This window comes from Sulfitobacter donghicola DSW-25 = KCTC 12864 = JCM 14565, from assembly GCF_000622405.1.
GTDB classification, from domain to species: domain Bacteria; phylum Pseudomonadota; class Alphaproteobacteria; order Rhodobacterales; family Rhodobacteraceae; genus Sulfitobacter; species Sulfitobacter donghicola.
This window is the reverse complement of sequence record NZ_JASF01000005.1, coordinates 224,058-279,993: the sequence shown is the minus strand read 5'-3', so window position 1 is coordinate 279,993 and position 55,936 is coordinate 224,058. Positions and strand designations below refer to the sequence as shown.

Annotated in this window: 55 protein-coding genes and 1 pseudogene (1 of these 56 running past the window's edge); 31 read left to right on the top strand and 25 right to left on the bottom strand. The window is 56.3% G+C overall.

What is annotated here, in order from left to right:
* Window positions 1-611: the 3' portion of an LLM class flavin-dependent oxidoreductase gene (locus Z948_RS0102335; RefSeq protein WP_025057967.1), read on the top strand. 427 nt of this gene lie to the left of the window's left edge; only the last 611 of its 1,038 coding nucleotides appear in the window; its start codon lies beyond the left edge, outside the window; the stop codon is at window positions 609-611.
* Between the two features lie 18 nt (window positions 612-629).
* Window positions 630-2,093, top strand: a complete 1,464-nt coding sequence (locus Z948_RS0102330) for an aldehyde dehydrogenase (RefSeq protein WP_025057966.1) — start codon at window positions 630-632, stop codon at window positions 2,091-2,093.
* Here the strand turns inward: Z948_RS0102330 and Z948_RS19305 are convergent.
* Window positions 2,093-2,205, bottom strand: a pseudogene (locus tag Z948_RS19305) (amidohydrolase); the annotation flags it as partial. The gene Z948_RS0102330 and the pseudogene Z948_RS19305 sit on opposite strands and share 1 nt — an antisense overlap.
* 225 nt (window positions 2,206-2,430) lie before the next feature.
* On the opposite strand from Z948_RS19305, the gene dusA reads away from it, so the two are divergent.
* The 3 genes from dusA to Z948_RS0102305 all read left to right on the top strand — a co-directional run bounded on the left by dusA (window position 2,431) and on the right by Z948_RS0102305 (window position 4,755).
* On the top strand, window positions 2,431-3,402 hold the full coding sequence (gene dusA, locus Z948_RS0102320) for a tRNA dihydrouridine(20/20a) synthase DusA (protein WP_052033097.1): 972 nt from the start codon (window positions 2,431-2,433) through the stop codon (window positions 3,400-3,402).
* 27 nt (window positions 3,403-3,429) lie between these two features.
* The gene (locus Z948_RS0102315) at window positions 3,430-4,254 is read left to right on the top strand and encodes a sulfite exporter TauE/SafE family protein (protein WP_025057964.1); all 825 of its coding nucleotides are present in this window, start codon (window positions 3,430-3,432) and stop codon (window positions 4,252-4,254) included.
* A gap of 270 nt (window positions 4,255-4,524) precedes the next feature.
* Entirely contained in the window at window positions 4,525-4,755 is a 231-nt protein-coding gene (locus Z948_RS0102305; protein ID WP_025057963.1) for a hypothetical protein, read from the top strand.
* 6 nt (window positions 4,756-4,761) lie between these two features.
* On the opposite strand, the gene Z948_RS0102300 is transcribed toward Z948_RS0102305, so the two are convergent.
* Genes Z948_RS0102300 through ccmI form a run of 3 tightly spaced genes read right to left on the bottom strand, consistent with a single transcriptional unit; the run spans window position 4,762 to window position 6,713 of the window.
* On the bottom strand, window positions 4,762-4,998 hold the full coding sequence (locus Z948_RS0102300; RefSeq protein ID WP_025057962.1) for a DUF1289 domain-containing protein: 237 nt from the start codon (window positions 4,996-4,998) through the stop codon (window positions 4,762-4,764).
* Window positions 4,999-5,001: 3 nt separating this feature from the next.
* Window positions 5,002-5,487 carry a Holliday junction resolvase RuvX gene (gene ruvX / locus Z948_RS0102295; RefSeq protein ID WP_025057961.1) on the bottom strand — a complete coding sequence of 162 codons (486 nt, stop codon included), beginning with the start codon at window positions 5,485-5,487 and terminating at the stop codon, window positions 5,002-5,004.
* Window positions 5,484-6,713 (bottom strand): c-type cytochrome biogenesis protein CcmI, encoded by a 1,230-nt coding sequence (gene ccmI / locus Z948_RS0102290; protein ID WP_425427100.1) that lies wholly within the window; start codon window positions 6,711-6,713, stop codon window positions 5,484-5,486. The genes ruvX and ccmI overlap by 4 nt, the downstream gene beginning before the upstream one ends.
* Before the next feature lie 237 nt (window positions 6,714-6,950).
* Here ccmI and Z948_RS0102285 point away from each other — a divergent pair, with 237 nt between their 5' ends.
* Window positions 6,951-8,195 carry a sarcosine oxidase subunit beta family protein gene (locus tag Z948_RS0102285; protein WP_025057959.1) on the top strand — a complete coding sequence of 415 codons (1,245 nt, stop codon included), beginning with the start codon at window positions 6,951-6,953 and terminating at the stop codon, window positions 8,193-8,195.
* 5 nt (window positions 8,196-8,200) lie between these two features.
* Here the strand turns inward: Z948_RS0102285 and Z948_RS0102280 are convergent, their stop codons facing one another.
* Window positions 8,201-8,395 (bottom strand): hypothetical protein, encoded by a 195-nt coding sequence (locus Z948_RS0102280; protein WP_025057958.1) that lies wholly within the window; start codon window positions 8,393-8,395, stop codon window positions 8,201-8,203.
* A 50-nt stretch (window positions 8,396-8,445) separates the two neighbouring features.
* On the opposite strand from Z948_RS0102280, the gene Z948_RS0102275 reads away from it, so the two are divergent.
* From Z948_RS0102275 to Z948_RS0102255, 5 genes are all read left to right on the top strand, one after another.
* Window positions 8,446-8,769, top strand: a complete 324-nt coding sequence (locus Z948_RS0102275) for a sarcosine oxidase subunit delta (protein WP_025057957.1) — start codon at window positions 8,446-8,448, stop codon at window positions 8,767-8,769.
* A gap of 52 nt (window positions 8,770-8,821) precedes the next feature.
* The gene (locus tag Z948_RS0102270; protein ID WP_025057956.1) at window positions 8,822-11,839 is read left to right on the top strand and encodes a sarcosine oxidase subunit alpha family protein; all 3,018 of its coding nucleotides are present in this window, start codon (window positions 8,822-8,824) and stop codon (window positions 11,837-11,839) included.
* Window positions 11,832-12,401, top strand: a complete 570-nt coding sequence (locus tag Z948_RS0102265) for a sarcosine oxidase subunit gamma (protein ID WP_025057955.1) — start codon at window positions 11,832-11,834, stop codon at window positions 12,399-12,401. Before Z948_RS0102270 ends, Z948_RS0102265 begins: the two co-directional genes overlap by 8 nt.
* Before the next feature lie 76 nt (window positions 12,402-12,477).
* Entirely contained in the window at window positions 12,478-12,909 is a 432-nt protein-coding gene (locus Z948_RS0102260; RefSeq protein WP_025057954.1) for a hypothetical protein, read from the top strand.
* A 138-nt stretch (window positions 12,910-13,047) separates the two neighbouring features.
* Window positions 13,048-13,647 (top strand): superoxide dismutase, encoded by a 600-nt coding sequence (locus tag Z948_RS0102255; protein ID WP_025057953.1) that lies wholly within the window; start codon window positions 13,048-13,050, stop codon window positions 13,645-13,647.
* A 74-nt stretch (window positions 13,648-13,721) separates the two neighbouring features.
* On the opposite strand, the gene Z948_RS0102250 is transcribed toward Z948_RS0102255, so the two are convergent.
* On the bottom strand, window positions 13,722-14,273 hold the full coding sequence (locus tag Z948_RS0102250) for an LOG family protein (RefSeq protein ID WP_025057952.1): 552 nt from the start codon (window positions 14,271-14,273) through the stop codon (window positions 13,722-13,724).
* 124 nt (window positions 14,274-14,397) lie between these two features.
* On the opposite strand from Z948_RS0102250, the gene Z948_RS0102245 reads away from it, so the two are divergent.
* Both Z948_RS0102245 and Z948_RS0102240 read left to right on the top strand, forming a co-directional pair.
* Entirely contained in the window at window positions 14,398-15,576 is a 1,179-nt protein-coding gene (locus Z948_RS0102245; protein WP_037951712.1) for a LysM peptidoglycan-binding domain-containing protein, read from the top strand.
* Between the two features lie 55 nt (window positions 15,577-15,631).
* The gene (locus tag Z948_RS0102240; RefSeq protein ID WP_025057950.1) at window positions 15,632-17,482 is read left to right on the top strand and encodes an ABCB family ABC transporter ATP-binding protein/permease; all 1,851 of its coding nucleotides are present in this window, start codon (window positions 15,632-15,634) and stop codon (window positions 17,480-17,482) included.
* A 131-nt stretch (window positions 17,483-17,613) separates the two neighbouring features.
* Here the strand turns inward: Z948_RS0102240 and Z948_RS0102235 are convergent, their stop codons facing one another.
* From Z948_RS0102235 to Z948_RS0102225, 3 genes are all read right to left on the bottom strand, one after another.
* Window positions 17,614-18,078 (bottom strand): DUF302 domain-containing protein, encoded by a 465-nt coding sequence (locus Z948_RS0102235; protein ID WP_025057949.1) that lies wholly within the window; start codon window positions 18,076-18,078, stop codon window positions 17,614-17,616.
* Window positions 18,079-18,174: 96 nt separating this feature from the next.
* Window positions 18,175-22,011 carry an efflux RND transporter permease subunit gene (locus Z948_RS0102230; protein WP_025057948.1) on the bottom strand — a complete coding sequence of 1,279 codons (3,837 nt, stop codon included), beginning with the start codon at window positions 22,009-22,011 and terminating at the stop codon, window positions 18,175-18,177.
* Entirely contained in the window at window positions 22,008-23,246 is a 1,239-nt protein-coding gene (locus Z948_RS0102225; RefSeq protein WP_025057947.1) for an efflux RND transporter periplasmic adaptor subunit, read from the bottom strand. Before Z948_RS0102225 ends, Z948_RS0102230 begins: the two co-directional genes overlap by 4 nt.
* A gap of 244 nt (window positions 23,247-23,490) precedes the next feature.
* Between Z948_RS0102225 and Z948_RS0102220 the strand changes: the two genes are divergently transcribed.
* The 4 genes from Z948_RS0102220 to Z948_RS0102205 all read left to right on the top strand — a co-directional run bounded on the left by Z948_RS0102220 (window position 23,491) and on the right by Z948_RS0102205 (window position 28,577).
* Window positions 23,491-24,174, top strand: a complete 684-nt coding sequence (locus tag Z948_RS0102220; protein ID WP_025057946.1) for a tetratricopeptide repeat protein — start codon at window positions 23,491-23,493, stop codon at window positions 24,172-24,174.
* Between the two features lie 66 nt (window positions 24,175-24,240).
* Window positions 24,241-25,614 (top strand): PQQ-binding-like beta-propeller repeat protein, encoded by a 1,374-nt coding sequence (locus tag Z948_RS0102215; RefSeq protein WP_025057945.1) that lies wholly within the window; start codon window positions 24,241-24,243, stop codon window positions 25,612-25,614.
* 108 nt (window positions 25,615-25,722) lie between these two features.
* On the top strand, window positions 25,723-27,222 hold the full coding sequence (gene der, locus Z948_RS0102210) for a ribosome biogenesis GTPase Der (RefSeq protein ID WP_025057944.1): 1,500 nt from the start codon (window positions 25,723-25,725) through the stop codon (window positions 27,220-27,222).
* 158 nt (window positions 27,223-27,380) lie between these two features.
* Window positions 27,381-28,577: a DUF2235 domain-containing protein gene (locus Z948_RS0102205; RefSeq protein WP_025057943.1), complete on the top strand. Its 1,197-nt coding sequence runs from the start codon at window positions 27,381-27,383 to the stop codon at window positions 28,575-28,577.
* A gap of 12 nt (window positions 28,578-28,589) precedes the next feature.
* Here Z948_RS0102205 and serS read toward each other — a convergent pair whose 3' ends face one another.
* A complete protein-coding gene (gene serS, locus Z948_RS0102200; protein WP_025057942.1) occupies window positions 28,590-29,882 on the bottom strand; it encodes a serine--tRNA ligase in 1,293 nt (430 codons plus the stop codon).
* Between the two features lie 215 nt (window positions 29,883-30,097).
* Here serS and yajC point away from each other — a divergent pair, with 215 nt between their 5' ends.
* The 10 genes from yajC to Z948_RS0102150 are packed head-to-tail and all read left to right on the top strand — an operon-like array spanning window position 30,098 to window position 36,880.
* Window positions 30,098-30,376, top strand: coding sequence for a preprotein translocase subunit YajC (yajC, locus tag Z948_RS0102195; protein ID WP_025057941.1), 279 nt, complete (start codon window positions 30,098-30,100; stop codon window positions 30,374-30,376).
* Between the two features lie 36 nt (window positions 30,377-30,412).
* A complete protein-coding gene (gene secD / locus Z948_RS0102190; RefSeq protein WP_025057940.1) occupies window positions 30,413-32,062 on the top strand; it encodes a protein translocase subunit SecD in 1,650 nt (549 codons plus the stop codon).
* A gap of 1 nt (window position 32,063) precedes the next feature.
* Window positions 32,064-33,032 carry a protein translocase subunit SecF gene (gene secF, locus Z948_RS0102185; RefSeq protein WP_025057939.1) on the top strand — a complete coding sequence of 323 codons (969 nt, stop codon included), beginning with the start codon at window positions 32,064-32,066 and terminating at the stop codon, window positions 33,030-33,032.
* Complete coding sequence (locus Z948_RS0102180) at window positions 33,025-33,780, top strand: sulfite exporter TauE/SafE family protein (RefSeq protein ID WP_025057938.1); 756 nt, start codon at window positions 33,025-33,027, stop codon at window positions 33,778-33,780. The genes secF and Z948_RS0102180 overlap by 8 nt, the downstream gene beginning before the upstream one ends.
* A gap of 3 nt (window positions 33,781-33,783) precedes the next feature.
* Window positions 33,784-34,137, top strand: a complete 354-nt coding sequence (locus tag Z948_RS0102175; RefSeq protein WP_025057937.1) for an Mth938-like domain-containing protein — start codon at window positions 33,784-33,786, stop codon at window positions 34,135-34,137.
* Window positions 34,138-34,140: 3 nt separating this feature from the next.
* Complete coding sequence (ccmA, locus tag Z948_RS0102170) at window positions 34,141-34,758, top strand: heme ABC exporter ATP-binding protein CcmA (protein ID WP_025057936.1); 618 nt, start codon at window positions 34,141-34,143, stop codon at window positions 34,756-34,758.
* Entirely contained in the window at window positions 34,755-35,411 is a 657-nt protein-coding gene (ccmB, locus tag Z948_RS0102165) for a heme exporter protein CcmB (RefSeq protein ID WP_025057935.1), read from the top strand. The genes ccmA and ccmB overlap by 4 nt, the downstream gene beginning before the upstream one ends.
* 50 nt (window positions 35,412-35,461) lie before the next feature.
* Window positions 35,462-36,193, top strand: a complete 732-nt coding sequence (locus tag Z948_RS0102160) for a heme ABC transporter permease (protein ID WP_025057934.1) — start codon at window positions 35,462-35,464, stop codon at window positions 36,191-36,193.
* Window positions 36,193-36,354, top strand: coding sequence for a heme exporter protein CcmD (gene ccmD / locus Z948_RS0102155; protein WP_081784080.1), 162 nt, complete (start codon window positions 36,193-36,195; stop codon window positions 36,352-36,354). The genes Z948_RS0102160 and ccmD overlap by 1 nt, the downstream gene beginning before the upstream one ends.
* The gene (locus tag Z948_RS0102150) at window positions 36,341-36,880 is read left to right on the top strand and encodes a DsbE family thiol:disulfide interchange protein (RefSeq protein ID WP_025057932.1); all 540 of its coding nucleotides are present in this window, start codon (window positions 36,341-36,343) and stop codon (window positions 36,878-36,880) included. Before ccmD ends, Z948_RS0102150 begins: the two co-directional genes overlap by 14 nt.
* Before the next feature lie 39 nt (window positions 36,881-36,919).
* Here Z948_RS0102150 and panC read toward each other — a convergent pair whose 3' ends face one another.
* The 3 genes from panC to acnA form a co-directional block, all read right to left on the bottom strand.
* Complete coding sequence (panC, locus tag Z948_RS0102145) at window positions 36,920-37,765, bottom strand: pantoate--beta-alanine ligase (RefSeq protein ID WP_025057931.1); 846 nt, start codon at window positions 37,763-37,765, stop codon at window positions 36,920-36,922.
* Entirely contained in the window at window positions 37,762-38,589 is an 828-nt protein-coding gene (gene panB / locus Z948_RS0102140; RefSeq protein WP_025057930.1) for a 3-methyl-2-oxobutanoate hydroxymethyltransferase, read from the bottom strand. Before panB ends, panC begins: the two co-directional genes overlap by 4 nt.
* Before the next feature lie 173 nt (window positions 38,590-38,762).
* A complete protein-coding gene (gene acnA / locus Z948_RS0102135) occupies window positions 38,763-41,462 on the bottom strand; it encodes an aconitate hydratase AcnA (protein ID WP_025057929.1) in 2,700 nt (899 codons plus the stop codon).
* Between the two features lie 223 nt (window positions 41,463-41,685).
* Here acnA and Z948_RS0102130 point away from each other — a divergent pair, with 223 nt between their 5' ends.
* Window positions 41,686-42,396 (top strand): DUF1223 domain-containing protein, encoded by a 711-nt coding sequence (locus tag Z948_RS0102130; RefSeq protein ID WP_025057928.1) that lies wholly within the window; start codon window positions 41,686-41,688, stop codon window positions 42,394-42,396.
* Here Z948_RS0102130 and Z948_RS0102125 read toward each other — a convergent pair.
* The 5 genes from Z948_RS0102125 to purB all read right to left on the bottom strand — a co-directional run bounded on the left by Z948_RS0102125 (window position 42,393) and on the right by purB (window position 46,786).
* On the bottom strand, window positions 42,393-43,292 hold the full coding sequence (locus Z948_RS0102125; protein WP_025057927.1) for a lysophospholipid acyltransferase family protein: 900 nt from the start codon (window positions 43,290-43,292) through the stop codon (window positions 42,393-42,395). The two genes, Z948_RS0102130 and Z948_RS0102125, sit on opposite strands and share 4 nt — an antisense overlap.
* A gap of 69 nt (window positions 43,293-43,361) precedes the next feature.
* Entirely contained in the window at window positions 43,362-44,441 is a 1,080-nt protein-coding gene (locus Z948_RS0102120) for a flagellar motor switch protein FliG (RefSeq protein ID WP_025057926.1), read from the bottom strand.
* Window positions 44,442-44,574: 133 nt separating this feature from the next.
* Window positions 44,575-45,093, bottom strand: a complete 519-nt coding sequence (locus Z948_RS0102110) for a tetratricopeptide repeat protein (RefSeq protein WP_025057925.1) — start codon at window positions 45,091-45,093, stop codon at window positions 44,575-44,577.
* Between the two features lie 122 nt (window positions 45,094-45,215).
* Window positions 45,216-45,365, bottom strand: a complete 150-nt coding sequence (locus tag Z948_RS18860; RefSeq protein ID WP_156023491.1) for a hypothetical protein — start codon at window positions 45,363-45,365, stop codon at window positions 45,216-45,218.
* A gap of 116 nt (window positions 45,366-45,481) precedes the next feature.
* Window positions 45,482-46,786 carry an adenylosuccinate lyase gene (gene purB, locus Z948_RS0102100; protein WP_025057924.1) on the bottom strand — a complete coding sequence of 435 codons (1,305 nt, stop codon included), beginning with the start codon at window positions 46,784-46,786 and terminating at the stop codon, window positions 45,482-45,484.
* Window positions 46,787-46,867: 81 nt separating this feature from the next.
* Here purB and Z948_RS0102095 point away from each other — a divergent pair, with 81 nt between their 5' ends.
* On the top strand, window positions 46,868-47,206 hold the full coding sequence (locus Z948_RS0102095) for a hypothetical protein (RefSeq protein WP_025057923.1): 339 nt from the start codon (window positions 46,868-46,870) through the stop codon (window positions 47,204-47,206).
* Here the strand turns inward: Z948_RS0102095 and Z948_RS0102090 are convergent.
* Window positions 47,203-48,420, bottom strand: coding sequence for a bifunctional alpha/beta hydrolase/OsmC family protein (locus Z948_RS0102090; protein WP_025057922.1), 1,218 nt, complete (start codon window positions 48,418-48,420; stop codon window positions 47,203-47,205). The two genes, Z948_RS0102095 and Z948_RS0102090, sit on opposite strands and share 4 nt — an antisense overlap.
* Before the next feature lie 164 nt (window positions 48,421-48,584).
* Between Z948_RS0102090 and Z948_RS0102085 the strand changes: the two genes are divergently transcribed.
* Complete coding sequence (locus tag Z948_RS0102085) at window positions 48,585-49,739, top strand: trans-sulfuration enzyme family protein (RefSeq protein WP_025057921.1); 1,155 nt, start codon at window positions 48,585-48,587, stop codon at window positions 49,737-49,739.
* Between the two features lies 1 nt (window position 49,740).
* Here Z948_RS0102085 and dddP read toward each other — a convergent pair whose 3' ends face one another.
* Window positions 49,741-51,090 (bottom strand): dimethylsulfonioproprionate lyase DddP, encoded by a 1,350-nt coding sequence (gene dddP / locus Z948_RS0102080; RefSeq protein ID WP_025057920.1) that lies wholly within the window; start codon window positions 51,088-51,090, stop codon window positions 49,741-49,743.
* A 113-nt stretch (window positions 51,091-51,203) separates the two neighbouring features.
* Here dddP and Z948_RS0102075 point away from each other — a divergent pair, with 113 nt between their 5' ends.
* A complete protein-coding gene (locus Z948_RS0102075) occupies window positions 51,204-51,932 on the top strand; it encodes a heme-dependent oxidative N-demethylase family protein (protein WP_025057919.1) in 729 nt (242 codons plus the stop codon).
* Between the two features lie 34 nt (window positions 51,933-51,966).
* Here Z948_RS0102075 and Z948_RS0102070 read toward each other — a convergent pair whose 3' ends face one another.
* The 5 genes from Z948_RS0102070 to Z948_RS0102050 all read right to left on the bottom strand — a co-directional run bounded on the left by Z948_RS0102070 (window position 51,967) and on the right by Z948_RS0102050 (window position 55,887).
* Window positions 51,967-52,392, bottom strand: coding sequence for a glyoxalase superfamily protein (locus Z948_RS0102070; protein WP_025057918.1), 426 nt, complete (start codon window positions 52,390-52,392; stop codon window positions 51,967-51,969).
* A 220-nt stretch (window positions 52,393-52,612) separates the two neighbouring features.
* Window positions 52,613-53,419 carry a lytic murein transglycosylase gene (locus Z948_RS0102065; protein ID WP_425427099.1) on the bottom strand — a complete coding sequence of 269 codons (807 nt, stop codon included), beginning with the start codon at window positions 53,417-53,419 and terminating at the stop codon, window positions 52,613-52,615.
* A 129-nt stretch (window positions 53,420-53,548) separates the two neighbouring features.
* Window positions 53,549-53,947, bottom strand: coding sequence for a hypothetical protein (locus Z948_RS0102060; protein WP_025057916.1), 399 nt, complete (start codon window positions 53,945-53,947; stop codon window positions 53,549-53,551).
* Between the two features lie 150 nt (window positions 53,948-54,097).
* Entirely contained in the window at window positions 54,098-55,507 is a 1,410-nt protein-coding gene (glnA, locus tag Z948_RS0102055) for a type I glutamate--ammonia ligase (RefSeq protein WP_025057915.1), read from the bottom strand.
* 41 nt (window positions 55,508-55,548) lie between these two features.
* The gene (locus tag Z948_RS0102050; protein WP_025057914.1) at window positions 55,549-55,887 is read right to left on the bottom strand and encodes a P-II family nitrogen regulator; all 339 of its coding nucleotides are present in this window, start codon (window positions 55,885-55,887) and stop codon (window positions 55,549-55,551) included.
* Window positions 55,888-55,936: the final 49 nt, after the last annotated feature.

Here is a 55,936-nt window from a genome sequence, read left to right as displayed (position 1 = left end):
AAGGGGATTATGAACACAAAGGCGAATTCCACCAATTCCCCAAAACAACCTCCTCACCGAAACCCTTGCAAGAGGATGGCCCGCCCATCTGGATCGCCGCCCGCGACCCTAGCAGCCATGAATTCGCGCTAGAGCAGGGGTGCAACGTGCAGGTAACCCCGCTTTGGAACGGCGAGGGTGAGATCAAAGACCTGATGGATAAATTCAACGCCGCCTGTGAGAAATTCTCACATCAACCGCGTCCTAAAATCATGTTGCTGTTGCACACCTATGTTTCTGACGGTGAGGAAGATACCCAGCAGGCCGCTGTCGAATTGAACCGTTTTTATTGCTATTTCGGGGCGTGGTTTATGAACAAGAGCGATGTTTCTCATGGCTTGATTGATCCGCTATCGGACGAAGACATCGCCGCGCATCCATTCTACACTCCCGAGGGGATGTTGCGCGATCTGGTGATTGGCACGCCCGAGGAAGTCATCAAGCGGATCAAGGTTTACGAAGACCTTGGCTATGATGAATACTCGTTCTGGATCGACAGCTCGATGCCGTTTGAGCGCAAAAAAGCATCGCTAGAGCGGTTCATCAACGAGGTTATGCCAGCCTTTTCATAGGCGCAGATAGGAAGAACGATGCAGAGTTTTCAGCACTATATCGGCGGCGACTTCAAAGAGGCCGCCACGCATTTCGACAGTTTGGATCCAGCCACAGAACAGCCGTGGGCAAAAATGCCAAGCGCGTCGGTTGCGGATGTAAACGCGGCTGTTGCCTCTGCTCAAAACGCCTTCCTTTCCCCCGAATGGGCACTGATGAGCGCAACCGCGCGGGGCAAGCTGCTGATGCGGCTTGCGGATCTGGTGGCAGAGAATGCGCAATCACTGGCCGAACTGGAAACCCGTGACACAGGCAAGATCATCCGTGAAACCAGCGCGCAGATTGCCTATGTTGCTGATTATTATCGCTATTACGCGGGATTGGCGGATAAGATCGAAGGCGCGCATCTGCCCATTGATAAACCCGATATGGAGGTGTGGTTGCGCCGTGAACCCATTGGTGTTGTCGCGGCCGTGGTGCCGTGGAACTCACAGCTGTTTTTATCGGCGGTGAAAATTGGCCCTGCCTTGGCCGCTGGGTGCACCGTGGTTCTAAAAGCTTCCGAAGAGGGGCCAGCCCCGATGCTGGAGTTTGCGCGGATTTTCGATCAGGCTGGATTTCCAAAAGGTGTCCTAAGCGTGCTGACAGGCGGGCCAGATATCGGTGCCGCGCTCACCAGCCATCCTGACGTGGCGCATGTGGCCTTTACGGGTGGGCCGGAAACGGCGCGCCATATTGTGCGGAATTCGGCTGAAAACCTTGCGTCTACTTCGCTGGAACTTGGCGGGAAATCCCCTTTTATCGTCTTTGACGATGCCGATCTGGAAAGTGCCGTAAATGCGCAGGTTTCGGGCGTTTTCGCCGCCACGGGGCAAAGCTGTGTCTCGGGGTCGCGACTGGTTGTGCAGGCAGGGATCAAGGATGCGTTTCTGGCCCGCCTCAAAGAAAAAGCCGAGGCCGTTGTGATGGGTAGCCCCGATGATATGGCGACAGAGGTTGGCCCGCTTTGTACAAAGGCGCAGCGCGATAATGCTATGGCCTTAATCGAGAAATCCGTATCCCAAGGGGCCAAAGTGATAACGGGAGGGCAGCTGCCCCAAGGAAAGGGTTTCTATTTCCCGCCGACCATTCTGGATTGCGACAACGCGCCAGATGCTGCCAGCCTTAGTGCGGAATTCTTTGGCCCTGTCCTGTCGGTTGTCAGTTTCGAAACCGAAGCAGAGGCGATCGAGATCGCCAATAACACCCAGTTTGGGCTGGCGTCAGGCGTATTTACGCAAAACCTCACCCGTGCGCACCGCATGATCCGCGCCATTCGCGCAGGGATCGTCTGGGTGAACACCTATCGCGCTGTCAGCCCGATTGCGCCCTTTGGCGGGCATGGCCTGTCGGGGCATGGGCGCGAAGGAGGCATCGAAGCCGCGCTGGATTACACCAAGGTCAAAGCCGTTTGGCTGCGCACCAGCGATGATCCCATCCCTGATCCCTTTGTGATGCGTTAATCGGCCGAATGGAGGGGCTGGCCGTGGGGGCCTTTCGCTCCATTCCCGAGCAGCATGAAACACCGGAAACAGCGGCGCAGAAATGCGCGAAATCTTCGGAAAAGCTCATCGGTTTTGTAGGGCGGGAATGAACGCTCTGTTTTGACAGGGTTCAAATCGGCAACCTAAGTCATCGCCATTCCCCCTCGATTTTACCCGAAAACCGATTTATGGAGCTGCAGATCACCCTTTTGGGATGCTCTGGTCGCCCCTATTTGTGAAACTGCCCAAAACGGAAAGCCAAACTGTGAAGTCTGCAACCACCCTAAGAAACAGCGCACGCCTATCCGTTGCACCCATGATGGACTGGACAGATCGGCATTGCCGCTACCTTCACCGCCTGATGAGCAAGCGGACACTGCTCTATACAGAAATGGTGACTTCTCCGGCGTTGGTGCGGGGGCGGGCGATGCATTTGTTGGATTACAATCAATCCGAACACCCTGTTGCGCTGCAACTAGGCGGGTCTGATCCGGCCGAGCTGGCCGAAGCTGCGCGGATTGGTGCAGAAGTCGGGTATGATGAGATTAACCTGAACGTTGGCTGCCCGTCAGATCGCGTACAATCAGGCGCTTTTGGCGCGGTGCTGATGAAGGATGCGGCCCTTGTTGCACGCTGTGTGAGCGCGATGCAACGCGCGGTAGAGGTCGAAGTGACGGTGAAGTGCCGGATCGGTGTGGATGATCAAAACCCCGAAGAAGTCCTGCCCGAGTTCCTGAGCAGGATCGTCGGCGCAGGGATCGAACGGGTTACCGTGCATGCGCGTAAGGCGTGGCTGGATGGGCTTAGCCCCAAGGAAAACCGCGATATCCCGCCACTGGACTATCCGCTGGTTCACCGCATGAAAGAGCTATTTCCCAATTTGCACATCTCGTTGAATGGCGGGATCACGACGCTAGAGGCGGCTGAGGCGGCCTTGGATGCGGGTGTGGATGGTGTGATGATCGGCCGAGCGGCCTATCACCAACCAAGCGAGATTTTGTGTCAGGCAGATCGCCGCATTTATGGCGACGGAGCGGACACAACACCCGAAGAAATCGTTGTGGCGATGCTGCCCTATATTCAGGCCCATCTGGATAACGGAGGGAAGTTGGCATCGGTCACGCGGCATATGCTGGGGCTATTTGCGGGCCGTCCCGGTGCACGTATCTGGCGGCGGGTCTTGTCCGAGGGCGGGCATCGCCCCGAGGTCGGAACCGCGCTGGTGTTGGAAGCATTGGATCAGGTAAAGGCCCAAACCGCTCTGGCCAGCCAGCTGCGCGCGGTGTAGCAAATACCAAATATCAGGAGCGCCGAAATGCCGGAAACGATGTTGTTAATTCAAATGGCTGTTTTGCTGCTGGTAATCGGTGCCTTTGCCGGTGTCTTGGCGGGGTTGTTAGGTGTGGGTGGCGGTATCGTTTTGGTGCCCGCATTCTTTTATGCATTTCAAACCCTTGGATATGGTGGCGACCAGCTGATGCAGATGTGTCTTGCCACGTCGCTGGCAACCATCATCGTGACCTCGGTGCGCTCTGTGATGTCGCATCACAAAAAAGGGGCTGTTGATTGGGGCATCCTTAAATCTTGGGCCCCTGGTATCGTGGTTGGCGCGATTGTCGGGATGTTTGTTGTGGCGGGCCTGCGCTCGACCACTTTGCAGGCGATTTTTGGTGTGCTGGCCTTGGTTGTAGGGCTGTATATGGGGTTTGGTCGGTCTGAGTGGCGTCTTGGGCAGGCCATGCCGATGGGGCTTTTGCGCGCGGTGTTATCTCCGCTCATGGGATTTTTGTCGGTTCTTATGGGGATCGGCGGGGGCAGTTTTGGCGTGCCGATGATGAGCCTGTATAACACACCGATCCACCGTGCTGTTGCGACGGCTGCGGGATTTGGCGTGGTGATTGCGGTGCCATCCGTGATCGGTTTCCTGTTTGTTGATCTGGATCCAGCGAAAAAACCACCGCTAACCATTGGGGCGGTGAATTTGGGTGCCTTTGTGTTGGTCATCGCCATGACGTTGCTGACGGCTCCGCTCGGCGCGCGGCTGGCCCATGCGATGGACCCAAAACCGCTAAAGCGTGTGTTTGCAGTGTTTTTGGTTCTGGTCGCCCTGAACATGCTGCGCAAGGCGTTTTGGGGGTGATGGCCCCCGAGGGTTTTTGCACCTTCGAGTATGACGCGAAAACGGCTGCTTGGGCAAAGGCTGCGCTTTTCCGCCGCGTGTTTTCTAGCGGCGCTTCAGAGGGGGTGTCTGCCTGATTTCTGGGCTGCAGATCAGCAAAGAGGGCAAACTGTATCCGTTTCGCCTCGGCCAACAATAAACTTGTCCTTGCCATATTGTCGCCAAATTGGATTGGCATCACTGTACCCACACGCCCCCGCAAGAGGGGAGAGATTGAGCACGAGGCAGGACATGAAACAGATCATTACAGGACCATTTGGCCGTATGGCCTATTACAACGCCAACGCCAAATTTGGCGGTCAATATCCGACGCTGAACCTTCCAAATTGCGATTTCGCGCGGGGTGCAGGATTGGTTGCCGCAAACGGGATGCTGCCACCCAATGTAATCAAAATGCCCAGAAAAACACGTACGGGCGCAGCGATCGCCATGTTTGGCGAGCCGACAAAACGCAAAAGCTAAGCCTTTTTAGGTTTTACGAGACAGGCGCGCAGCACGGCCACCGCGCCGCTTTTTGAGCGCCGCCGAACGAGACGGTAGATCATCGATCACCGCTTTACGCGCATCGGGGCTCATCTTTGACCAAGCGCCAATTTCATCGATCGAGCGCAAACAGCCGGTACACAGACGGCTTTCCGGATGCACCACACAAATCTTGATGCAGGGGCTTTCGACCTCGGCCCGTTTCCAGATGTCGTCGCTCATTGATCAACTCTCCTGTGCGGCGCGCAGAACACCAATTCGATCCAATACACCCTGAAGAATATAGCTGGCCGCAACGTGATCGATCACTTCGGCGCGACGTTTACGAGACGTATCCGCCTCGAGCAGGGCGCGTTCGGCGGCAACGGTGGATAGGCGTTCATCCCAAAACCCAATAGGCAAATCAGGATGCAGGCGATCCAGATTGCGGGCAAAGGCCCGTGTGGATTGGCATCGCGGCCCTTCCGATCCATCCATGTTAAAAGGTAATCCCAATATCAGACCACCGATATTGCGGTCTGTCATGATCTCGCCCAGACGGGCGGCATCGACACCGAACTTTTTGCGCCGAACGGTTTCCAAAGGCGTCGCAACGGATAAAAAGCTGTCGGTGACAGCCACGCCAATTGTCTTTTCCCCCAAATCCAGCCCGATCAAGGCCCGCATTGAAGGTAGGGCAGCAGAAAACTCTTCTATGGTGTCATAGATCATTCCGCCACTCCTGCTTTGCGGCCTGCCGCATTGATCAGGTCTAGCGCTTCATTGTCATTGGCAAAGGCCTCCAGAGCGTTGGCATGGATGGCTTGCGCGCGCTCAACCTCGCCCAAGACGCCCAAGGAGGAGATCAGGCGCGCCCAATCGCGGGCAGGGCCGCCTTCGGTGGCCAGACGTTCGGATAGGCCTGCGACCATGCCGCCAATCATCTCCATCCGTTCGGCAGGTGTCATGTCTTGGGCGTTTTCCACATCCTCGGCAGAGGGGCCCTTGGCCGCGGCGCTGCCAATGTCAGGGAGCGAATAGCGCACGCCAGCAAGCTGGGCCAAACCTTCGATTTGCTCCAGAATTGGAGGAATCCACGGCGCATCCTCGGGGCCTGCGCGCAAAAGACCATCCCAGATACGAAAGGCCTGATCCGGCCGCCCCGTTTGGGCCAACATCAAGCCGATGTAATAGCGGGCCGATCCATTCTGAGGCTCTTTCACCAAGGCTGCGCGCAGTGACATCTCGGCCTCGGGCGAAACATATCCGCCAGCGGATAGAACCTGTAATTCACCAAAGTCTGCCAGATCCTGTGGCGTGACTTGATCTGCCTTGAGCTTTAGCAGGCGGTTTTGCGCGTCTTTCGCAGCGACAAAGTTACCAATGCGGCGCTCTTGCTGGGCCAACAAGGCGTGGCCTTTTACATCATCAGGGCGGGTGGCGACAGTTGTGCGTAGTTGCTTTAGCAGCTCTTTATAGCGCTCATCCATCTGCGCAGGTTCCACAAACGGGGGTAGGGAGCCTTCGGCGTCGGCCTGAGCGGGGCGGGATTTGCGCACCTCTTCGGCAAAGGCGATCCGGTCCTTCAGCGCCATGTCACCATAACCCGGCGCGCCGAGAAACCAATAGGCGGTGGCACTGCCGATGAGCCCCACAAGGATGATGAACACCGCAGCCTTGGCGGGGGTATTCGCGCGGCTGGTTTCCTCATTGGACTGGGCCTTATCAGCGGCAATCAAACGGCGTGCGATTTCGGCGTGAACCCGTTCGGCATCGGCTTTTTCGATGACACCGCGCGCCACGTCGCGGTCCACCTCTTCTAGCTGGGCACGGTAAACCTCCACATCGGATGCCGCCCGCGATGCGATCTCTTTTTGACCACCTCGGATGACGGCGCGGGCCAAAACGGCACCAACCATAAGGGTGATTGTGATCGCTACGATCCAGAAACTAATCATTCTGCGGGTTCTCCTTGTTGGTTACCATTTAATGGTTGCAGCCGTAATACAAAAGAGGGGGATGCACCGACCGCGACGAATAGACCTGATCTAAATGCCTTTGCTTGCGGCCTATGTCGCAAAATTGATAAAGAATGCCGCGCGGAGTATCCTCTTTTTCGGCCACTCGATCATGAAGGTCGTAAAGGCGTTTGTCCGCCCGAATCCACTCCTGATCTGCCCCCAAGGACACCAGCGATGAAAAAATACTCTGCTTTTGCCGTAGCGCGTGAGGCGATGCGCCACCACACTGGCTGGACGCGTGCATGGCGCGATGCGGCGCCAAAGAAACGTTATGATGCGATCATCGTCGGGGCAGGGGGGCATGGCCTTGCGACGGCTTATTATCTGGGTAAGAACTTTGGCATCACCAATGTCGCGATCCTTGAAAAGGGGTGGTTGGGGGGTGGCAACACGGGCCGCAATACAACCATCATCCGTTCGAACTATTTGCAGGATCCATCGGCTGCGATCTATGAAAAAGCGCGCTCCTTGTATGAGACGATGTCGCAGGATCTCAACTATAATGTGATGTTTTCCCCACGTGGGGTTATCATGCTTGCACAAACCGAACATGAGGTGCGCGGATACAAACGCACGGCACATGCGAACATGTTGCAAGGTGTCACAACCGAATTCATCGGACCCGAGAAGGTCAAACAGCTGGTGCCGATCATCAATCTGGATGGCCCGCGCTATCCAGTTTTGGGCGGCTTGTGGCAGGCGCGCGGCGGGACAGCCCGCCATGATGCGGTTGCATGGGGATATGCCCGCGCGTGTTCAGATATGGGAATGGACGTCATCCAGCGCTGCGAAGTCACGGGCATCCAGTCCGAAGGCGGCAAGGTTACGGGCGTAACAACCACGCGGGGTGATATCGCCTGTGACAAGCTGGGGATCGTCGTTGCTGGTCACTCGGGTCACCTAGCGGAAATGGCTGGTTTCCGACTGCCGATGGAATCGGTTGCGCTGCAGGCTTTGGTGTCTGAGCCGATCAAGCCCTGCATGGATGTGGTGGTTATGGCCAACACGGTCCACGGCTATATGAGCCAGTCTGACAAGGGCGAAATGGTTATCGGCGGCGGTACCGACGGCTATAACAACTATACCCAGCGGGGCAGTTTCCACCATATCGAGGAAACAGTGCGCGCGTTGGTCGAAACCTTCCCCATGGTGTCGCGCCTGAAAATGCTGCGCCAATGGGGCGGTATTGTCGATGTCACGGGGGACCGATCGCCCATTCTCAGTAAAACGCCGGTTGATGGCATCTTTATCAACAGTGGTTGGGGCACTGGCGGGTTCAAGGCGATCCCGGGGTCTGGTTGGGCTATGGCCGAGCTGATGGCAAAAGGCCGCTCGCCGCTTACGGATGCGTTTGGATTAAATCGCTTTACGGAAGGGCGCTTTATCGATGAATCTGTTGCGGCTGGGGTGGCGCACTGATGTTATCAGCGGTCGAAACCGGAAATCCTGCGCGCTGTGGCATCTTCGGCCTGTATCCTCGCAGCCTCGGTATGGGGCGCGTTGCGGGGGCTAAGGTTCAGGTCATGGGCCAGCAGACTGCGTTTTTTGCGCCGCTCGTAAAGGGCGATACCAACCGCGGCGAGCGCGATCAGCGCGATGATCCAAAAAATCCAATTCATCCTATAAACTTGGGGCCGACAGGCCCGTTTTTCAAGATCGGAGCACCTTCATGCTGATCGTATCCTGTCCTTGCTGCGGTATCACCGCCGAGGAAACCGAATTTCACGCCCATGGCGAGGCCCACATCACGCGCCACACCGTTGGCAGCACAGATGACCAGATGGAGACCTATCTGTTCATGCGCAAAAACCCCAAAGGCGTGCATTTCGAACGCTGGCGCCACCAAAACGGCTGTGGCAAATGGTTTCACATGGCGCGTTGTACGATGACGCTGGAGGTTTTCGGCACCTATAGCGCCCAGACATACGGCCCCCCCGAGGAGCTGTTGGCTGAAATCGACGCCAAACGTCCTGGATGGCGGGATAACGCCTGATGCCCGTATTTTCCCTAGTTCCGCACCTAACATTTGCGATGGAGCCCCAATCATGAGCACTCGTCTCGCAACAGGCGGCCGCCTGCTGAACAAATCCAAAGCGGTCAAATTCCGCTTTAACGGCAAACACATGGATGGCTATGAGGGCGATACGCTGGCCTCGGCCCTGTTGGCCAATGACCAGATGCTGGTGGGGCGTTCGTTTAAGTACCACCGCCCACGCGGTATTGTCGCGGCTGGCCCAGAAGAGCCGAACGGCCTTGTAAACTTGGGCGAAGAGGGCAAATTCGAACCAAACGCCCGCGTCACCACAACCGAGCTGTTCGACGGGCTCAGCGCCCAAAGCCAGAACCACTGGCCCAGCCTTGATTTCGACGTAGGGGCGATCAACAAACACCTCAGCCGCTTTTTGCCTGCTGGTTTCTATTACAAGATGTTCATTCACCCGCGCCCCCTGTGGAAACACGTGTATGAGCCGATCATCCGCCACTCGGCCGGTCTGGGCCGCGCGCCCAAGGCACGTGATGTGGACACGTATGAACATTTCTACGCCTTCTGTGACGTGCTGGTCATTGGTGGCGGTGTTGCGGGCCTAGAGGCCGCGCGTGCGGCCGCAATCTCTGGTGCGCGGGTTATGATCATCGAACAAACGCCGCATTGGGGTGGTCGCACGCCCGTTGATGGTGGCGAGATTAACGGCGCCCCAGCCCAAAGCTGGATCGATGCCACCATTGCCGAGCTAGAAGCGATGGAAAACGTCACCATGCGCACCCGTACAATGGGCGCAGGCGTTTATGACCATGGCTATGTGCTGGGGTATGAACAACTCACCGATCACGCCCCTGAAAAGGCGGGCCCACGCCATCGTTTGTGGCGCGTACGGGCAGGGCAGATCATCACCGCTACTGGCGCGATCGAGCGCCCGCTCAGCTTTGCTGGTAACGACATTCCAGGGGTGATGCTGGCGGCCTCATTGCGCGACTACGTAGTGAACTATGGTGTGTCTGCGGGGGATCGCACCGTCGTTGTGACAAATAACGACGACGCCTATCTGACGGCCTTTGCGTTGAAACACGCAGGGCTGGATGTGCCAGCGATTTTAGATGCCCGCCCAACCGCCCAGAACAGCGATGTGATGGAGCAGGCCGAGGCGCTGGGTATTCGGGTGATGATGGGCCACGGTGTTTCGTCGATCAAAGGCGGCAAGCGGGTGACTGGCGTGGCTGTTTGTGCCCAAGCTGGCGAAGGTGCCGTGCTGGAAGAGATTGAGTGCGATGCAATCGCAATGTCTGGTGGCTGGTCTCCGGTTGTACACCTATGGTCGCACTGTGGTGGCAAGCTGACGTGGGATACGAAATACGCCTGCTTTAACCCTGATCCAGACAACCCGCCCAAAGGTGCGGATGGCATGCAGTTTGTCTCAACTGCGGGGGCGGCGTCGGGTCGTTTCCAATTGGATGATGTGCTGAATGATGCCTTTGCTGCAGCAGATGGTGTGCTGCGTTGTGTCGGGCACAAGCTGCCCAAAGCTGCGGCCGCCCCGAAAGGGAACCGCCGCAAAGAGGCGCCCATGGCACCGGTCTGGCTGATGCCTCAAGGTGCCAGCGTAAAGCTGCGCGAAAAGGCATGGCTGGACTATCAGAACGATGTGAAAGTTTCTGATGTACGCCTTGCTGCGCAAGAGGGGTTTGTCTCGGTTGAGCATGCCAAACGTTACACCACTTTGGGTATGGCGACAGATCAGGGTAAATTAAGCAATATCAACGGCCTTGCGACCTTAGCTAATGCGATGGGTGAGGAGATTCCTGCGGTGGGAACCACGACTTTCCGCCCGCCATACCACCCGATCTCGATGGCCTCTATTGGCGGTGAAGCGCGCAATGAAATCTTCCAGCCAATCCGCCGCACAGCCCTGTATGACTGGCACGAAAATAACGGTGCCGTTTGGGAACCCGTAGGCCAATGGCGTCGTCCCTATGCCTATCGTCAGGGGGATGAAACCACCCATGATGCGGTGATGCGCGAAGTGTCAAACACCCGCACCAATATGGGCCTGCTGGATGCCTCGACCCTTGGCAAGCTGATCGTGAAGGGGCCAGACGCGGGCCGTTTCCTTGATATGCTCTACACCAATATGATGAGCACGCTGAAGATCGGCAAATGTCGCTATGGTCTGATGTGTAACGACAACGGCTTCTTGATCGATGACGGTGTTGTTGCTCGCATCGATGAGGACACATGGCTGTGCCACACGACCACAGGCGGCGCGGACAGCATCCATGCCCATATGGAGGAATGGCTGCAAACCGAATGGTGGGACATGAAGGTCTATGTCGCCAATGTGACCGAGCAATATGCGCAGGTCGCAGTGGTGGGCCCGAACGCCCGCAAGGCGCTGGAAAAACTCGGCGGCATGGATGTCTCGAAAGAGGCGCTTGGGTTTATGGAATGGGCCGACGGCGAGATCGGCGGCTTTAAGGTCCGCGTTTACCGGATCTCCTTCTCGGGCGAGCTGAGCTATGAGATCGCGGTTGATGCCAACCACGGGCAGGCCTTCTGGGATGCGTTGATGGCGGCGGGTGCCGATCTGGGTGTTATGCCTTACGGGACCGAATGTTTGCACATCTTGCGCGCTGAAAAGGGCTTCATCATGATCGGTGATGAAACCGATGGCACGGTGATCCCACAAGATTTGAACCTGCATTGGGCGCTGTCCAAGAAGAAGGAAGACTATCTGGGCAAACGCGCCCAGCAGCGTTCGCATATGGCTGATCCAAATCGCTGGAAGCTGGTTGGGCTGGAAACCACAGACGGTTCCGTGCTGCCCGATGGGGCCTATGCCGTTGGTGAAGGCAACAACGAAAATGGCCAGCGCAATATGATTGGCCGCGTGACCTCTAGCTATCATTCGCCGACGTTGGGTAAGGGCATCGCCATGGGCTTGGTCCTGCATGGCCCTGACCGCATGGGCGAAGTGCTGGAATTCCCGGGCACAGACGGCAAAACCTATAACGCGCGCATCGTTGATCCGGTGTTTTACGATAAAGAAGGGGAGAAGCAGAATGTCTGATCCGGTATCCGCATTGAACAACGCCAGCTTCGACGCTGGCATCGCCACCCTACGTGAGCGCGGCCCCGTTGGCATGATTACCCTGCGCGGTGATCTTTCTTCAAAACCTGTGCAAAAAGCCGTCAAAGCCGCATCAGGGCTGGCTATGCCCCAACAGCGCCAATGCCTAACCATAGGCGAAAACAGCATCGCGTGGATGTCCCCTGATGAGCTGCTCATCGTGTGCCCCTATGCCGAGGCGGCAAGCCTGCTGGCGGATATTCAGGGGCGTTTGGCAAATGAACATGCGCTAGCGGTCAACGTCTCGGACGCCCGCGCTGTGTTTGAGGTGAGCGGGCCGAATGCACGTGAGGTCATGGCCAAACTCGCGCCAGTTGATCTGGCACCCAGCCAGTTTACGCCAGAGATGTTCCGCCGAACCCGCATTGCGCAGGTGGCGGCAGCGTTTTGGATGCCAGCTGATGACGTGTTTCATGTGGTTTGTTTCCGCTCGGTCGCGCAATATGTTTTTGATGCGCTCAGCATCGCCGCGCAGCCGGGATCAGAAGTGGACGTGTTCTAAAGCTATCCCCTTGATCTGGTTGACGATCCTTGCCGAATGGGAAAGAAGTGTTCAACCCTAGGTGAGGAATGGCTGAATGTTACGGCAAAGTTTGATCGCAACCCTGATGGTGGTTTCCTTGGCGGCACCTGCCGCCGCAAAAGGGGTGCTGTACGATTGTAAGCTAGACGCAAAACGCGCCAAAGGCTGGGTATCGCCCACGATGGCTATTGTTTTTGAGGATGCTGGCACTGTTAAGGTCGCTGATGGCGCTTTATTGCACTACGTTGGCCACCCCGTCGTGGCGCGAGTGCGTAAATCAGGTGATGTCGCACGTTTGCATTGGAATATTGCCGGTGCCCACGATCACGTAGGACAGGTCATTCCAACCTTTAGCTATACGGCCAAACTGAACCTAAAAACGCTGGGTGTTTCTGTTTTGGCGAAACCTGTAGGCTTTCCCCAACGCTTTACGGGAAAAGGCACCTGCAAAAAACGAAACAGCACCCGAGGTTTCCCAAAGGGATAATTGGGGGCGTAGCTATCAACGGCGCAGGAATTTTGGACTGAACTGCGAAGAAACCCAGTTCTTTACCAAGATGACCTTGACGAAGGTCGGGTGGGGCCGTCATTTAGGGGCAACTGAATTTCAAATATGGAGGCCCCAATGGCTTTTGAACTTCCCGATCTTCCCTACGCCCACGACGCCCTTGCATCCAAAGGCATGAGCGCCGAGACGCTGGAATTCCACCATGACAAGCACCACAACGCTTATGTCGTAAACGGCAACAAGGCGATTGAGGGCACCGAATGGGCTGGTAAATCCCTCGAAGAGATCATCAAAGGCACCTACAATGCGACATCCGTTGCGCAAAACGGTATCTTCAACAACATTAGCCAGCTTTGGAACCACAACCAGTTCTGGGAAATGATGGGCCCAGGCGAATCCGCAATGCCGGGTGAGCTGGAAAAAGCGCTGATCGAGAGCTTTGGCTCGGTTGATAAATTCAAAGACGAATTCAAAGCAGCAGGCGCTGGCCAGTTCGGTTCCGGCTGGGCATGGTTGGTCAAGGACACAGACGGTGGCCTGAAAGTGACAAAAACAGAGAACGGCGTGAACCCTCTGTGCTTTGGTCAGACAACGCTGTTGGGTTGTGACGTGTGGGAGCACTCCTACTACATCGACTTCCGCAATGCGCGTCCTGACTACCTGACAAACTTCCTCGACAACCTTGTGAACTGGGAAAACGTCGCCTCGCGCATGTAAGCGGCTGACGTTAGTCTAAAGAAAAAGAAAGCCCCGCCAGCATCTTGCTGCGGGGCTTTTTGTTTGTTTTGGGGTTAGGCCAGATCAGCCTCGATGGCCTTTAGGGTTTCGGCTGCATCCGGTACCCAGGTGAGATATTCTAACAGGCTATGATCCGCAAAGCCGCGATCCGCAACGTGGTTCATCAATTGCTTTAGGGGGTCCCAGTAGCCATTTGAGTTGACGATATAAATCGGCTTCTCATGTAGCCCGATCTGGCGCCATGTCAGAACTTCAAACAGCTCATCCAATGATCCCGCGCCACCTGGTAACACAACCAAAGCATCGCAGTTCATGGACATCACTTTTTTACGTTCATGCATGGTTTCTGTGACGATATAGCTGGTGAGATCGCTTTTGCCGACTTCCCAATCAACAAGGTGTTGGGGGATCACGCCAAAGGTATTGCCGCCAGCCTCTTGGGCCGCGCGGGCAACGCTGCCCATCAGGCCGACATCCCCTGCACCGTAAACCAGCCGCCACCCTTTGGCCGCGATGCCCGCGCCCATTTGCTCGGCTGCTTGGGTAAAGGCGGGGTCGTCCCCTGCGCGCGAGCCACAGAATACACAGACAGAAAGGTTGGGCATTGAAAGCTCCTGCATCACTTTTGAGAAAAAATTCTGGTCACGATATGGTATTTTGACCCGTGATAGCCTGTCAGCTACAAAGGCTCAACGCACAGCGGATGCGGCTCAACAAGGAAAACGCGAAATGAGCAAACTACTGGCAAGTCTCGGCGGGAACACGGGCGCCTTCATCGCGGGCGGCGGTATGGTCGTAGCCTTGGGGCTGGGGGCCTATGTAGGCTTTGGCGGGATGAACCAAATCGAAGGCGATAACGCCGAGCCTGTCGCCCTTGTTGATACACCCGCCACAACGTCCCAAGAGACACCAGCCAAGCCAGCCCCAGACGGGCAGAGCGCAGAACCTACCGTTGAGGCACAAGCCCCCAGTTTTGACGAGCTGCGGCGGGAAGAGGACGGAACCACCATCATCGCGGGACGGGCCGAGCCGCTGAGCGAGGTGAAGATCATCGTGGACGGAGCCGAGGTGGCAACAGCTACGGCAGATGGCAGCGGTGGCTTTGCGGCAATCACTGTTTTGCCTCCCAAAGACACTGCGCAAATCGTGAGCCTTTCCTCGGAAAGCGGGGAAGAGGGAGGGGATGTCACCGCCTCCTTAGACGAAATTATCCTCGCCCCGTCCCAGCCGCTGGAAACGGGTGTTGATGAACCGGTACAGACGGAGACGGCAACCGTTGAGGACACTGCACCTAGCCAGCCAGCAGATGCGGTGGAGGCCCCGACAGACCTTGCCAGCGACGAAACAGCCGAACAGCCGCAAGCCCCCGTTGAAACCGCAAAAGTGGCTGTTCTGAAATCGGACGAAGAGGGGGTCACCCTTTTGAACCCAGAGCCACCGCAGGCGATGACAGCTGTGGCCTTGGATACAATCGGATATTCCGAGATCGGCGATGTCCAGCTGTCTGGCCGCGCGCAGCCTGATACTGCACGGGTGCGTGTCTATCTGGATAACCGTTCGGTCATCAGCTTGCCCGTTGATGCGTCAGGTCGCTGGCGCGGTGATCTGCCCGATGTTGACGAGGGCGTATATACGTTGCGCGTCGATGAAGTAAGCACCGAAGGCGCGGTGAGCAGCCGCGTTGAAACCCCCTTTAAACGCGAATCCGCCGCCGTTCTGGCCCAAGCGAATGAAGCCGAAGGACCGATTAAATCGATTACCGTGCAAACGGGGGCAACGCTATGGGCTATTGCGCGGGACCGCTATGGCGATGGCACGTTATATTTGCGTGTGGTTGAGGCAAATTCAGCCAGTATTCGCGACCCCGATCTGATTTATCCTGGTCAGGTGTTTGATCTTCCGAACTAAGGTGGTCCTTGCGGGGTAGACAACCTATGTAGGGGGCAACTGCATAGGAAATACCATGACCGCTGACCGAGCCTCCTCTCGCCATACAAATAATGCCGATCATCCTGCTGTTACCGAAGAAGGGATCGCCGCCGAACAAGAGCGCCAGTCTTCGGTGCGGGTGCTGCGCAAGGTAACACCGTTTCTATGGCCTGCGGACATGCCGTGGGTGCGCAAGCGGGTGGTTTGGGCAATGGTCGCTTTGTTCATGTCAAAGCTGGTGGTCGTTACCACACCGCTGTTTTACCGTGATGCTGTGGATGCATTGGCAGGCGAAGGGGCGCCGCTGTTTGCGCTGAGTGCGATCAGCCTGACCATCGCCTATGGCATGGCGCGTCTGATGGGTGTTGGATTTCAGCAGCTGCGCGATGTTATCTTCACCAAGGTTGCTCAACGCGCGCTGCGGATGCTTGCGCTTGAGACGTTCAACCACATCCACCGCCTTTCCATGCGCTATCACATCACCCGCAAAACCGGCGGGCTGAGCCGTATTATCGAACGCGGGGTGAAGGGGGTCGAGTTCCTTTTGAGGTTCTTGTTGTTCAGCATCGGGCCCTTGATCCTAGAGCTGTTGATGATCGGCGTGATCCTGATGGTGTTGTTTGATGCGACCTATCTGCTGGTCGTTGCGGTGACGATTGGCCTCTACGTGTGGTTTACCTTTGCGGTGACGGAATGGCGCGTAAAGCTGCGTCGCCAGATGAATGATCAGGATACTGACGCCAACCAAAAGGCGATCGACAGCTTGCTCAACTATGAAACGGTTAAATACTTTGGCGCCGAGGCCCGCGAGGCAGGGCGCTATGACACTGCTATGGCTGGTTATGAAGCGGCGGCGATCAAGACGAATTACTCGCTTGCGTTTCTAAACTTTGGCCAGTCGGTGATTATCACGGCTGGTCTGGTCGGAGTGATGGTTCTGGCGGCAATTGGCGTGCAGAATGGTACGCTCACCGTGGGTGATTTTGTGATGATCAACGCCTATATGATCCAGATAACCGTGCCGCTGAACTTTCTTGGAACGGTCTATCGTGAAATCCGACAGGCTTTGGTGGATATGGGGCAGATGTTTGATCTGCTGGAACAACCAGCAGAGATCACCGACAAAGAAGACGCGCCCGAGCTGAAGGTCTCAGGCGGGCAGATCAAGCTGGAGAATGTCCGCTTTGGCTATAATGCGGATCGTGAAATCCTGAAGGGGGTGAATGTCACCGCTGAGCCAGGTCAAATGGTTGCCATTGTCGGGTCCACCGGATCGGGGAAGTCCACCATCGGGCGGTTGTTGTTCCGGTTCTATGACGTTCAGGAAGGCAGCCTGAGCATTGATGGTCAGGATGTGCGCGATGTTACGCAAAACTCCTTGCATCGACAGATTGGTGTGGTGCCGCAGGACACTGTGCTGTTCAACGACACCATTGGCTATAACATCGCCTATGGGCGCGATGGCGCGACACAGGCCGATATTGAAGAGGCAGCAAAAGCCGCGCAGATACACGACTTTATCAGCGCCCTCCCTGACGGGTATGACACAGCTGTTGGTGAACGTGGTTTGAAGCTATCTGGTGGCGAAAAGCAGCGGGTGGGCATTGCGCGCACCTTGCTTAAAGATCCGCCAATCCTGCTGCTGGATGAAGCGACCAGCGCGCTGGACAGCGAGACCGAGCATGAAATTCAGGATGCCTTGCGCCGTGCAGGCAAAGGGCGCACTGTTTTGACTATCGCCCACCGCCTAAGCACGATCGCCGAAGCCGACAGGATCATTGTTTTGGAACAGGGCGAAGTTGCAGAGCAAGGCACACATGACGAGCTGCTAAAGAACGGCGCGCGTTACGCGCAGCTATGGCATCGCCAACAGGCCGAGGATTAAGCAAGCCCCCCAGCAGCAGGGCCTGATCCGAATGACAGCACCGCCCAAGGGCGGTGCTGAAAATACTCTTTCGGTTGCATCCGGCCTTGCTACAGCACGCTGGACGCGACCTTGGGTGGGGTGTGGTGGCGTTATTCTGCTGCGACTGCTTTGTTCGTCAGCTTGTCCAGCGCGCCCTTCATCATTTGCAGGTATTTTGCATCTTGGGGGAGGGCGTGGTTTTTCGCCAAGGCGTCAGGGGAGTGGTAGGCGATCCGCACGACGCCTTCAGCGTCAGCATAGGCCAGCACGCGCAGCGGTAGGTCCAGCCCCGCGGTCTGCCCATCAACCATAGCGGGCGAGCCGATTTTTGGGTTGCCGAAAATCAGCAACTCGGTCGGGCGCAGATCAATATCTACCTTTGTTGCACCTGCGCTGTGGTCAACCCGTGCAAAAACGGTTGCGCCTGCGGCAGTTACCGCCGCTTCTAGGCGGTTGAGCGTTTCCGTTACCGAATGGTTGCTGACTTTTTCGATCAGGGCATCTTGGGCGAGGGCGCTGGTCGCAGCCAAGCCAAGAGACAGTGCCGTTGTGAGGCCGAGTAATTTACGAAACATCTATGAATCCTTTTCCAATCAGTGAGATCGTTCTCCATAGCATAAGGCCTCTTGCAATCTAAGCGAGAGGCCTTTTGTCACAATGGAGTGAGTGAGTTACTCTGCCGCAGGTGCAGGTTTTGGTCCATCTGGGTCGCCCCAGCTGTCATCGCTCCAGATCAGCTCTTCTGTGCCTGAACGGCGTGCATTGCGATGCAAGGCCCAGTCTTGGGCCGCGCGGCTGGCGCGCCCCATCGACATACGGGCCAAGAGGCGTGCGATCCATTCGGCATAGGTTGTTGCCCAAACCCGAACCGCCAAAAGCGACGGTGTGAGCACCAGCGTCAGGACCGTTGCAATGCCAAGGCCAAACACAACGGCCGTTGCCAGCTGCTTCCACCAAAGGGCGGTTGGGCTATCAATGGTATAGCCGCCTTCGGCGAAATCCAGAGACAGGCCAAACATCATCGGCGCAAGGCCAGCCATCGTGGTGATCGTGGTCAACAAAACCGGACGGATACGCGCCTGAGCAGTGCGGATGATCGCTTCGATCCGCGGCATGTACTGGCTAAACTCCTGATAGGTGTCGATCAGAATGATGTTGTTATTCACAACAATACCAGCAAGCGCGACAATCCCCGTACCAGTCATGATGATCGAGAATGTCTGCTCCATCACCAACATACCAATCAGGACACCGGCAGTAGACAGAACCACCGCAAGCAGAACCAGAACGGCGTTATAGAACGAGTTGAACTGCGCCAGCAGAATGATGAACATCAGCCCCAATGCAGCCGTAAAGGCAGATTGCAGGAAGGCACCGCTTTCGGCCTGATCTTCCTGATCGCCTGTCCATTCATAGGTGACGCCATCGGGCAGGTCGGCGCCCTCGATCCATTTTGTGATCTCTGCAATCCGTTCGTTGGCATTTACAGGAACCAACCGCAGTTTTTGGGCGTCATAATCGGCCTGTAGGTCGGTATCTTGCGCCGCGCTTGTGCGATCGGCGAGCTTGTATTTCGTCCCATCGGTGGCGGTGAAATCAGCGTCTTCACCCGCTGGGCGCAAGGTGCCCATGGTAACCTCTGGAGCGTCGTCGGATCCTGTGTTCACGGACACGATTTTCATCAACCCCGGTGTCACATCGGCCTTTACATCCATATAGCGTTTTTGGTCGATCCGGCTGATCTCGGCCAGTTTGGGAACGGGGGTGCGCGTGATAAAGTTGGACAGCGGGATAAGCCCATCCAAAGTGCGCACCTTTAGGGTATCCAACGTCGACAGAAGGCGGTCTTCCTCGGGAAAACGAACGCGGATTTCGATCTCTTCATCCGAGCTATCAACCCGCATGGTATCCAGCAGCAAGCCACGGGTGACCAGCTGAACCATCGCGCCCACGCTGAGAACGTCAGCGCCGTATTGCCCTGCTTTTTCAACATCCACATCAATCTGCCAGTCAATGCCGGGAAGAGGGCGGGTATCTTCGATCAGGGTCAGGCCGGGGACCGTGTCAAACTCAGCGCGCGCCATGGTTGTAGAGGTCACAAGATCGGTGAAACTGTCGGATTTAAACCGCAGGTGAACGGGTTTTCCCGAGGCTGGACCGCGATCAAGGGAAAGCACTTCGATCTTGATGCCCGGAATATTTGAAAGATCCTCGGTCAGTTCGGCAATGACGATATCGCCATCCAGTTCGGGCTGTAGGGCGCGATCCTCCCATGGGATGGTTTCAATCTGAATCTGCCCGACTAGGTCTTTTGGGGCTTGGCTGCCGCCCGTGTTGCTGTCCAGCCCGCCTTCACCGGCAAAGGCAAACGCTGTTGCGATGCCGGGATGGTCCAGAACCACTTGTTCGGCCTGACGCAGCAGATCGTCTTTTTCATTCAGGGACAGGTTCCCGCGCGCCAAAACATAGACAATCGCCTGCTCGGGTTCGGATTCCACAAAGAACTCAACGCCCTTTGAGTTATTGGAAAAGAAGATCAACGTGGTGCCGACAAAGACAAATACGATCCCGCACATCACCAGCGGCATAACCGGATTGCCTGTAATGGCTTCGATCACCCGCCCAAAAGGAGAGCGTTTGTAGCCCGCGTAAATCCGGTCAGGTTGTTTTCTGAACAATCGCGAGGCAAGCCAGCGGCCCCATTTCCCCATCCGTGTCAGAACGGCAAAAAGGGTGAGCAGGAACATCAAGAACCCTGCAAGCGCGATCAAAAGAACGACAATCCCGATGACCACAAGGCCGAAAACCTTAATGAAAGTCGGGATCACGGATTTCAACAGATCAAGCCCGTCCATCCCGCCAAACTGCGCGCCGATCCAAGAGAACAACGGGGCAGGAACCCCGGGGCCAGAGGGAGCCAGCAAGGACATCGCGGGAAAGATCATCACAAAGGCAGCAGGGAACAGCAGCAGGTGCAGATACCACGGCAATGCGGCGATCCGCTCCATGTTTGCGGCCATCCATTGCTCCAAACGGCCTGTGACCCCGCCCATAACGGGCAGATAAACCAAGGCCACAATCAGCGAGGCAGAGAGAACAAAGATCAGGGTCACGGGCAGCATTCCCATGAACTGCCCCGGAACGCCCGGCCAGAACAGCATCGGCAAAAAGGCGCAAAGCGTGGTGGCTGTTGATGAAATCACAGGCCAGAACATCCGTTTTGCCGCTTCTACATAGGCTTGCATCGGGCCGCTGCCCTTTTGCTGCTGCTGGTCTGCATATTCGACCACAACAATGGCGCTATCCACCAACATCCCGACGGCAAGGATCAGACCAAACATCACGATGTTCGAGATGGAAATCCCCATCAAGGCAAGGAAGGCGAAACACAGCAAGAAGGACGTGGGGATTGCAAAACCAACCAAAAGAGCCGCGCGAATACCCAAGGCTGCCAAAACGACAATCATCACCAGCGCAATCGCGGTGAACACCGATCCCAACAACTGCTGAACCATACTATCCACAACGCGGCTTTGGTCGTTCGATGTGCCAACTTCAACAGCGGTTCTCAGCTCTTCTGGCCATTGTTTGCTGCGTTCGGCAACCAGCTCCTTAACGGCCGAGGCCGTCTGGATCAGGTTGAACCCTTTGCGTTTTACCACCTGCAAAGCCACCGATGATTCACCGTCAAAACGGGAGGTGCCAAGGCGGTCTTCGAAGGTCAGGTGGATTTGCGCCAGATCGCCCAATGTCACCACGCGGTTGCCATTGGTTTTTACAGGCAGGTCATAGACGTCTTGTGGTTCGTCGAAACTGGAGGGGATTTTCACCGAAAACGTGCCGCTTTCGCTTTCTACTTCACCAGCTGCGATCAGTTGGTTGTTATTCTGCACCGTTTGGATCAGCTCATTGGCCGTCACATCATAAGCTTCGAGTTTAAGCGGGTCGATCAGCACTTCGAGCATTTCATCACGGTTGCCCGCAATGCCAGCCTCTAGAACGGCGTCCATCCCTTCGATGTCGTCCTGTAGCTGTTTGGCATATCGCGCCATTGTGCGTTCAGGCACTGGACCTGTCATGTTCACAATGATGATCGGGAATTCGGAAAAGTTGATTTCATTGATCGAATAGGTTTCCGCCCCATCAGGGAATAGCGCCTCGGCGGTGCCCATCGAATCGCGCACGTCGGCGATGATCGAGGTTTTGTCCCAACCAAATTCAAATTCCAGCGCCAAACCCGCATAGTTTTCAGCGGCTGTGCCTGTCATGGTTTTCAGACCATCCAGATCGCTCAGCTCGGTCTCCATGGGTTTTAGTAGCAGGGTTTCCGCATCAGCCGCAGAAATGCCAGGGAAGGGGACAGAAACAAACAACGCCGGAATTTCGATATCCGGCTCACCTTCTTTTGGGAGCGTGGTATAGGCAAATGCCCCAACGATCAGGCTCAGCAGAATAAACGCGACGACCATGCGGGCGCGGGAAGCTGCCCAATCAACGATACCGGTCATTGGGAGACCTCACGCTGTGTCGGGAGGACTTCGACGCCGGCAATGACGTATTCCTGACCCACAACAATGATATCGGCCACTTCGGGCAGGCCCGTCACCCAAACCCCTTTGGTTGTATCGCGAACCAGCTCAACCGCATGGAAGGAAACGATATTATCTGCATCCACCAGTCGCAGGCCCAATGTGCCTTCGTCATTTAGCGTCAGCGCGCTTTGCGGGACCAGATGCGCCTTTGCGCCATCGGATGCGATGAGGATCTCGGCTGTTTGCCCGTCGCGGATTTTCAGGTCTGGGTTGGGGACTTCAATTTCAACGCTAAAGGTGCGGGTTTGCGGATCAGCCGAGCGGGACAGGAAGGTAACGGTTCCCTGCACATCGCCCCCACCAGCGGCCAGCCGCGCGCCCGCTTTGGCGCCAACCTGAATGCGGTTCACCTCGGTTTCAGGAACAAACCCTTCCAGTTTCACTGGATCAAGCTGAATGATCGTGGCGCAAAGGGCACCAGGCTGCAAAAGCGAGCCGAGCTCGGCTGTGTCGCTTTCCAACAGGCCGCTAAAGGGCGCTTTGATGACCAGTCTGTCCAGTTCTGTCTCGGCGGTTTGAACGGCCGCTTGTGCGGCTTCGATCCCTGAATGCGCAGCGCTGAGGCCTGATTGGGCCGTTGAAACGCCTGCCTCGGCGGCAGCCACCGCCGCATCCGAGCTGGCAACCCGTGTGGTTGAGGCAAACCCGCCTTCATTCAGGCGGGATGAGGCGTTTTGGTTGATTCTTGCTTCTTCCAGAAGTGCGCTTGCTTCCTGAACACGGGCTTCTGCCTCTGGAACGCGGTATCGCGCTTCGGACAATTGGGCAAGCGCCAGCGCAAGTGACGCACCACGGGTGCCTTCATCAAGCTTGCACAAAACCTGACCCTTTTCGATCTGAGCGCCCTTGCGCAGAGGTTCCGAGATCACAATCGCCGAAGTTTCCGACAGTACAGCAACCTGCCGTGCAGCGGCGGTTTGGCCGCGCAGCAGAACCGCGCTGTCGATATTTTGAGACATACGCCGTTCTGTTACGACCTTGACCCGATGATCTGTAACAGTGTCGCCTGCAGTTTCTGTTGCGTTAACAACTGCGCCTTCTTCCCCGCTGCTTTCGACACCAAAGTAACCAAGCAGCGTAGGCCGCTCTAAAATCGCCATGTAAAGTATTACAGCTAAGGCAATAGACGCCAGAATGGGAAAGATACGCATTGGGAAGCCTCGTCCAATAGGGTCAGCCGCGGTTCTCCTTGCGAGAGCATCGGCAATTATTTGCTAGTATGTAGGGGATGCAATCGCGACTTCCCAGTTCTTCGGGAAGAATTTTTACAACTTTTACGGTGAAAGACTGCAAAGCAGGCAGAGAACAGGGAAAACAGGAATGTGCTTGGCCCTTGGCTTGGCTTCTTTGCTTCGTTAAGAGAAGCAAAACCGATTAGGCAAAGGCAATCTCCAGATGAGCGATAGCGACGGATTTATTGAAGAAGTCACCGAAGAGTTGCGCCGCGACCAGATGCTGGCCAAACTCAAGAGATATGGGTGGATCGCTGTTTTGGCAGTGTTGCTCATCGTCGGGGGCGCGGCCTTTTCCGAGTATAGAAAAGCGCAAGCGCGCGCAGAGGCCGAGGCCCTTGGTGACGCGATGCTGGGCGCTTTGGATAGCCCCGAAGCGGCAGAACGTGTCAGCGCGCTGCAATCTGTTGCGGCCAGCGACCCACAGGCAAGCGCTGTTTTGGCGCTTCTTACGGCATCCGAACAATTGGCTGCTGATGATCTGGAAGGCGCGGTCAGCAATCTGAACGCTGTCGCGACCAGCGGGGACATCCCGCAGATTTATCGCCAGATCGCGCAGTTCAAGGCGCTGACCCTACAGGCTGAAACGCTGGACGCCAGCGCGCGCAAGCAGGGTTTTGAGGCTTTGGCCGCCGGAACCGGCAGTTTGCGCCTGTTGGCCCAAGAGCAACTGGCCCTGATTTTGGTTCAGGAAGGTGATGAAGCAGGGGCGATTGAGGCCTATCAAAACATCCTGAGCGATGCTGGCGTCACACCGGACTTGCAACAGCGTGCGTTGCAGGTGATTGTAGCCTTGGGTGGTGAGCCGGATTTAGGCGGCACTGTGACAGATGAAGATAACGGATAAGGATACATTTGACGGGTTCTGAGCAGATGAACCGTACCGTTGGATGTAGACAAAAGTGAGCAGGCAATGACAGATTTTAGCTATTCTTTGCAACGCAAACGTCCGTCAGGGCTGCGCGCTTTGATGTTTGGTATGGTCGGGGTGTCGGTGATGGTATCGGGCTGCACCGAGCCTGACACGGTTTTGCCTGGATATCGCGAAGATGTCCGCTCGGTCCTTCAGAACCAGTCAGATGATCTTGGTGCTGCCGCTACATTCGAGGGCAACCAAAAACGCTCCATTTCACTTCCGGCTGCACGGGCGAATAAGAATTGGGCCCAAACCACGGGGAATGCATCCACACGGGTTAGCCACCCAGCATTGGGTGGTTCGCTGTCGCTGGCATGGGCGGCAGATATCGGGGAAGGTGACAGCCGCAAACATCGGATCACAGCTGTCCCCGTTGTTTCCAATGGTCGTATTTTCACGCTTGATGCGCAGTCTGTTGTGACAGCGACATCCACATCGGGCGCGCCATTGTGGCAGGTTGATCTGCGCCCCGCGCGTGATCAGGCGGGTGACGCCTCTGGTGGTGGTCTCGTTGTTGCGGGTGACTCTGTTTATGTATCGGTTGGTGTTGGCGTTCTGGCCGCATTGGATGTTGCAAATGGCAGCACCCGTTGGACCCAGCAGCTAGACGCAAGCGGGTCGGGCACGCCGACAGTTTCAGGTGATTTGGTTTACGTGACAGCAGGCGATAACACAGGCTGGGCTGTGGATCGTCACAAAGGAACCGTTGAATGGCAGATTGGCGCCTCTGGTGATACCAGCAACATCCTTGGCGCCCCTGCGCCAGCTTTGACAGAGGATTTGGCGATCTTTGCCTTCGGGTCTGGTGAAGTTCAGGCGGTTTTCCGCCGTGGAGGGTTGAGCCGCTGGGATGCTTCTATTTTGGGTAAACGCAGTGGCCGCGCCCTTAGCAATATTTCTGACGTCACCTCTGCGCCAGTTGTCTCTGGTGGGCATGTCTATGTGGGGAACCAATCGGGCCGTATTGCCGCGCTGGACGTCAATTCAGGCGCGCGCGTCTGGACCGCCCGTGATGGTGCAATTGGCCCTGTTTGGCCTGTCGGCGGCAGCATCTTTGCCTTGAATGACCTAAACGAATTGATCCGTCTGGACGCCAATGACGGTAGCAAAATCTGGAGCGCGCCGCTCCCTAATTTTGTAAAGCGCAAGCCGCTAAAGCAAAGCCGCGTCGTTGCGCACCATGGTCCAATTGTCGCCGGTGGGCGGGTTATTGTGGCCTCCGGTGACGGGCAACTGCGCAGCTTTGATCCTACAAATGGCGCGCAGGTCACATCGGTTGAAATCCCGGGCGGGGCGACATCAGCGCCCGTGGTCGCAGGGCGTACATTGTATGTTGTCTCTGCCGATGGGAAATTGCTGGCCTATCGCTAAACACCTCGCCGCAAGCGCATGATCGCTGCATTTAAAGACTGAGGGCTTTCATAGCGCAGCGCTTTGCGGTATGGCGCGTGTCTAACGCCGTTTTCCGGAGCCATCCTGATGTCTTTCACCCTCGCCATTGTGGGCCGCCCAAATGTGGGCAAATCCACGCTGTTTAACCGTCTTGTCGGCAAGCGCCTTGCCTTGGTAGACGACCAGCCCGGCGTGACACGTGATTTGCGTGAAGGTGCTGCGCGTTTGGCCGATCTGCGATTTACCGTTGTAGATACGGCCGGATTGGAAGAAGTCACCGACGATAGCCTACAGGGGCGGATGCGCCGTTTGACGGAACGCGCGGTTGATATGGCCGATATCTGCCTGTTCATGGTGGATGCGCGCGTTGGCATCACGCCGTCGGATTTGGTGTTTGCCGACATCCTGCGCAAACGCTCTGCCCATGTGATTCTTGCCGCAAATAAGGCTGAAGGCAAAGCCGCTGATGCAGGTGTTATCGAAGCCTATTCACTGGGGTTAGGAGAGCCGATCCGCCTATCTGCTGAACACGGCGAAGGCTTGAACGATCTCTATACCCAATTGATGCCGCTGGCCGATGCCTATGCGGAAAAAGCAAAAGACGACTCGCCCGAGGTTGATGTGGATGTCAGCGACGAGGACGAAGACGAAGATGCCGTTCGCGTGCCAACACGCGCGCGCCCCTTGCAGGTTGCTGTCGTTGGGCGCCCGAATGCGGGTAAATCGACACTGATCAACCAAATCCTGAAAGAAGACCGCCTGCTAACTGGTCCTGAGGCGGGGATCACCCGCGATGCGATCTCGCTCACCACGGAATGGGCGGCTGGATTTGATACGGACCCTGTGCCGATGCGTATCTTTGATACGGCTGGGATGCGCAAAAAGGCGAAGGTGCAGGAAAAGCTCGAAAAACTCAGCGTTAGCGATGGGTTGAGGGCGGTGAAATTCGCCGAGGTTGTAGTTGTCTTGCTGGATGCGGAAATCCCGTTTGAGCAGCAGGATTTGCGCATCGCCGATCTGGCCGAACGCGAAGGTCGCGCTGTTGTTGTCGCCGTCAATAAATGGGACATCGAAGAAGACCGTCAGGCCAAGCTCAAAGAGCTGAAAGAAAGCTTTGAACGTCTGCTGCCCCAACTGCGCGGTGCGCCGCTGATAACGGTTTCGGCCAAAACGGGCAGGGGGCTGGACCGCCTGCACCAAGCAATCATGCGCGCCTATGAGGTCTGGAACCGCCGTGTCACCACCGCCCAGTTGAACCGTTGGCTTTCGGGTATGATGGAGGCCCACCCGCCCCCTGCGCCGCAGGGTAAGCGGATCAAGATGCGCTATATGACACAGGCGAAAACCCGACCGCCGGGTTTTGTGGTGATGTGTAGCCACCCTGACAAAGTGCCAGACAGCTACAGCCGCTATCTGGTGAATGGGCTGCGTCTGGACTTTGACATGCCAGGCACGCCGATCCGGCTGTGGATGCGGGGGCAGTCTGATGCCAACCCCTATAAGGGCCGCAAGAAAAACGCCCCCTCCAAGCTGCGAAAACACACCGCAGGGCGGCGCAAGGATCAGGCCACAGGCCGAAATATCTAAAACAAAAGGCGTGCCGTTCGGGCGCGCCTTTTTGTTTGGCATAACAGGTCCTTCTTTAGCAGATGTCGTGATTTTGACCTGTTGAGGAGGTGACACTGCGCCCGTTTTGGTGGAAACTGCGCAACGCTATCAATTATTTGGCACAAAGGAATTTATGAATGGCACGGATCGCTATTTTTTGCGACGGCACGTGGAACAGCCCCACGATGAAACAACCCACCCATGTGGTGCGCCTGTTTGAAAAAACGCCCCGAACCAATTCCCAGCACACCCATTATTTCGAAGGTGTCGGGGTCGATGAAGGGGGTGTTGGCCCCGTGAGCCAAGCCTTGATGAAAATCGGTGGCGGTGCTTTTGGCTGGGGGCTGAACGAGAATATCAAACAGGCCTATGCCGCCCTTTGTGAGCAATACGAGCCAGAGGATGAGATTTTCATCTTTGGCTTTTCGCGCGGGGCCTATACCGCCCGCTCGCTGGCGGGGATGATCCGCAAATGTGGTATCGTGGCTGATCCAACGCCGAAAAACCTCTCCAAAGCGTTCAAGCTGTACCGTAAACCCGGTGCTGAAAACCATCCTGACGCGCTGCATATCCTGAAATCGCGGCGTGAGCTGTCTCCGCGTTTCGCAACATCTCAGGCGGATATGGATTGGCGCACTGTGACCCCGTGGCGAACCGATACAGGGCAGATGCACCAAGTGGATATCGCCTATCTGGGGATCTGGGACACGGTTGGCTCGCTAGGTATTCCTGCACCTTTGTTGGGGCCGGTCGCGCATCTTTGGAATAGTAAATACCGTTTCCATGACACGCTTCTCAGCTCGATGGTGAAATCGGCGCGCCATGCGGTTGCGCTGGATGAAAGACGGGTGTTTTACCGCCCGTCACTGTGGGAAAACCTTGAGGCCTCTCGCGATGATGCAGGGCTGAACGCAGGGGATCGGAGCGATGAGCGCCCGTATCAGCAGGTCTGGTTCACAGGGACACACGCCATTGTCGGCGGCTCGGCCCCCAAGGCGCGCGCACTAACAGGGCAGTCGCTGCAATGGATTGCCGAAGGCGCGCAAAAAGCGGGCTTGCAGATTGATATGGCTGATCTTTTGGACAGGGTGCCCAACCCCTTGGCGGATAGTCACACCCTCAGCCAGCCGCCGTGGTTGTATACGGTTGCGGGAAATCTGTTGAAGTGGCGCAAAGGGCCGGGGCATCCGATTGATCTGCACGATAGCGCCAAGGCGCGCATCGACGCACGGCGCGACTATCGTCCAAGATCGTTGAAAAACCTGATGCCAACTCTGTTCGGTGATCCCGAACCGGTCGAGCGCCCTGAGGATCGGAACGAACCGGGGCGCTAGGCCCCGATCCATTTATTTTAGGGTGCCATCCAGCGACAGGGTGGTTTTCCCGCCGAGGTAAGGCCCAAGAACAGCAGGGAGGACGACTGTGCCGTCTTCCTGCTGGCCGTTCTCCAGCACTGCGATCAGGCAGCGGCCAACCGCAAGGCCAGAGCCGTTCAGCGTATGCACAAACTGTGGCTTGCCGCCACCTTCGGGCTTAAAGCGGGCGTTCATGCGGCGGGCCTGAAAATCACCCGTGGTCGAGACCGAGCTGATCTCGCGGTAGGCGTTTTGCCCGGGCAGCCATGCTTCGATATCAAAGGTGCGGCGGGCGCCGAAACCTGTATCGCCTGTGCACAGCAGAACCGTACGGTAGGGTACGCCAAGCGCCTCAAGGATGCCTTCGGCACAGCTTAGCATGCGCTTTTGCTCTTCGTCTGATTTCTCGGGCAGGGTGATCGAAACCATCTCGACCTTTTCAAACTGGTGCTGGCGCAACATGCCGGATGTGTCACGCCCCGCGCTGCCCGCCTCTGAGCGGAAGCACAGCGTGTGCGATGTCATGCGGCGAGGCAGGTCGCTGGCCTCTAGCGTGTCACCTGCAACCGTATAGGTCAGCGGCACCTCAGAGGTCGGGACCAGCCACATGCCTTCTTCGGTTTTATAGCTGTCTTCGCCGAATTTTGGCAGCTTGTCGGTGCCATACATGGCCTCGTCGCGTACCAACACGGGCGAGTTCACTTCGGTCAGGCCGTTTTCATCAACATGTGTATCCAGCATGAACTGCGCCAAGGCACGGTGAATGCGGGCCACGCCGCGCTTTAGCATCACAAAACGTGCACCCGATGTTTTGGCCGCTGTTTCAAAATCCATCGAGGCGGCAACGCTATCCAGATCGTAATGTTCACGCGGTGCAAAGGCGAATTCAGGAACATCGCCCCAGCGCTTTACCTCGACGTTTTCATCTTCATCCGCGCCTTGTGGCACATCATCGGCGACGATGTTGGGGATGCGGGCCAGAACATCTGTCAGCTTTGCGTCCAGCTCTTTGGCTTCGGTCTGCATCGCTGCAACTTCGGCTTTCTTTTCCGACACCAGCGCGCGCAGGCTTTCAAATTCGGCCTCGTCGCCTTTGGCCTTGGCTGCGCCAACCTGTTTCGATGCGGCGTTTTGGTCTGCTTGGGCTGCTTCAGCGGCCTGAATTTTGCTCCGCCGCGCTGTGTCCAGCTCTAGGATCGAGGAGGACAGGGCATCGTCTCCACGCCGCGCCAAAGCGGCGTCAAAAGCATCGGGATTTTCGCGTATCGCACGGATGTCATGCATCTGTCTGTCCTTTGTTGAGTGAATCGTGTGCGCCGCGTTATGGCCCATTATTTCGCCGTAGAATAGAGGGGGCGAGGGCGGGGGGCGGAAACTTGGTCATTTCGCTTGTTTTGGGGGGCTGTGTGCCTTGCAAACCCCCAATGGCGCGCATAGGTTCTGGCGAACTCAGAACAACAGGGGCTTGCCCCCTAACAGCCGCGTAAAAGGACCATCCCATGTCAGGTATTGAGCAATTTATCCCACTGATCCTCATTTTCGGGATCATGTATTTCCTGCTGATCCGCCCACAGCAGAAAAAGCTCAAGGATCATCAGGCGATGGTTGCGGCCCTGCGCCGTGGCGATCAGGTTGTGACCCAAGGCGGGATCATCGGCAAAGTGGTTAAGGTTAAAGAAGACGGTGAGCTGGAGCTGGAAATCGCTGACGGCGTTAAGGTGCGTGTGATCCAAAGCACCATCGCAACCGTGATCAACAAAACCGAACCAGCGAAATAAACCACCCAACACGACAAGACAAAAGGCGGGCGGCTCATGCTCCAGATATCTGTATGGAAACGCGTCGCCATTTGGCTGACTTGCGCGGTTGGTTTGCTGTTGGCGATGCCCAACGCATTCTATGGCCCCGTAGAAAGCCATAATGACGCGGTTACAGAAATCGAACTGTCAGGCAGTACTTCCGAGCTTGAGGCGCAAAAGGCGCTTTGGCCTGATTTTCTGCCCAGCAGTCTGGTGAACCTCGGGCTGGATTTGCGCGGTGGGGCGCATTTGCTGGCCGAGGTCCGCGTTGAGGATGTTTATGCCGCGCGCCTAGAGGCGATGTGGCCAGAGGTGCGCGATGCGCTGCGCGGGCTGACCCCTGTGCGCCGTCAGGATGCTGTTACAGGCGAATTGAAAGTCCGCCTTAGCGATGCTGACAAAATGGGCGAAGCTTTGCAGATCGTGCGCGGCCTTGCCCGTCCTGTTCAAACCCTGACAGGGGCAGGGGCCAACGATATCGAGGTCGCGGGCGATTCTGGTGTGATCACGGTTGTCCTGTCCGAAGCAGAGAAAAGCGCAACGGATGAGCGTACAATGCAGCAGTCGCTGGAAATCATTCGCCGCCGTATCGACGAAGTCGGCACGCGTGAGCCGACGATCCAGCGTCAAGGCGCGGATCGTATCCTTATTCAGGTGCCCGGCATTGGTTCCGCAGCCGAGCTAAAGGCAATCATCGGCACCACAGCGCAGCTGACGTTCAACCCCGTTGTGCGCCGCACCAGCGATAGCGCCGCCAACCCCGGTATCGGGAACAAGGCCGTGCCATCCCTTGATGAATCCGGTGTGTTTTACGTGATCGAAAGCGCCCCTGTCGTGACGGGTGAGGAGCTGGTCGATGCGCAGCCCAGCTTTGATCAGAATGGCGGCCCTGCTGTTAGCTTTCGCTTTAACACCTCGGGCGCGCGCAAATTTGGGGATTACACAGCCGAAAACATCGGCTCGCCCTTTGCGATTGTTCTGGACGACGAAGTCGTCAGCGCCCCCACCATCCAAAGCCATATTCCAGGTGGCTCGGGTATCATCACAGGCAACTTTAACGTCGAAGAATCCACCCGCCTTGCGGTGCTGCTGCGTGCGGGTGCCCTTCCGGCCAAGCTTGATTTCCTAGAGGAACGCACCATTGGTCCGGAGCTGGGCCAAGACAGCATCGACGCGGGTAAGGTTGCCACGATGGTCGCCTTTGCCGCCGTGCTGTTCTTTATGTGGGCCAGCTATGGCCTGTTTGGCGTGTTTGCAAATATCGCACTAATCATCAACGTGGCCCTGTTGTTTGGCTTGCTGAGCCTGATTGGCGCCACGCTGACACTTCCTGGTATTGCGGGGATCGTTTTGACGGTAGGTATGGCTGTTGATGCCAACGTGCTGATCTTTGAACGTATCCGCGAAGAGCTGGAAACAGCCAAAGGCCCTGCGCGTGCGATTGCGCTGGGGTATGAAAAAGCCCTGAGCGCGATTTTGGATGCGAACATCACCACATTCATTACGGCGGTGATCCTATTCGCCATGGGCTCGGGGCCTGTGCGCGGCTTTGCGATTACGCTGGGCCTTGGTATTGTCACGTCGGTCTTCACGGCGATCTTTGTAACACGTCTGATGGTGGTTATCTGGTTTGAACGCCGCCGTCCCAAAACGATTGAGCTTTGATATGCGTCTGAGACTGGTCAAACGAAACACAAATTTTGATTTCTTCAACCGCTGGAAAATGTGGGTGGGGGTATCGGCGCTCATGGTGCTGGTAGGGCTTGCGTCCTTTTTGACCCAAGGGCTGAATTTTGGCATCGATTTCCGCGGTGGGACGACCATCCGCACGGAAAGCCCGCTGGAGGTGAGCGTTTCGGAATACCGCGATGCAATCGCGCCATTGGGGTTGGGTGACATCACAATCACCGAGGTTTTTGATCCCCAATTTCGCGAAGATCAAAACGTCGCGATGATCCGCATTCAGGCCCAAGACGATCAAGAGGCAGTGACCACAGATGTGATCAACAGCGTTCAAGGCGCGCTAAAAACCGTGCGTCCTGACATCAAATTCATCTCGGTTGAATCTGTTGGCCCCAAAGTGTCGGGCGAGCTGATCAATACGGCGATCCTTGCGGTTGCTTTGGCGATCGGCGCGGTTCTGATCTATATCTGGCTGCGCTTTGAATGGCAGTTTGCAGCCGGAGCGGTTCTGGCGCTGGTGCATGATGTTGCGCTGACCATTGGCGTTTTCTCGGCCCTGCAAATCCGCTTTGATCTGGCGATTATCGCGGCTTTGCTGACCATTGTTGGGTACTCGCTCAACGATACGGTTGTTGTGTTTGACCGCGTGCGTGAAAACCTGCGCAAATACAAAAGCCGCCCTCTGAAAGAGGTGCTGAACATGTCGATCAACGAAACGCTCAGCCGGACATTCATGACCTCGGTAACGACACTGCTGGCATTGATTGCCCTGTTTGTACTGGGCGGTGATGTGATCCGTGGGTTCGTCTTTGCGATGATCTGGGGTGTCGTTGTGGGTACATATTCATCCATCTTTGTGGCAACCGCTGCATTGCTGTATTTCGGTGTGAAACGCGACTGGTCCAAACCGGATATGAACGCAGGTAACCAATACGCAAATATTGATGCCTGATATCGTTTCTTCGGTCTTTGCTACCGAAGGTTTGATCTGGCTGATCATAGCGGTTTGTGTTGCAGGCGTGGTGCGCGGTTTTGCGGGCTTTGGCTCGGCGATGATCATCATGCCAGTGGCAAGTTCGGTTTTGCCCCCTGTCGAGGCAGTGGTTTTTCTGGTCGCTGCCGAAATCATCGGCCCAATTCCCAATGCGCCCGCCGCGTGGCGTGAAGGCACCCCAAAAGATGTTGGGCGCCTGATTTTGGGGGCCGTGATTGGGTTACCCATAGGGATTTGGCTGCTTAGCGGGATGGATGAAACCCAATTTGGCTGGATCGTTTCCATTGCTGTCATCACTTTGTTGGCGCTTACGGTTTCTGGTTGGCGGTTAAAGGGGGCCCTGACGCATCGTCTTACGGTTGCTGCAGGAACCTTGGGTGGGTTCATGATGGGGGTTGTCGGATTACCTGGTCCCCCCGTGATCATGCTTTATATGGCCAGCAAACTGCCCATCGCGGTGATCCGCGCCAATTTCCTGTTGTATCTCACGGCTTTGGATATTCTCTTGTTTGGGATGCTTTGGTTCATGGGCTTGTTAAGCGGCCCTATTGTCATTCTTGGTCTGATGATCGGCATCCCCAATATGATCGCAAATGTGATCGGAGCGCGTCTTTTTGACCCATCCGCCGAGAAGGTTTTTCGCAACGTGGCCTATCTCGTGATCGCAGTATCGGCTATTGTGGGTCTGCCGCTGTGGAAAGGATAACCCATGCGCCTGAATGAAATTGTCTTTAATGATGCCAAACCGGTCGAAGGCTACGGCCCCGGCTTTTTTCGCATTGGCGGGCAGGTTATTCAGGGGGCAGTGATCACAGCACCATCTGGTACACGGACATGGGGCGGGTTTGATGACATCCCCGCGTTAGAGGCGCTAGCGGCCCATACCGATGTGATTTTCATCGGAACCGGCAGCGAGATTGCCCATCTGCCAACGGGTTTGAGAGAGCAGCTTGAAAAGGCGGGCGTCGGGGTTGAGGCGATGGCCTCTCCTGCGGCGGCGCGCACCTATAATGTTTTGCTGAGCGAAGGCCGCCGCGTTGCCCTTGCCATGTTGCCGATCTAACGGATGAGTTTACGATTAACAGATGTGGCTGTCGCGCGGGGCGGGGTGCCTGTGCTTAGCGGGGTTTCCTTTTTGCTCGACGCGGGGGCGGCTTTGGTTTTGCGCGGGCCTAATGGCTCGGGCAAGACGACGTTGCTGCGCAGCATTGCCGGATTGCAACCTGTGTTATCGGGTGAGATCGAAGGGGGCGCGGACGCCGTTGCCTATGCAGGGCACGCAGATGGTTTGAAGGCCATGCTGAGCGTTTCGGAAAATCTAAGGTTCTGGGCCGCGGTCTACGGCCAAACGGACATATCCGCAGCGCTCAACGCCTATGAGCTAACGCCGCTGTCGGATCGATTGGCAGGAACCCTATCAGCTGGGCAAAAGCGCCGCGCAGGGCTGGCGCGTCTGATGGTGACGGGGCGGCCCATTTGGGTGCTGGATGAACCGACGGTTTCGTTGGACACGCATGCGGTATCATTATTTGCCGCTGCCGTGCGGTCGCATCTGCAGGGCGGTGGTCTGGCGGTATTGGCCACGCATATCGATCTGGGCATCGACGCCGATGTTTTGGACGTAACCCCGCTGCGCGCAAAGGTTCAGGCGATGCATGGCGCAAGCGACGAGGCATTCTTGTGATTGCGTTATTGATCAGAGACCTCAGGCTGGCCTTTCGCGCTGGCGGCGGCTTTGGGCTGGGGCTTGCGTTTTTTCTGATCCTTGTTGTCCTTGTTCCGTTTAGCGTCGGACCACAAAGCGCGCTGCTGACCTCGATTGCGCCGGGCGTCTTGTGGCTGGGGGCGTTGCTGGCCTGCCTGTTGTCGCTGGACCGTCTGCTGGCGTTGGATTTCGAGGATGGAACGCTGGATGTTCTGGCCACGGCGCCGCTGCCGCTTGAGGCGGCATTGGCTGTTAAAGGGCTGGCGCATTGGATGACAACGGGAATGCCGCTGGTCATCGCAGCGCCCGTTCTGGGCGTGTTGCTGAACCTACCACCGCAAGGGTTTTCATGGTTAATCATATCGCTGCTGCTGGGCACGCCGGCCTTGTCGATGATCGGCACCTTCGGCGCGGCGATTACTGTCGGGATCAAACGCGGCGGGCTGTTGATGTCGCTCTTGGTGCTGCCGCTATATGTTCCGACCTTGATTTTTGGGGCCGAAGCCGCGCGCAGGGGCGCCACGGGCATGGCCGCTGAAACGCCGCTGTTTCTTTTGGCAGGGATCAGCCTTGGCTGTATTGCGCTTTTGCCCTTTGCAGCCGCTGCAGCCCTGCGGATGACAATTAGATGATCACCCGCTTAACCATTGAGCCTTTTTACACGGAGTACTAAATAACTCATATGTCACTTTGGGAATATGCAAATCCGGTAAAGTTTTTGGCGCTCAGCGCCCGCGTGCAGCCCTTTGCTTGGGCGGCGGCGGCGATTGGCATCTTTGTGGGCCTGTCTTGGGGGTTCTTTGGAACGCCGGACGACTTTCGCCAAGGATCAACCGTAAAGATCATCTATATCCACGTCCCCGCAGCATGGATCGCCATCAACGCGTGGATCATGATGTTGATCACCTCGCTGGTCTGGCTGGTGCGCCGCCACCACGTGAGCGCGCTAGCAGCAAAAGCAGCGGCACCTGTTGGGCTGGTGATGACCGTGATCGGGCTGGTGACAGGCGCAATTTGGGGCCAGCCGATGTGGGGCACATGGTGGGCATGGGATCCGCGCCTGACGTCTTTCCTGATCCTGTTTCTGTTTTACCTCGGCTACATCGCCCTTTGGGAAGCTGTCGAAGACCCTGACACGGCGGCGGATCTGACCTCGGTTCTTTGCCTTGTGGGATCGGTTTTTGCGCTCCTGTCGCGTTACGCGGTTTTGTTCTGGAGCCAAGGGCTGCACCAAGGGGCATCGCTGAGCTTGGACAAGGAAGAGAATATCTCAAACGTGTTCTGGCTCCCGCTGGTGATCTCGATTGCAGGGTTCACCCTGTTGTTTCTGGCGCTGGTTTTGTACCGCACCGGCACCGAAATCGCTAAACGCCGCGCGCGTGCGCTGAGTATTCGTTTGGATGGGAAAGCATGATGCCTGATCTTGGAAAATACGCCGCCGAAGTCTTGGGTGCTTATGGCATTTCACTTGGATTGATCGCGGGGCTGTTGGTTTTGTCCCTGCGCAGCGGCGCCAAAGCACGCGCAGCCCTGCGCCAAATGGAAGAGGAGACGGCCCGCCATGGCAAAGGTTAATCCGCTTATGATCGCCCCACCGCTGATCTTTGCCGCTTTTGTCGGGTTGGCGGCTGTGGGGATGTTTCGCGACGATCCTGATGGGCTGCCTTCTACGTTGGTGGGGCAAGCCGCGCCTAATATTCCAGAAAAAGGTCTGGCGGATTTCCCACAGGCAACAGCGGATATGTTGGCGACGGGTGAGGTCACGCTGGTGAACTTTTGGGCCAGCTGGTGCCCGCCTTGCCGTGCAGAACACCCAAAGCTGTTGGAAATGCAGGCAGATGGTATGAACATCGTGGGGATCAATTTCAAAGATACCGCGCGCGCCGCCACCAAATATCTGATCGACGATGATAACCCGTTTTCTGGCGTGGCCTTTGACCCAGAGGGGCGGACAGCCATTGATTGGGGTGTCACCGCGCCGCCAGAAACCTTTATCCTAGATGGGGATGGCACGATCCTTTTCCGCTTTGCCGGACCTCTCATCGGCAGCGATTACGAACAACGCTTTTTGCCCGCCCTTTTGGCGGCCCAAGGTCAGTAACATCATCGGAGAAGCGTTTAACCGCTTCTCCGGATCTGTTTAACCCACAGCGATATTATCAATCAGCCGCACCCCCGCCAGCCAAGCGGCGGCGAGCAGACGCGCAGGGCGGTCGGGCGCGCTTAGCAGCTCTAGGTTGTCAGCGGCGCGGAGGTCCAGATATTCGACCTCAGTAAAGCCTGCACGTTCCATGCGCGAAATCGCGGCGGCCTTCAGCGCGTCCCAGTCGCCACCGGCGCGCAGCTTTTCGGCCAGTTCCTCCATGGCGAGGTTCATCTCAGGGGCCCATGTGCGCGCGCGATCAGACAACAGCAGATTGCGGGATGACATGGCCAGACCGTCTTCTTCGCGGATGGTCGGGCAGCCGATGACCTCGATCGGTAGGTCCAGATCAGTTGCGATCCGCTTAACCACCAGCAGCTGCTGATAGTCCTTTTCCCCGAAAAAGGCTTTGTCAGCCTGCGTTTGGGTAAACAGCTTGGTCACAATGGTTGCGACGCCGTCAAAATGCCCCGCGCGATGCGCACCGCACAAACCTTCGGTGACGCCTTCGACCGAAACGGTTGAGGCAAAACCAGCTGGATACATCTGCGCGCCATCGGGGACATAAACCACGTCAGCCTTCAGCGCTTCCAACTTCCTCGCATCCTCTTCTTCGGTGCGCGGATAGTTTTTATAGTCGTCAGGATTGTTGAACTGTTTGGGGTTGATAAAGATCGTGACGATCACACGGTCGCAGGCCTCTTTGCCTGCCCGCACAAGGCTAAGGTGCCCCTGATGCAGCGCCCCCATCGTCGGGACAACCCCAACGGTTTCGCCAGCGGCTTTCCAGTCTTTTACGATCTGGCGCAGTTCAGCCAGCGTGCGGATGATCTGAGGCTTCATGTGTTTGGGTTCTTATCTGAGAAAACATGCTCGGGCGCGGGAAAGCTGCGCGCTTGAACCTCGTCTGCATAGGCTTGCACAGCCAGTTTTGCGTCATCCCCAAGCTGGGCAAAGCGTTTTACAAACTTGGCCTTGAACGCGGTGAAGAGGCCCAGCATGTCATCAACAACCAAGATCTGCCCATCGCAATTGGCCGAAGCGCCGATGCCAATGGTCGGGATCGCAACCTCTGCGGTGATTTGGTCGGCCAATGTTTCGGGAACCTTTTCAAGGACAACCGAGAAAGCACCAGCCTTGGCCACGGCCACTGCATCCGCCATCATCTGATCGGCAGCCTCGCCGCGGCCCTGCACCTTGTAACCGCCCAATGTGTGGATCGACTGAGGCGTCAGGCCGATATGGGCCATCACGGGAATGCCGCGTTTGGTGAGGAAGGCAATCGTTTCGGCCATCTCAACACCGCCTTCCAGTTTCACAGCGCCAGCGCCCGTTTCGCGCATCAAATGGGCGGCATTGCGAAACGCCTGTTGGGGGCCTTCTTCGTAGCTGCCAAAGGGCATGTCGATGACCATCATGGATTGTTTCAGCCCGCGCTTTACCGCTTTGCCGTGGAGCACCATCATATCTAGGGTGACGTCCAGCGTAGAGGTGAGGCCATGCAAAACCATGCCCACAGAATCGCCCACAAGAACAAAATCACAGATACCATCCATCACCTGCGCCATAGGCGTGGTATAGGCGGTGAGACTGACTAGAGGGGTGCCCCCTTTGCGAGCCAGAATATCCTGCGGCATCGGGGCGGTTTTACGTGCGGTCGCGCTCATTTTTTCGCGGCCTCCTTAGAACTGGTTAATTAGGTCGGGCGCACCTGTTCATATTCTAGGCATAAGGACAAGCTGGAACAGCAGGGCATGCTGTAATGACGCAGGGGCATCGCCCGTGCAAAAGACCCCCGTTGCGATGAACAACGCGGGCCTTTTCAGGGTGTTAAGGGCGATTATTCCGCCGCGACGCTTTTGTTGGCAAGGTCACGTAGAACATAGTGCAAAACGCCGCCGTGCTCGATGTATTCAATCTCGATCGCGGTATCGATACGGCATTTGATCATGATGTTTTTGACCGTGCCATCCGCCATCGTGATCTCGCAGGGAACTTCCTCGAGTGGTTTGATCGTGTCGAGGCCAGTGATGCTGACGCTTTCTTGCCCCGTCAGACCCAGCGATTTGCGGCTATCGCCATTGGTGAATTCAAACGGGATCACGCCCATCCCCACAAGGTTCGAGCGGTGGATACGTTCAAAGCTTTCGGCGATCACGGCCTTTACACCCAGCAGGGCCGTCCCTTTGGCCGCCCAGTCACGGCTGGAGCCCGCACCATATTGCACGCCGCCAAAGATCACCAAAGGCGTGCCCGTTTCCTGATAGCGCATGGCGGCGTCAAAGATTGACGTCTGGTTGCCATCCGCGTCTTTGGTATAGCCCCCCTCAACACCTTCCAGCATTTCGTTTTTGATACGGATATTGGCAAAGGTGCCGCGCATCATGACTTCGTGGTTGCCGCGCCGTGAGCCGTAAGAGTTGAATTCCCGCAGAGGCACGTCATGGTCCAGCAGGTATTGGCCTGCGGGTGTGGTCTCTTTAAAGGAGCCCGCGGGGCTGATGTGGTCGGTAGTGATCATATCGCCCAAAACGGCCAGCACTTTGGCGCCTTGGATATTGGTGATCACACCGGGTTCCTTGCTCATCCCTTGGAAATAGGGCGGGTTTTGCACATAGGTCGAGGCAGGGGGCCAATCGTATGTCTTGGCATCCGTGGTTTCAACGGCCTGCCATTTTTCATCACCTTTGAATACATCGGCGTATTTCGTCTGGAAGGCCTCGCGGGTGACGGTTTGCTCGACCAGTTCGGCCACTTCTTGCGTGGTTGGCCAGATGTCGCGCAGATAGACGTCTTTGCCATCGGGCGTTTGGGCGATTGGATCGCTTGCAAGGTTGATATCCATGGTGCCCGCCAAAGCATAGGCAACCACCAGCGGCGGCGAGGCCAGATAGTTGGCGCGCACATCGGGGCTGATCCGCCCTTCAAAGTTGCGGTTGCCAGACAGGACCGAGGTTGCCACCAAATCCCCGTCATTCACGGCCTTGCTGATTTCGGGCTGAAGCGGTCCCGAGTTCCCGATGCAGGTCGTGCAGCCATAGCCAACAAGGTTAAAGCCGACCTTATCAAGGTCTTCCTGCAACCCTGCGGCCTCTAGATAGGCGCTCACCACCTGAGAGCCAGGGGCAAGAGAGGTCTTTACCCATGGTTTGCGATCCAGCCCCAAAGCAGCCGCCTTGCGCGCAACCAGCCCAGCCCCGATCATCACATAGGGGTTGGACGTATTTGTGCAGGAGGTGATCGAAGCGATCACAACCTTGCCGGATTCCAGCGTGTACTCTTCGCCCTCAACAGGCACTTCCTTGCCCATGGGACGTTTGAACGTGTTTTCCATCTCTTGGGCAAAGGCGGCTTTGGCATTGGTTAGGGCGACGAAATCCTGAGGCCGCTTGGGGCCGGAAATCGCTGGAACAATTGTGCCCATGTCCAAAGACAGCGTGTCTGTATAGATCGGCGCATAGTTGGCATCGCGCCACATGCCGTTCTCTTTTGCATAGGCCTCGACAAGGGCGATGCGCGCCTCGTCACGGCCTGTGGTGCGCATATAACGCAGGGTTTCACCGTCGATCGGGAAGAAGCCACAGGTCGCGCCATATTCAGGCGCCATGTTTGCAATCGTTGCACGATCCGCTAGCGGCAGGTGATCAAGCCCCGCGCCATAGAATTCAACGAATTTACCCACCACGCCCTTGGCGCGCAGCAATTCGACAACCTTCAGAACCAGATCGGTCCCTGTGGTGCCTTCAACCATTTCACCAGTCAGTTCAAACCCGATGACCTCGGGGATCAGCATCGAAATCGGCTGGCCCAGCATCGCGGCCTCGGCCTCGATCCCGCCAACGCCCCAGCCCAGCACGGCCATGCCGTTCACCATGGTGGTGTGGCTGTCGGTGCCGACCAATGTGTCGGGATAGGCAACCTCGGCTCCGTTCTGGTCGGTATCTGTCCAAACGGCCTGCGACAGGTATTCTAGGTTCACTTGGTGGCAGATGCCGGTACCCGGAGGCACAACGCGGAAGTTGTTAAAGGCTTTTTGCCCCCATTTCAGGAAGGTATAGCGTTCAAGGTTGCGTTCATATTCGCGGTCCACATTCATCTGGAACGCACGCGGATTGCCAAATTCGTCAATCATCACCGAATGGTCGATGACCAGATCCACAGGGTTGAGCGGGTTAATCTGTTCGGCATCCCCGCCAAGGGCGACCAAACCGTCGCGCATCGCGGCCAGATCGACAACCGCTGGAACGCCTGTGAAATCCTGCATCAACACGCGGGCAGGGCGATAGGCGATCTCACGCGGGTTCTGCCCCCCGTTTTCGGCCCATGTGCCAAAGGCTTTGATGTCATCAACGGTAACGGTTTTGCCATCTTCGAAACGTAACATATTTTCCAGCACCACCTTTAGCGCGGCGGGTAGTTTGGAAAAGTCGCCCAGCCCAGCAGCCTGAGCGGCAGGAATTGAGTAATAGGCGATGCTTTGATCGCCTGCGGTTACGGTTTTGCGTGTGTTTGCAGTATCTTGACCGACGATGATTGGCATATGTGGCTCCGGATTCGGGTTTGGCTACAGGTCGATATTAACGGGTGAGCTGCGTCTCAGATACGGTTTTCTTGGAAAACCTCTTGCGTTGGTATACCAATGTATACCAAATATTCCTCACTTTGGCCATATGGACCGATTACATACTCTCTCGAAACCTTGATTGGTTATTTCAAATAGCAGTTGCTAGGTACATTAGCACAACAGCCACGATCGGAATCACATGTCCAAAATTACGAATATCCTGACAGGCGTAGCTCTATCCCTTTCTACCAGCATTGTTGCGCCCGCATTTGCTGACCAACACCCCGTTGTCGTAGAACTATATACGTCCCAAGGGTGTTCAAGCTGCCCGCCAGCGGATGCGATGCTAGCCGAACTAAGCGGTCGGGATGACGTGATCGCCATCGCTTTGCACGTTGATTACTGGGATTACATCGGCTGGAAAGATGAATTTGGCGATGCTGGACATGCTAAACGGCAACGCGACTATGCAAATAAAGCGGGGCGTCGAACGATCTATACTCCGGAAATGATCGTCCAAGGGCAGACCGATATCGTGGGCGCCAAACCCAAAGCATTGTCCAAAGCGATTGCAGAACATAAGGCAAAAGCACCCCTGATGGAGCTAAAGGCGGTGCGTGATGGCGCCACGGTTAAGGTGGAGGGCAGCGTGCCAACAACGGGGGCTGCCCCGATGGAGGTTCATGTGCTTCAGGTTCTGCCATCGCATAAAACAAGGATCACCCGCGGAGAAAACCGCGGCAATACGCTTCAGTATTCGAATATCGCCCATGATTGGCAGCTTGCCGGACAGTGGGATGGGGCGGATGCGCTGACAATGACTTTGGATGTTCGCAATGATGATCCGGTTGTTGTGCTGGTTCAGGAAGCGAATGCCGGTGCAATTATTGGCGCTGTGCGCGTCGATTAACTTTGCGGGCGCCAGCGGCGGTGAACCCAAAACCACTGGGTTGGGTCTTGGTTGACGCGGGCGGCCAAACTGTCGGTTATCTCTTGGGTCATGGTCATCGCATCTGATGGGGTGATCGGGGCCTCAAGAACCGTTTCAAAGGTCAAGCCATCTGGTTGGCGAATACCATAAAACGGGATCAACGCAGCGTCATACCGCAGGGCCAGCTCGGCCGCGGAAAGCGCGGTATTTGCTGGCTGCCCCAGAAAATCAAATGCTGGCGCGCCAAAGACATGTTGATCAAACAGCAATACCAGCTGCCCGCCGCTTTTCAGATGTTTGACAAAACCCGCCGTGCCGCGACGCCCTTGGGGGAATACTGGCCCGCCAAATGCCTCCATAGTTTTTACATAATGGGCATTGAAATAGGGGTTTTTCATATCGCGATAGAGACCGCCAATATTTAACCCGCGGGCAACCAATGCTGCGCGCGTGGCCTCATAATTCCCGTAGTGGCCCGTCACAAGGATCACAGGCTTTCCCGAGGCCACAGCCGCATCCAGCGCCGCGACACCCTCACCGGTGATATTGTTTGTCGACATGCGTTTGGGGAAATCAGCGGCCGAGTAGTTTTCGATAAAGCTACGGCCGACATTGTTGAGGCACTTGCCCGCAATCTGTTGGCGCTGCTGCTTTGGCATTTCGGGCCAGATTAGCGCGAGATTGTTTAATGCGCGGCGGCGATATCCGGCCAATGGGCCAATACCCCATTGCACAACTCTACCCATCAAAGGAATGCGTATCTGATAGGGGAGGGCAAGCGCCGCCTTGATCAGCCCAACAATCAGCAGATTACTTAGATAGTGGCCGGTTGTGCGGAAAAAACCGGATTTATCTTTTGGGGCTGAGGAGGACATGTGGACCTGACGCTATGAATTATCGAATGCCAGACATAGACACTGGCATCCGATCCAACAAGAGCGGGTTTATTCGTCCTCATCCTCTTCCTCGACGATCAGCACCAAATCGCCTCTGCTTTCCATGTCTCGGATGACCGAAACAAAGGACGACATCGCCTCGTCCGCGACGGCGGGTTTGATTTTTCCAGCCTCTGCCATGTCTTCCCGCAGCTGATCCGCCATGCGGCCTGACATATTTTCAAGAACAAAATCACGCGCATCAGCAAAGCCTGCGGCTTCAGCCCCTGCCATCGCGGTGAGCAAGTCCCCGCCGTCGACCTCGCGCAGGATCCGTGGGATATCGCGCGGTGTGATCCGTGCAGGGATGTTACCAAAGGTAAAGATGGCCTTGCGCACGGCAGTTGCCAGAATTTCATCCGTTTCTTCAAGGCCGGATAAGACATCTTCGCGGGTTGGCGTGGAGGAGGAGTTGAGGATGGCGCCCAACCGTTCGGCAGGGCCGGTTCCAAAAACAGATTCCTTTTTGTTATCCAGTTGCGCAGCCAGAGATATGCCAATGCGATCAATGGCTTCGGGCGTAACATCCCCCGTCAGAGAGACCGCATAAGTGATGCGCCGCGCTTCGGGGCCAGAAATCTTGCCCAGCAATCCGGCGGCGACAGGAACATCCAATTTAGAAAGAAGCACGGCAGCGACTTCTGTGCTTTCGTTCTTTATGATATCCACCAAATCCTCTGCGGGAAGGGCGCGCAGGCGTTTCCACGGATCACCTGCGGCGCGCACGCCTGCCTCTTTGCGCAACCGCGCGGCGGTCTCGCGGCCGATTTTCCCGTCTAGCGCATCTAATGCGCCAGCCATCCCGCCAGGAAAAGAGAGCCCGATGGATTCAAGCGCCTCGGTGAACTCTTCAACAACGGATGCAAGGGTCACACGGTCCACAACCCGCATCGCGCCCATCTGTTGGGTCAGTTGGGCCTGCAATTCAGGGGGCAGTTCCTCTAACGCGATATCGGCGCCTTCATTGATCAAAAGACGCACAACAATCGCCGCCTTTGCGCGTTTGCTCAAAAGGGGTTGCGGCACAATGCGCGCCCCAGTGCTGGTGGTGGTGGGGACGGAAGAGGGGAATGTGGAAAGATCGTTCATGGGCACCGGTTCATTTAGAGAGTGATCCCCAAACAATCGGTGACAAAAGTAAAAATCGGCTGAAACACCCAGCGGAAAATGAAAAAAGAAAAACGGCGCAGCAGATTGCCGCGCCGCATCATTTCAATCGGTCTTACCAGTTAAACGTACGGCCCGTGGCAATCGCCGTTCTTAGGGAGGCTTCGGCCCATGTGCCTTTGCCGTCATGGGAGCGGATCTGGCGTAGCTGTTCCAGAGCGGCAGAGATGTTTCCATCTTCAACGAGACCCTGACCCATATAGGAGCGCGCCAGAATATTGCCCGGGTTGCGGGCCAATGCGCGGGCATAATAGGTCATCGCCGCGTCGGTGTTTCCCATCTTGCGGTGGGTAAAGCCCAAATAGGTTAGGGTCCGGTCATCATCGGCGGGCATCTGTGCCAACAAAACCTGCGCATCGGCGTAACGCCCGTCATAAGAAAGCGAACGGACCTCTTGGTACAAAGTGTCCACATCCAGTGTGTGACCGTTTTCGCTGATGCAGGATTTGGTCTTTTTATCATAAACAAAACCGCTCTCGCATTTTGGCTTTTTGGGCGGTGCTGTTTCATCACCAGCCGCAAAGGCAGCCAAGGGGAGGGTGAGGGCGAGGGCCGTGGAAAGAAGTAACCGCATGAAAGCTCCGAAGTTAAGAAAGTCCTGTGCCATAATACCTAATACCCATTACGGCATGGTAAAGGTCAGATGGCCCCACGCCGCATCACATTTTAGTTTGAAGGTATTAGTGCTGTCAGAGGTTAACCCGTTGTGGCAACACAGCTATGGCTGTCGGCGTCGTAAACAGTACCAGCGGCACAGGTCATGGCCTGCTGATCATGTCGGCACCCTTCGGCAAAGCTCATCACGGGTAGTAGGATCAACGCAAGAGTGGAAAGTACAATCTTCATCGGTATTACTCCTCTGGATAATGTTTCCCTAGGGTAATGCGAAACGGCGCAATTTCAAAGGAAATCGCGCCGTTCAGTCAAATTTGCAAGAAAATCGGCGGAAAACCGATTAGCGTTTAGTCACCGAAAACACGTTTGAAAATCGTATCAACGTGCTTTGTGTGGTAGCCCATGTCGAATTTTTCTTCGATTTCTTCGACGCTTAGCGCGGCCAAAACCTCTTCATCACCTAGCAGCTCGGTTTTGAAATCTTTGCCGTGGTCCCAAACCTTCATCGCGTTGCGCTGAACCAGCTTATAGCTGTCTTCGCGGCTCACACCGGCCTGTGTCAGGGCCAGCAACACGCGCTGAGACATCACAAGGCCGCTGAATTTGTTCATGTTGGCCAGCATGTTGTCAGGATAGATCAGCAGTTTGTCGATCACACCTGTCAGGCGGTGCAGCGCAAAATCAAGGGTGATTGTTGTGTCAGGGCCAATCGCGCGCTCAACGGAAGAGTGCGAGATGTCGCGCTCGTGCCAGAGGGTCACGTTTTCCATCGCAGGGATAACGGCCATACGGATTGTGCGGGCCAGACCTGTCAGGTTTTCGGTCAATACTGGGTTCTTTTTGTGCGGCATCGCGGAAGAGCCTTTTTGCCCCGCCGAGAAGAATTCAGCCCCTTCCAGAACTTCGGTACGCTGCATGTGGCGCACTTCGGTGGCGACATTTTCGATAGAGGATGCAATCACGCCAAGGGTCGCAAAGAAGGCCGCGTGACGGTCACGCGGGATAACTTGGGTGCTGATCGGCTCGGGCGAGAGGCCCAGCTTTTCACAGACGTGTTCCTCAATCGCGGGATCGATGTTGGCAAATGTGCCAACCGCGCCCGAGATCGCACCGGTGGCGATTTCTTCGCGGGCTGTTTTCAGGCGCGTCAGGTTGCGGTCCATTTCGGCGTAGAAACGCGCAAATGTCAGGCCCATTGTTGTTGGCTCGGCGTGGATGCCGTGGCTGCGGCCCACACGCACGGTGTCTTTATGCTCAATCGCGCGGCGCTTGAGCGCGGCCAGCAGCAGATCCATGTCGGCGATCAGGATGTCTGCGGCGCGGGTCAGCTGTACGTTGAAACATGTGTCCAGAACGTCAGAGGATGTCATGCCTTGGTGAACAAAACGCGCCTCGTCGCTGCCGACGTGCTCGGCCAAATGCGTCAGGAAGGCGATGACGTCATGTTTGGTGACGGCTTCGATTTCGTCAATGCGATCTACGTCAAACTCGACGTCTTTTGCTTTCCAGACGGCATCGGCATTTTCGCGGGGGATCACGCCGATATCGGCCATTGCATCACAGGCGTGCGCCTCGATCTCATACCAGATTTTGAATTTGGTCGCAGGCGACCAGATAGAGACCATTTCAGGGCGGGAATAGCGGGGGATCATCGGAACACCTTTTTGTGACTATGCAAGGGACAGGGGCGCAATAGACTGTGCAGGGTTGAAGAACAAGGTGAGAGAGCGCTGATGCGGCTTATTATTCCATTATATCTGGCTTTGACGGCATCTGCCGCGCTGGCACAGGAGGATCATTGGCATTCGATGAGCGGAGCACAGATCAGCGAAACCTTGACGGATCAGCGCGTTCAATATGAAACCGCTTGGCAAGAATTCCGCGCATCCGGCAAGACGCTGTACAATGCGGGGCGCGATAGCTGGGGCTATTGGGCGGTGCGCGGTGATCAATATTGCAGCCTCTGGCCCCCTCAAGATATTTGGGCCTGCTATGACATGGAAGGCAAAGCAGGCCACATTCGTTTTATCGGACCCTTGGGGGAAATCACCGAAGGGGCCTTTGTTGATTAATCCGCAAAAGAGGTCGTAACCGTCGAAGAACGCTCGAGCGTGCGGTGAACGGGGCAGCGATCTGCGATTTCAAGCAGCCTCTCGCGCTGCTCGGCAGTCAGTTCAGGGCCCGTAAGGGTGATCGATCGCACAAAATTGTCGATTTTGTCCTGAGCGCCAGTTGCGGCGTCTTGCGCGTGGACCTTGTCGTGGCTCACATCAACGCGCACATTTTCCAACGGCCACTCCTTGCGGCGCGCATACATACGGATCGTCATCGAGGTACAGGCCCCGAGGCTGGCCGAGAGGAACCCATAGGGTGACATGCCTCTATTGGTGCCCCCATAGGCCAGTGGCTCATCCGCCAGCAGGTGAACATTGCTGCCTGATGTAATGTCTTGCAAGAAACCGGCAGGGTCTGCCTCGCTCACACGTACGATACCTTCGGGCGTGCCGATGGGGGGCGCAGGAAGCGGGCGGTCGATATAGCGGGTGGACCATGAGGCGATCATCTCGGCCACGTATTCTGCATCGTCTGCTTTGGTGATCAGGTGATCGGCATTATCCAGTGAAACAAAGCTTTTGGGGTGTTTGGCGGCCATGAAAATCTGCGCGGCGCTATCCACGCTGACCACCTGATCCAGCGGCGCATGCATGACCAGCAAAGCAGCGTTCAAATGCCCCAGCACATGGGTCAAAACCTCGGCGCCTGTGTCTTGGATAAAGGTCTTTCCAATGGAAAACGGTCGCCCGCCCAAGGAAACCTTGGCAGAGCCTTTTTCTGCGATTTCAGGCAGCGCATCGGCAAAGTGGTGTCGCACATGGGTTGGGTCAAACGGGGCGCCGACGGTCGCCACCGCTTTGATGCCGTCTAACATGCTGGCCGCCTTGATCACCGCGGCCCCGCCCAATGAATGGCCAATCAGCAGGCTCGGGGGCATCTTTTCCTGTGCCAACCAAGTTGCAGCAGCAATCAGATCATCGACGTTGCTGGAAAAGGAGGTGTTCTCAAACTCGCCTTCGGAATGGCCAAGGCCCGTGAAATCAAACCGTAATACAGCAATCCCCATGGCCGCCAGACGCGCGGCAATTCGGCGTGCTGCGGGGATGTCTTTGCCACAGGTAAAGCAATGCGCAAAAATTGCTGTCGCAACATGCGGTCCAGTAGGTAAATCCAAACGAGCAGATAGCTGTGATCCGTCATGTCCGGGGAATGTAATGCGTTGGGCGACCATGCTGTGCCTCCTTTTTTCAGGATAAAGGTGGCGCAAGGGCGCGGAAGGTTCAAGGGATTGTCACAGGCTTCACGGGGGCGTGACAGATTGTTTGCACGCAGCTTTGGCACAGCCTAGTGTCCCGACAAACAGCCTTGGCTGTGAAACACTGCGGAGCCCTTGCCATGTCCCCGAAAAAAATGGAAAATTTCAAACCCGCAACCGTTGCTGCTCAGGCGGCTGGTTTGCTGGATGATGCAACAGGGGGGGTTGTCCCTCCCATTCATCCCGCGACAACTTTTGTCCGCGATGACAACTATGAACCGGCTGTTGACGGCAATGTGTATTCACGTTCCCATGCGCCAAACGGCCAAATGGCCGAAAAAATACTGGCCCAGCTAGAGGGCGCAGCCGATGCGATGGTTTTCCCGTCGGGTATGGCCGCCGTCGCCGCCGTATTTCGAACACTCGCGACAGGGGCGAGCGTGTTGGTTCAATCGCAGATCTATTGGGGCACTACCGCATGGATTCGCGATTTTTGCGCCCGCCGCGACATCACCTTGATCGAGGTAGAGGCCGCCGACACCGCCTCATTCCAAGCCGCCTGCGCCGAGCACAAGCCAGCGCTGGCATGGGTCGAAACCCCCTCAAACCCTTGGTTGCGCATTGTTGACCTACAAGCCTGCGCGCAAGCTGTGCATGCGGCGGGGGGTGTATTGGTCGCCGATCTGACAACGGCGACACCAATAATCACGCAAGGATTATCCTTTGGTGCGGATATCGTCATGCATTCCGCCACCAAAGCCCTGAATGGCCATTCGGATGTATTGGCCGGCGCGCTGAGCTGTCGGGACGCGCAAAGCGACATATGGCAAGCCATCCGCAATGATCGTAACGCCGCGGGTGCGGTTTTGGGGCCGTTTGAGGCGTGGCTGCTCATGCGCGGGATGCGCACTTTGCCGCTGCGGGTGGAGCGGATGTCGGCCAATGCAATGAAACTGGCAGAATACCTCAGCGATCATCCCAGCGTGGAAACCGTTCTCTATCCCGGATTGCCAACCCACGATGGCCATGCCTTGGCCAGCCAGCAGATGAAGGGCGGCTATGGGTCGCTGGTGTCATTTGTTGTGAAGGGCGGGGCAGAAAAGGCGCTGGGCGCGGTGAAACGGTTGCAGCTGTTTCACCCCGCCACATCGCTGGGCGGCGTCGAAAGTCTGGTCGAGCATCGCCACACGATTGAGCCGCACACAGGAATCCCCGAAGGTCTGCTGCGCATGTCCGTCGGGATCGAGGATGCGGGTGATTTGATCGATGATCTGGCGCAGGCGCTGGGCCAATAGGTTAGCTGGCGCTGCCGCCCATCAACGCCTCATCAAATGGATATTTGGTGAGGTTCTCAAACCCGTCTTCGGTGATCAAAACCTGATCCTCTAATTTGATGGAAAAATCGCCCCCTTCAGGGCTGACCAAAGCCTCGACACACAGCACCATGCCCGCCTCTAGCGGGTAATCATAGGCACCCTCGACCAGTTTGTCGGGGTAGGCGACTAACGGCCATTCGTCACACAGGCCCACGCCATGCATCAGGCAGCCGTATTTCTGCGCCTGAAATTGCGCGTCCAAGACATGCGTGTTTGCCGACAGTTCTGGGATCATCACACCGGGTTTAAGCATTTGCATGTTCTGCATGATATGCTCGACCCCGTGTTGCATCGCGTAAACCATATCGGGCGGGGGGGATTGATCGCCGATCCACCAACTACGCGAGATATCCACGCAAATGCCGTAACTGCCCACCAGATCCGTATCAAAACTGATGATTTCATTGTTCTGCACGATCCGAGGCCCGCATTCCTGAAACCACGGGTTCGTGCGCGGACCAGAGGAAAGCAGCCGCGTTTCGATCCACTCGCCTCCACGGCGGATGTTTTCGGCGTGGAGAACCGCCCAGATGTCATCCTCCGAAGTCTGGCCAAGAGGGACATGCGCGCGGGCAAAATCCTCCATCGCACGTACCGAAACCTCACAGGCATGGCTGGCGCAACGCATGGCTAGGATTTCATCGGGGCCTTTGATGCTGCGGGATTTTTCTGTGACTTCCTCACCGTCCATGACTTCGAAACCGGCCCGCTCAAGTGATCGCAGCCCGTGCAGCATGATCTTATCCACGGCCAGCCGCTTTTCACCGCCGCCATGTTGTTGGATCAGCGCGTGAATTTCCTTGGCCAATACGTCAGCAGCTTCACCGATCTTGTCTCCGCGATCGAAATAGAACAGGTCTGCACCTGATCGTTGTTCGCGGACTAAGGGGTTGAATTCGCTTAGGAAGGGTGAGTTTTTATAATCCCAGATCACCATATACCCATCTGCACACAGCAAGACGGCGCGAAACGGGTTGTGGGTGTTCCACAGCTGCATATTCGTGCTGTCGGTCGCATAGCGAATGTTGAGCGGATCAAACATCAGCAACCCGCCATAGCCCCGATCAACGATGTGCTGGGTCAGCCTCTTCCAACGGTATTCACGCATCTTGGTCAGGTTGGGCAGGCCCAGTCCCGCGGCCTCCCATTCGCGAAAAGCCAACTGAGTTGGGCCAATTTCCACGCGGTTCGCGTCATTGGGCGAGCCGTCAGGCAGGTCAGCGCCTTTGGATGGGTCAATTTTTCGGGTTTCACGGTAATGGTTGTTCATTTTTATGGCTCCCTTTGCCCCAGCGTGCCGCAAATTTGCACGCATGCATTGCGAAATACGACACGCAGAGATGTCGCTTTTGCCTCTGGTTGGGGGGCGGGGTATGAAGCGATATGACCGAGATTGTTCAAGATACCCTTCCCGAAGAGATGACCGCGCAGGTTAGCCTTCCCGGTATTGCGCCGGCCGCGCCGCACGACTGGTTGCGCGTCGATGAAGCCTACGGCGCGCAAATGCAGCGGCGTTTGGAGCTGATCGAACATCAGACAGGGGATGTGCTGTGGATGGACCCTAGCGCGCTTGCCGTTGGGCAGGAACTGCTGGATGAGGTGCTACCACTATTGCCTGACTTGGGGTTTTCGCTTGGCCATGGGCGGGTGACATGCCCCGATGGGCGCGACGTTACGATAGACCGCCATGCGCCATTAAAAACGCTAGGGCAATTGGTTCAAGAAGACTTTTGCCTGCTGCGCAAAGAAGGCGATGAACATGTGCTGGTGGGGGCTGTGTTGTGTTTCCCCGCTAGTTGGAGGCTGGCGGAAAAGGCGGGTAAGCCTTTGATCGCGATACATGAACCCGTCGAAGAATACGATGCGCAACTTGCCAAACGGGTACAGCGGCTGTTTGATGGTGTGCGGGTCGGGCGGCCTTTGTGGCGGTTTAACCGCCTGTGGTATGACGACCCAGAGCTGCACCAGCCACGCTCAGCCAGCAGCCCGCGCCGCATTACCCCAGACGAAACAGCAGCGCCATTTATCCGATCCGAACGGCAATGCCTTGTGCGGATGCCGATTTCACAGGCCGTTGTTTTTTCGATCCACACCTATGTGGTGCGCACGTAAAATGCGCGCCAGCAAGTACTGGCGCGCAGTCCGTTTAAGGGGTGTTCAACACCATATGCGGTTGCCCATCTGATGTTTTTTGGGGCGATACCCCTTGGGCGTTAACGGTTGTGTTGATCTGCTGACGCAACGAGGTAAAGAGCTGGGACTCCACCACATCAACAGCTTCATCAAACCGAACCGTCAAAGACCAAAACCCCGACGAGGCAAGGCGCGCAGCCTTGATGATCCCGTCAAACTTGTGGCCAAGGTAACGGCCCGAAACCCGTTGCCCAGGGTACCATTGGATCTCACTCACATCAGCTTTTGCCGCCAGCGTGTTCCAATCGCGCATGCCCCATTGATGCGCCACTGTTTCCAGCGAGGCGGCATGGGTCATTTCTGTGCCTTTTTCTTTCATATCCGCGCGCAGGCGTTTTGCCTGTGCTTTCAGCACATCGCGGGAGGGTATTTGTGTCATTGTCCATCACTCCAATTGCGTGCGTCTTGAGGTGTTCGCGTTGCCTAAGGACCACGTATCGGTGTGGTTGAGGACTTGAATGTTTTTGACAGGACTTCACCAAATTGCGAACGGCAGGGGCCTGACCCTTGATGCCCAGATAGGGTGCATCCCCCCACAACGCAAGACCCCGACCGCAAAGGGCCGGGGTCTGTGTGACATTTCAGATCAGTAAGGGGGCTTAGCCGTCGATCTTGGCGCCCATAATTGCAATCGCTTGCTGGTAGACCGTTGCAGCATTCCACTGCTTGATCACCTTAAAGTTCGGCTGGCCTTCTTGGTAACCTTGGCCAGGTTTCCAGCCCTTTTTACGCAAGAAATTCGCAGTCGAAGCCATCGCATCGGTCTGGTTGTACAGATCAACACGGCCATCGCCATTGCCATCTACGCCATAGCGCAGCGCATTGCCGGGAAGGAATTGTGTGTGGCCCAATTCGCCGTGTTTGGCGCCTTTGGTGTTGCTGGTGATTGATCCCTGATCAACCAACATCAACGCGCCAACAGCATGTGGCACAAAGAAATCCGAGCGGCGGCAGTCATAGGCCAGCGTGGTGATCGCTGATACAATTTTGGAGCTGCCCATAAAGCCGCCAAAGCCGGTTTCCATCCCGTGGATTGCCAAAAGAACACCCGCTGGCACGCCGTATTGCTTTTCCAACGCATTAAACAGGCCTGCATTGCTGGCCTTGCGTTTGCGGCCTTGGCTGATGATAGTCGCTGAGCCGCGCACTTTCATGAATTTATCAAGCGTGTATTTGAAAGATTTCTGGTTGCGGTCCGCCTTGATCGTTCCTGTGGCGTATTGGGCGCTGGCAAGCGCATCAAGGCCGCGCTGTTTGACGCCAGCCTTTTTCGCCTCGGCAGCAAAGGCGGATTTCCATGCGTTAAACCCACCAGCATCGTTACCACATTGCGCAGCGAGGGTTGGGGTGGCGAACAGACCTATAAACGTGCCAGCAAGCACAAGTTTCTTTGCAAAATGCATCATTTTTTTCCCTGAAATACAGTTCGGGAGAGGTTAACGCAGTAACTGAGGGTTGCAAAGCCCCGAGTTGCGGGGAAAATTCGCGGTGCAGGGGAAAAGCAGCACACCTCTCGGGCTTGTGATGAGGGGGCGCTAGCGTAGTTCAATTCCCGCATCGTGAAGCATCTTTACCGCCTCTTCTTTGGTAATTTTGCCAGATTCATACCTGTTTAGAATATAGGCCATCTTGGCGTCCTTGGCGAGTTTACTGCCAAGGGGGCTTGGACCATCCGACGACAGAATACTGGCCATCGATCCCTTTAGATCAGTCCCAAGCAGACCACTTATTCCCGAGTAGTAAGCCGTGCCGATGCTACCAATGCCGACAACCAGCACAACGGTCACAGCGATGCCGATTAGAAAAACCTTAGACCTTTTGCGCTGGGGTTTTGGTAGAGGCGGCGGACCCTTTGGGGCGGCAGGGGGCAGCGGCGGCGGCGTAGTCCTGCGCGCATTTATGCGCTTCATCCGCTTTTCAAAATCGTCTTGCATGGATTTGCCCCTGCTCGCTACCTCTAGGCCTTGAACCTAGGGTTAGCTGCGCAATCGGGCGGCAATAGGGCCAGACCAAGAAAGCTGTGGAGCTTGACCAAAAAAAGGGCGCCCGATTGGGACGCCCTTTCCAAAACTATGTCAGTGCAATTAGCAGCTGTAGTACATGCCAAACTCAACTGGGTGTGGCGTGTGCTCATATGTGTGCACTTCTTCCATCTTCAGCTCGATGTAGCCTTCGATCTGGTCTTTGGTGAACACGTCGCCAGCCAGCAGGAAGTCCATATCTTTTTGCAGCTCGTCCAGCGCTTCGCGCAGGGAACCACAAACAGTTGGGATATCGGCCAGCTCTTCTGCAGGCAGGTCATACAGGTTCTTATCCATGGCTTCGCCTGGATCGATCTTGTTTTTGATACCGTCAAGGCCAGCCATCAACAGTGCAGAGAAGCACAGGTATGGGTTGGCTGCTGGATCAGGGAAACGTGCCTCAACGCGCTTGGCTTTGGGGGATTCTGTCCATGGGATACGTACACAACCGGAACGGTTACGTGCAGAGTAGGCGCGCAGAACTGGTGCTTCAAAGCCCGGGATCAAACGCTTGTAGCTGTTTGTGGATGGGTTTGTGAAAGCGTTCAGTGCTTTTGCGTGGGACAGGATGCCGCCGATGAAATACAGCGCTTCTTGTGACAGGTCGGCGTATTTGTCGCCTGCGAAGAGTGGCTTGCCGTCTTTCCAGATGGACATGTTCACGTGCATGCCGGAACCGTTGTCGCCATAGACTGGCTTTGGCATAAAGGTTGCGGATTTACCGTATGCATGCGCCACGTTGTGGATCACGTATTTGTATTTCTGCAGCTCGTCCGCTTGTTCGGTCACGGAACCAAAGATCAGGCCCAGCTCGTGCTGACAGGAGGCCACTTCGTGGTGGTGCTTGTCAACTTTCATGCCCAAACGCTTCATAGTGGAAAGCATTTCAGCACGCAGGTCTTGGGATTCGTCTGTTGGGTTGACGGGGAAGTAGCCGCCTTTGAGGCCAGGGCGGTGGCCCATGTTGCCCATTTCATAGTCTGTGTCTGTGTTCCAAGACGCGTCAGACGCATCAACTTCGTAGGATACTTTGTTGATGCTGTTGGAGAACTTGACGTTGTCGAACAGGAAGAATTCAGCTTCTGGGCCCATGTAGGCAACATCACCGATACCGGAAGACTTCAGGTATGCTTCGGCTTTTTGTGCTGTGCCGCGTGGGTCACGCTCATAAGCTTCGCCTGTGTCTGGCTCAACGATAGAGCAGTGGATGCAGATTGTTTTTTCAGCATAGAAGGGGTCGATATAGGCTGTGGACGCGTCGGGCATCAGTTTCATGTCGGATGCTTCGATGGATTTCCAACCCGCGATGGAGGAGCCGTCAAACATGAAGCCCTCTTCGAGGAAATCTTCGTCTACCAGATCGTTGACGATTGTCACGTGCTGCAGCTTGCCGCGTGTGTCTGTGAAACGGATATCGACATAGTCGATTTCCTCGTCCTTGATGCGTTTGATCAGGTCTGCATTAGCGCTCATGGCTATGTCCTTCTACTTTTTCGAATTGTCGGTTGTGTGGATTACAGGGCGTCTGAACCGGTTTCGCCGGTGCGGATGCGAATGGTTTGCTCGACGGGGGAAACAAAGATTTTCCCGTCACCAATTTTTTCGGTTTTTGCGGCAGCAACGATTGCTTCGATGGCTGCGTCAACTTGGTCGTCGTCCAAAATGATTTCGACTTTTACTTTGGGGAGGAAGTCGACAACGTATTCCGCGCCACGGTAAAGTTCGGTGTGACCCTTTTGACGGCCAAAACCCTTAACCTCGATAACTGAGAGACCCTGAACGCCGACATCCTGAAGGGCTTCCTTCACCTCGTCGAGTTTGAATGGTTTGATGATCGCTTCGATCTTTTTCACCGTAGGGCCTCCTCATGCCAGTTTGATGTCGTCAATTTCATTGCGATGG

Excerpts from the sequence above, each read along its gene's own strand:
- Z948_RS0102330 (WP_025057966.1), top strand. The coding sequence starts at position 630 with ATGCAGAGTTTTCAGCACTATATCGGCGGCGACTTCAAAGAGGCCGCC.
- dusA (WP_052033097.1), top strand. The coding sequence starts at position 2,431 with ATGATGGACTGGACAGATCGGCATTGCCGCTACCTTCACCGCCTGATG.
- Z948_RS0102315 (WP_025057964.1), top strand. The coding sequence starts at position 3,430 with ATGCCGGAAACGATGTTGTTAATTCAAATGGCTGTTTTGCTGCTGGTA.
- Z948_RS0102305 (WP_025057963.1), top strand. The coding sequence starts at position 4,525 with ATGAAACAGATCATTACAGGACCATTTGGCCGTATGGCCTATTACAAC.
- Z948_RS0102300 (WP_025057962.1), bottom strand. The coding sequence starts at position 4,998 with ATGAGCGACGACATCTGGAAACGGGCCGAGGTCGAAAGCCCCTGCATC.
- ruvX (WP_025057961.1), bottom strand. The coding sequence starts at position 5,487 with ATGATCTATGACACCATAGAAGAGTTTTCTGCTGCCCTACCTTCAATG.
- ccmI (WP_425427100.1), bottom strand. The coding sequence starts at position 6,713 with ATGATTAGTTTCTGGATCGTAGCGATCACAATCACCCTTATGGTTGGT.
- Z948_RS0102285 (WP_025057959.1), top strand. The coding sequence starts at position 6,951 with ATGAAAAAATACTCTGCTTTTGCCGTAGCGCGTGAGGCGATGCGCCAC.
- Z948_RS0102280 (WP_025057958.1), bottom strand. The coding sequence starts at position 8,395 with ATGAATTGGATTTTTTGGATCATCGCGCTGATCGCGCTCGCCGCGGTT.
- Z948_RS0102275 (WP_025057957.1), top strand. The coding sequence starts at position 8,446 with ATGCTGATCGTATCCTGTCCTTGCTGCGGTATCACCGCCGAGGAAACC.
- Z948_RS0102270 (WP_025057956.1), top strand. The coding sequence starts at position 8,822 with ATGAGCACTCGTCTCGCAACAGGCGGCCGCCTGCTGAACAAATCCAAA.
- Z948_RS0102265 (WP_025057955.1), top strand. The coding sequence starts at position 11,832 with ATGTCTGATCCGGTATCCGCATTGAACAACGCCAGCTTCGACGCTGGC.
- Z948_RS0102260 (WP_025057954.1), top strand. The coding sequence starts at position 12,478 with ATGTTACGGCAAAGTTTGATCGCAACCCTGATGGTGGTTTCCTTGGCG.
- Z948_RS0102255 (WP_025057953.1), top strand. The coding sequence starts at position 13,048 with ATGGCTTTTGAACTTCCCGATCTTCCCTACGCCCACGACGCCCTTGCA.
- Z948_RS0102250 (WP_025057952.1), bottom strand. The coding sequence starts at position 14,273 with ATGCCCAACCTTTCTGTCTGTGTATTCTGTGGCTCGCGCGCAGGGGAC.
- Z948_RS0102245 (WP_037951712.1), top strand. The coding sequence starts at position 14,398 with ATGAGCAAACTACTGGCAAGTCTCGGCGGGAACACGGGCGCCTTCATC.
- Z948_RS0102240 (WP_025057950.1), top strand. The coding sequence starts at position 15,632 with ATGACCGCTGACCGAGCCTCCTCTCGCCATACAAATAATGCCGATCAT.
- Z948_RS0102235 (WP_025057949.1), bottom strand. The coding sequence starts at position 18,078 with ATGTTTCGTAAATTACTCGGCCTCACAACGGCACTGTCTCTTGGCTTG.
- Z948_RS0102230 (WP_025057948.1), bottom strand. The coding sequence starts at position 22,011 with ATGACCGGTATCGTTGATTGGGCAGCTTCCCGCGCCCGCATGGTCGTC.
- Z948_RS0102225 (WP_025057947.1), bottom strand. The coding sequence starts at position 23,246 with ATGCGTATCTTTCCCATTCTGGCGTCTATTGCCTTAGCTGTAATACTT.
- Z948_RS0102220 (WP_025057946.1), top strand. The coding sequence starts at position 23,491 with ATGAGCGATAGCGACGGATTTATTGAAGAAGTCACCGAAGAGTTGCGC.
- Z948_RS0102215 (WP_025057945.1), top strand. The coding sequence starts at position 24,241 with ATGACAGATTTTAGCTATTCTTTGCAACGCAAACGTCCGTCAGGGCTG.
- der (WP_025057944.1), top strand. The coding sequence starts at position 25,723 with ATGTCTTTCACCCTCGCCATTGTGGGCCGCCCAAATGTGGGCAAATCC.
- Z948_RS0102205 (WP_025057943.1), top strand. The coding sequence starts at position 27,381 with ATGGCACGGATCGCTATTTTTTGCGACGGCACGTGGAACAGCCCCACG.
- serS (WP_025057942.1), bottom strand. The coding sequence starts at position 29,882 with ATGCATGACATCCGTGCGATACGCGAAAATCCCGATGCTTTTGACGCC.
- yajC (WP_025057941.1), top strand. The coding sequence starts at position 30,098 with ATGTCAGGTATTGAGCAATTTATCCCACTGATCCTCATTTTCGGGATC.
- secD (WP_025057940.1), top strand. The coding sequence starts at position 30,413 with ATGCTCCAGATATCTGTATGGAAACGCGTCGCCATTTGGCTGACTTGC.
- secF (WP_025057939.1), top strand. The coding sequence starts at position 32,064 with ATGCGTCTGAGACTGGTCAAACGAAACACAAATTTTGATTTCTTCAAC.
- Z948_RS0102180 (WP_025057938.1), top strand. The coding sequence starts at position 33,025 with ATGCCTGATATCGTTTCTTCGGTCTTTGCTACCGAAGGTTTGATCTGG.
- Z948_RS0102175 (WP_025057937.1), top strand. The coding sequence starts at position 33,784 with ATGCGCCTGAATGAAATTGTCTTTAATGATGCCAAACCGGTCGAAGGC.
- ccmA (WP_025057936.1), top strand. The coding sequence starts at position 34,141 with ATGAGTTTACGATTAACAGATGTGGCTGTCGCGCGGGGCGGGGTGCCT.
- Z948_RS0102160 (WP_025057934.1), top strand. The coding sequence starts at position 35,462 with ATGTCACTTTGGGAATATGCAAATCCGGTAAAGTTTTTGGCGCTCAGC.
- ccmD (WP_081784080.1), top strand. The coding sequence starts at position 36,193 with ATGCCTGATCTTGGAAAATACGCCGCCGAAGTCTTGGGTGCTTATGGC.
- Z948_RS0102150 (WP_025057932.1), top strand. The coding sequence starts at position 36,341 with ATGGCAAAGGTTAATCCGCTTATGATCGCCCCACCGCTGATCTTTGCC.
- panC (WP_025057931.1), bottom strand. The coding sequence starts at position 37,765 with ATGAAGCCTCAGATCATCCGCACGCTGGCTGAACTGCGCCAGATCGTA.
- panB (WP_025057930.1), bottom strand. The coding sequence starts at position 38,589 with ATGAGCGCGACCGCACGTAAAACCGCCCCGATGCCGCAGGATATTCTG.
- acnA (WP_025057929.1), bottom strand. The coding sequence starts at position 41,462 with ATGCCAATCATCGTCGGTCAAGATACTGCAAACACACGCAAAACCGTA.
- Z948_RS0102130 (WP_025057928.1), top strand. The coding sequence starts at position 41,686 with ATGTCCAAAATTACGAATATCCTGACAGGCGTAGCTCTATCCCTTTCT.
- Z948_RS0102125 (WP_025057927.1), bottom strand. The coding sequence starts at position 43,292 with ATGTCCTCCTCAGCCCCAAAAGATAAATCCGGTTTTTTCCGCACAACC.
- Z948_RS0102120 (WP_025057926.1), bottom strand. The coding sequence starts at position 44,441 with ATGAACGATCTTTCCACATTCCCCTCTTCCGTCCCCACCACCACCAGC.
- Z948_RS0102110 (WP_025057925.1), bottom strand. The coding sequence starts at position 45,093 with ATGCGGTTACTTCTTTCCACGGCCCTCGCCCTCACCCTCCCCTTGGCT.
- Z948_RS18860 (WP_156023491.1), bottom strand. The coding sequence starts at position 45,365 with ATGAAGATTGTACTTTCCACTCTTGCGTTGATCCTACTACCCGTGATG.
- purB (WP_025057924.1), bottom strand. The coding sequence starts at position 46,786 with ATGATCCCCCGCTATTCCCGCCCTGAAATGGTCTCTATCTGGTCGCCT.
- Z948_RS0102095 (WP_025057923.1), top strand. The coding sequence starts at position 46,868 with ATGCGGCTTATTATTCCATTATATCTGGCTTTGACGGCATCTGCCGCG.
- Z948_RS0102090 (WP_025057922.1), bottom strand. The coding sequence starts at position 48,420 with ATGGTCGCCCAACGCATTACATTCCCCGGACATGACGGATCACAGCTA.
- Z948_RS0102085 (WP_025057921.1), top strand. The coding sequence starts at position 48,585 with ATGTCCCCGAAAAAAATGGAAAATTTCAAACCCGCAACCGTTGCTGCT.
- dddP (WP_025057920.1), bottom strand. The coding sequence starts at position 51,090 with ATGAACAACCATTACCGTGAAACCCGAAAAATTGACCCATCCAAAGGC.
- Z948_RS0102075 (WP_025057919.1), top strand. The coding sequence starts at position 51,204 with ATGACCGAGATTGTTCAAGATACCCTTCCCGAAGAGATGACCGCGCAG.
- Z948_RS0102070 (WP_025057918.1), bottom strand. The coding sequence starts at position 52,392 with ATGACACAAATACCCTCCCGCGATGTGCTGAAAGCACAGGCAAAACGC.
- Z948_RS0102065 (WP_425427099.1), bottom strand. The coding sequence starts at position 53,419 with ATGATGCATTTTGCAAAGAAACTTGTGCTTGCTGGCACGTTTATAGGT.
- Z948_RS0102060 (WP_025057916.1), bottom strand. The coding sequence starts at position 53,947 with ATGCAAGACGATTTTGAAAAGCGGATGAAGCGCATAAATGCGCGCAGG.
- glnA (WP_025057915.1), bottom strand. The coding sequence starts at position 55,507 with ATGAGCGCTAATGCAGACCTGATCAAACGCATCAAGGACGAGGAAATC.